The sequence below is a fragment of the Proteus sp. fly-1067 genome, from assembly GCF_040139345.1.
Taxonomy (GTDB): Bacteria; Pseudomonadota; Gammaproteobacteria; order Enterobacterales; family Enterobacteriaceae; genus Proteus; species Proteus vulgaris_B.
Map to the genome: position 1 here is coordinate 46242 of NZ_JBEEUL010000001.1, position 57671 is coordinate 103912.

Below are 57671 nucleotides of genomic sequence, written 5' to 3' on the forward strand. Positions count from 1 at the left end.
TGTATGCTCCTAGCGACTCACTCACTTGTCGCCTAGCTACATCTTGAATTATTTAGAGTATTTACTCGTCATATTTTGAGACACAGCGTTGTTGACTGCGTTTATTCGCACTAGTCACATACTATTGTATGCTCCTAGCGACTCACTCACTTGTCGCCTAGCTACATCTTGAATTATTTAGAGTATTTACTCGTCATATTTTAAGGTGCAGCGTTGTCGACTAGCTACACCTCGAATTATTTAAAGTATCTATTCAATAGAGTATTTATTCTGAATCATTGAGAATAGAAAAGAGATTATTTTCCAGTAGTAATAATATCTTTTAATGCCTCTTCTAATTGTGGGTAACGAAACTCAAAGCCCGCATTAAGTAGTTTTTCAGGGATGGCTTGTTGCCCACCTAATACTAATGTAGCGCTTTCTCCCATTACTAAACGTAATACACTTTCAGGAACTGTCATTAAGGCAGGGCGATTAAACGCTTTTCCTAATAGACGAGTAAATTCTTTATTTTGTACAGGATTAGGTGCTGTTAAGTTAAAGGCACCCTTAGCATCTTGAGTCTTAAGCAAGAAAATAATCGCGCTGATCATGTCATCAATGTGGATCCATGGCATATACTGTTTTCCGCTTCCTAATTTGCCACCTAATCCTAATTTAAAGGGTTTACTCATTTTAGGCAGAGCACCACCTAGTGTTGAAAGCACAATTCCTGTACGTAATAAACAAACACGTGTTAATGGTGTTTGTGCTTCAAGAGCAATGCTTTCCCACTTAGCACAGAGCTCATGTGTAAACTCAGGGTTTGCGGGTGTTTGTTCAGTGACTTGCAAATCACCTTGGTCACCATAAAAGCCAACCGCAGAGCCAGAAATGAAAACAGAAGGAGGAGAGTCGCTGGCTTTAATTAACTCAACCAATTTTTGAGTTAAATCACAACGACTGTTAATGAGTTTTTGCTTTTGAGCGGCTGTCCAACGGTTATCGGCGATGGGTTCTCCAGCAAGATTAATGATCGCATCAAACTCATTAAGATTTTGTTTATCACTGAGTTGAGTCCAACAGGTGATTTCATTACAAAAATGCGAATAGACTTTTTGAGGTGAGCGAGAAAGCACTGTAATATCATTATTAGACAGTGCAAGTTCACACACTAATGCTTTACCAATTAGTCCTGTACCACCTGTGATAAGTATTTTCATCACTATCCTCCTGATCATCTTGCCTAATAAAGAATAAATATCATCCTGACATTATTAATTGCTTTTATTCACCAAAGAGCTTTTTGGCTGCTGGGCGCTGGTTTATCTTATTTAGCCATTTTTCTATCGCAGGGTAATTAGCCAAATCAATATTGTGGTGAGCATGAAGACGGGCCCATGTATATGTGGCAATATCCGCAATGCTGTATTCTTGTCCACCAAGGTAAGGTGATTGTGCTAATCTTTTTTCCAACACGCTATATAGACGCTGTGTTTCTTCAGTATAACGTTTAATTGCATAAGGTACTTTTTCTGTGGCATAGCGAGTGAAATGATGATTCTGTCCTAACATGGGGCCAAAACCTCCCACTTGCCAAAAAAGCCATTGCAGTTGTGTTGTTTTTTCGCGTAAATTTTGGCTAATTAATTTACCATTTTTTTCAGCTAGATAGATAAGAATAGCACCAGACTCAAAAATAGAGAGTGGTTCGCCCCCATCTGCGGGTGAATTATCGACGATGGCAGGAATTTTGTTGTTAGGGGAAATTGCTAAAAACTCAGGCTTAAATTGATCGCCTTTACTGATGTCAATGCGATGTAATTGATAAGATAGGCCTGTTTCTTCAAGAAAAAGTGTTATTTTCTGACCATTTGGGGTATCTGCATAATATAAATCAATCATTGAAAGCTCCAAAGTAAAGTAGGCACGAAATGTTTAGTATAACCACAGTCTGCCTTCTAACATCATAAAAAGCAAAAAAGCGCAAGATAGATAAGACAAGTCTCGTATGATTATTGTAGTGGTGAAAAATAGTGATTTTGGTATATTCAGGATAAAAATTACGATCGTTTAGTATCGGTTAAAAAAGGTTTGTTGAGGATGGAACAAGAAAAGACGGCATTGGTTGAGTGGGTTGATATTGTTGATGATAAAAATGAAGTCGTTGCACAAGCAACACGTCAACAAATGCGAGCTGAAAACCTACGACATAGAGCAACGTATATTGTTGTTCATGATGGGATGGGCAAAATTTTGGCGCAACGTAGAACAGAAACAAAAGATTTTTATCCTGGCTGGTTAGATGCCACAGCAGGTGGTGTTGTCCAACAAGGTGAAAATTTACTGGAAAGTGCGCGCCGTGAAGCAGAAGAAGAACTCGGCATTGCGGGGGTTCCTTTCGCTGAACACGGACAATTTTATTATGATGATAAAAGCTGTCGTGTCTGGGGAAGTCTATTTAGTTGTGTTTCTCATGGGCCTTTTGCTCTGCAAGCAGAAGAAATCGAGGAAGTGTGCTGGTTAACTCCCTCTGAAATCACAGAGCGTTGTGATGAATTTACGCCGGATTCACTAAAAGCGCTTTCTCTTTGGCTAACACGTAATAACAGTACACGCTTAGAAACTCGAGAAACCGTCGATTAAGGGGTACTTTGCCCTATTTCAAAGCGATAAGCATAGTTGATAACGGTATCTTCGAATATAGCGTTATCATCTTCGTCTTTTAAGCGTTGTAAAAGGGCGATAAGGTGTTTTCCTGCCTCTTTTCCCATTTTGTGATAATCAAAGCGAATTGACGTGAGAGATGGGGATATCTGATCACTATTATCAGAGCCTTCCAAACAGGCAATGGCCAGATCTTGAGGGATCTTAATTAATCGTCTTTGACACTCAAAAATCATTCCTAATGCAATGCTCTCATGACTACAAATAACGGCATCTAATTCAGGTTGACGCAATAAAATCTCTGTTAAAGCCTGTCTACCATAAGCCATAGAAGCAGGATCGGGGGTTGTAACGCTTTGTTCGGCATTTAAATAATATTTGAGTAGGGCTCGTGACCAACCTGTAATTTGCTGATGGTGTAAACGCTGTCCTTGTAAAGCGCCAATATAGCCAATGCAACGTCTTCCTTGAGTGACTAAATGACTAGTTAAATCATATGCAGCTTGTTCATAAGAGCAATCAATACTAATGGCAGCCTGCTCATCGGATTGACTCGCAACACTGACAACAGGCACGTTGGCATTACTAATATTTAAAAAATGAGTGGGACTGAGTTGTGAGCCAAAGACAACTAATGCGGCAGGATTGCTTTGTAATAGCATATTAATCACATCACTGGCTTTATGCGGTTGATGCTCATAACAACCAACGAGAATTTGATATTGATGGCGATTTAATATTTGCTGTAAAGATTGCATAAAATCAGCACTGGCTTTATCTGTAAAAGAGGGTAACAGTACTGCAATAATATGACTTTGAGCCGAAGCTAACGCACCTGCCGAGGCATTAGGAATATAACCAAGTTCTTCTACGGCTTGATTAACTTTCTCTCTTAATTTATCAGAGACCAACTCCGGGGTTCGTAATGCACGCGAAACAGTCATTGAACCGACTCCAGCGTGTTTAGCGACATCTTGTAATGTGACGCGACCTGTATTTCGGCGCTTACGTGTTTTGATCATGTGTGATTATGCTTGCTTAGCCTATTTTATTAACCGCAGATCCTACCTGAAATCTTTCCATTATGCTGAAACAATACAGTGTCAATTGTTGGCATTTTCTGCAATTAACATTTTATTAAAATGATAGCGCTATCACAATTACGAATGATCTATCTAGATAGCGCTACCATTAATGATTACTATCCTTAATAACAAAGCTCAAAGAGAGTCTTATTGAGGTTACAAAGATGCTTAAAACATTATTAACACCTGATGTGGTGCAAGTAGTTCCAAGCGTTAGTGATTGGCGAGAAGCCGTTAAAGTGGCGTGTCAGCCATTAGTTGATAAAGGGTGCGTTGAACCTCGTTATATCGATGCTATTTATAAATCACATGAAAAAATAGGGCCGTATTATGTTTTAGGCCCTGGTATTGCGATGCCTCATGCTCGTCCTGAAGATGGTGTTAATCAACTTTCTCTTGCATTAACGATTGTTGAGCAAGGTGTGGAATTTGGTGCTGATGAAAACGATCCGGTGAAATTACTGATTGTTTTAGCTGCAACAGATAACGATAGCCATATTAATGCCATTATGAAATTAGCCGAACTTTTTGATAACGATAAAGATATTCAAACGTTATTTAATGCGAAAAGCAAAGCGGATGTATTAGCAGTTATCAACAACTATTAATGACAATTTAAAATTACCAAGGGGAATACCATGAAAATTACAGTTGTGTGTGGAAATGGTTTAGGCAGTAGCTTAATGATGGAAATGAGTATCAAAAGTATTTTAAAAGATCTCGCTGTCAATGCAGAAGTGGATCACGTTGATTTGGGTTCAGCAAAAGGTACGCCAAGTGATATCTATGTTGGAACTCGTGATATTGCAGAGCAACTTAGTGCTCAAGCTGTAAATGGAAGAGTCGTTTCACTGGATAATATGATTGATAAAGTCGCGATGAAAGAAAAGCTTTCTGTCGCATTACGTGAATTAGGCGCGTTATAAGGAGCCTATCATGGACTTTTTCCGCTTTCTAATGAGTGATGTGCTTTCAGAGCCTTCTATTTTAGTGGGTTTGATCGCATTGATTGGCTTAATCGCCCAGAAAAAACCAGTTACAGAATGTATTAAAGGCACGGTAAAAACCATTATGGGTTTTGTGATTTTAGGTGCTGGTGCAGGTCTTGTCATTAACTCACTGGGTGATTTCTCAACGATTTTCCAACATGCATTTGGTATTCAAGGTGTTGTGCCTAATAACGAGGCAATTGTCTCTATTGCACAAAAAAGCTTTGGTAAAGAAATGGCTCTGATTATGTTCTTTGCCATGTTGATTAATATCTTAATTGCTCGTTTAACGCCGTGGAAATTTATTTTCTTAACGGGTCACCATACATTATTTATGTCAATGATGGTGGCAGTTATTCTGGCAACAGCAGGCTTAGAAGGCGCTGTATTAGTTGCGGTAGGTTCATTCGTTGTTGGGGTTTCAATGGTGTTTTTCCCAGCCATTGCGCACCCTTATATGAAAAAAATTACCGGTTCTGATGACGTTGCATTAGGGCATTTCTCAACTATCTCTTATGTCGTTGCCGGTTTTATCGGAAGTAAATTTGGTAATAAAGAGCATTCAACTGAAGAGATGAATGTGCCTAAAAGTTTACTCTTTTTACGTGATACACCCGTTGCCATTGCTTTCACCATGGGCATTATCTTTATCATTACCTGTTTATTTGCGGGCGATACATTTGTTCGTGAAGTCAGTGGTGGTAAAAACTGGTTTATGTTCTCATTAATGCAATCCATTACCTTTGCCGCAGGTGTTTATATTATCCTGCAAGGTGTGCGTATGGTTATTGCTGAGATTGTTCCTGCCTTTAAAGGTATTTCAGATAAGTTAGTGCCTAATGCAAAACCTGCTTTAGACTGCCCAGTTGTATTCCCTTATGCACCCAATGCGGTATTAGTAGGTTTTTTAAGTAGCTTTGCAGCGGGTGTTATCGGTATGTTCATTCTGTATGCTTTAGATTGGACAGTAATAATTCCTGGTGTGGTTCCTCACTTCTTTGTGGGTGCAACAGCAGGGGTATTTGGTAATGCGACCGGTGGGCGTCGTGGTGCGATTTTAGGCGCATTCGTTCAAGGTTTATTAATCACATTCTTACCTGTGTTCCTATTACCAGTACTTGGTGATATCGGTATTGCTAACACTACATTTAGTGATGCAGACTTCGGTGTTATCGGTATTCTGTTAGGTATTATTGTTCGTTGATTGTTTTAAGAATTAAGATACATAAACGCCTCATTGAGATTAATTCACTGAGGCGTTTTTTTATATGAATTTATATGTTTATTTTATGAATAACGATGCTATTATCCTGAGTGAATATTCACGATGTGTATATTTTCGTACCTAATTAATTATAAAAATAGGTTTAACATCACAATCACTAAGGAAAAAGAAGATGTCTTTTGGTATTCGATATCTTGCGTTGTTACCACTTTTTGTTATCACTGCTTGCCAACAACCTGTTAATCACAACCCACCAGTAACACAAACTGCTCAAGTTCAACCTGCTATCGTGAATAATTCATGGATTGAGATCTCACGAAGTGCGCTTGATTTTAATGTGAAAAAAGTCCAATCACTGTTAGGTGATAAATCCTCACTTTGTGCCGTTTTAAAAGGGGATGCATACGGCCATGATTTATCATTAGTTGCACCTGTTATGATTGAAAATGAGGTGCAATGTATCGGTGTTACTAATAATCAAGAATTCAAAACAGTACGTGATCTTGGGTTTCAAGGTCGTTTAATGCGTGTGCGTAATGCGACAGAGCAAGAAATGGCTCAGGCGACAAGCTATAACGTAGAAGAATTAATTGGTAACTTAGATATGGCTAAGAGATTAGATGCCATTGCTAAACAGCAAAATAAAGTGATCCCTATTCATTTAGCCTTAAATTCAGGTGGAATGTCTCGTAATGGATTAGAAGTGAATAACAATGCGGGGCTTGAAGAGGCGAAGCAAATTGCTCAATTAGCTAACCTTAAAGTGGTTGGTATTATGTCTCATTATCCTGAAGAAGATGCTGATAAAGTAAGAGAAGATCTTGCTCGTTTTAAACAGCAATCCCAAAAAGTATTGGATGTTACTGGGCTAAATCGTAAAGATGTCACTCTGCATATGGCAAATACGTTTGCCACAATTACCGTACCTGAATCATGGCTAGATATGGTACGTGTAGGCGGAATTTTCTATGGCGATACCATCGCAAGTACAGATTACAAACGCGTAATGACGTTTAAATCGAATATTGCTTCAATCAATTATTATCCTAAAGGTAATACTGTTGGTTATGACCGTACTTACACACTAAAACGTGACTCGGTATTAGCTAATATTCCTGTTGGTTATGCAGATGGCTATCGTCGGGTTTTTAGTAATGCAGGACATGCATTAATTGGTGGCCAACGTGTACCTGTTTTAGGCAAAACGTCAATGAATACGGTGATTGTTGATATTACAGATCTTAAAAATATCAACTCAGGGGATGAAGTTGTATTCTTTGGTAAGCAAGGCAATAGCGAAATTACAGCGGAAGAAGTTGAGGATATTAGTGGCGCACTGTTTACAGAAATGTCGATTTTATGGGGTGCGACCAATCAACGGGTATTAGTGGATTAAAGTAGGGTGCTTGTAACCACAAAACGCAACAACCTGTTATGAGAAATTGTGGGGGAAAATTCCCCCACAAAGCTATTTATCGCAAGATAAAGTCGCTTGAACTACTGTATGAGCACTACGAATATTGAAAGAGCATAATCTTTCATGCCTAAGTAATGATAAACACAGTACTGTCACACAGACAGCAATCAGCCCCATCAGGGCAAATTTAGCCATTTCTCTTGACACTCCTTTATAAAGGAGACAGAATCAAGTTGTTGAGGTCTTGAGACTGCCTCGAATTTTAATAAAATAGAATTCGGGGCTTTCGTCTTTTTGGCGCTCGCAAATGCTTGAACCAAAATGATCCAAGCACCCACCAGCATACTAACAGAAACGCATCTCATTCCTATCTTTTTTGAATAAAAATAGTATGAATATATTAGTTAAAACAATGCATTAGTTGATTTTGTTATTGTGAAAACAAAAGTAAAAGAGAGGGAGCGAGGTGTGGATTACTCATTTGTATATTGTAAGTCATTAAAGTAGGGTGCTTGTGATCACCAATCTCAACAACTTTTGAGAGAAATTGTGGGGGAAAATTCCCCCACAAAGCTATTTATCGCAAGATAAAGTCGCTTGAACTACTGTATGACCACTACGAATATTGAAAGAGCATAATCTTTCATGTCTAAGTAATGATAAACACAGTGCTGTCATGCAGACAGCAATCAGCCCTATCAGGGCAAATTTAGTCATTTCTCTTGACACTCCTTTTTAAAGGAGACAGAATCAAGTTGTTGAGTTATTGAGACTGCCTCGGATTTTAATAAAATAGAATTCGGGGCTTTCGTCTTTTTGGCGCTCGCAAATGCTTGAACCAAAATGATCCAAGCACCCACCAGCATACTAACAGAAACGCATCTCATTCCTATCTTTTTTTGAATAAAATGGGTTCATATAAATAATTAAAATCAATGTGTTAGTTGTTTTTATAATGGTGGTTATATGTAGTATTATCTCTTGATTGACCTTGTCAAAAAAGACCGCAGTCAAGTTGTTGAGCGTTGAGGTAGCTTCTCATTTTAATCAATGAAAAGATTGACAGAATAAAAAAACGCCAGATGAAATCAATCATCTGGCGTTTGTCTATTTTGAAGCGAAGTTCAATAATTATGCGTTTTCTTGTTGGCTTGCTTGAATCGCTGTCAACGCAACGGTGTAGACGATATCATCGACTAATGCACCACGAGAAAGGTCATTCACTGGTTTACGCATACCTTGTAACATTGGTCCGATTGAAACCAAGTCAGCTGAACGTTGTACCGCTTTGTAAGTGGTATTACCGGTGTTCAGATCAGGGAAGATAAACACAGTCGCTTTACCTGCAACAGGTGAATTTGGCGCTTTAGATTTAGCAACGTCAGCCATAACAGCCGCGTCGTATTGTAAAGGACCATCAATTATCAGATCAGGGCGTTTTTCTTGTGCTAAACGTGTCGCTTCGCGCACTTTTTCTACATCGCTACCAGCACCAGAATTACCCGTAGAATAAGAAATCATTGCAACGCGAGGGTCGATACCGAATGCAATGGCAGAATCAGCGGATTGGATTGCAATTTCAGCCAGTTGTTCAGCCGTTGGATCTGGATTAATTGCACAGTCACCATAAACATAAACTTGTTCAGGTAACAGCATAAAGAACACAGAAGACACTAATGAGCTACCAGGTGCAGTTTTGATTAACTGTAGTGGTGGGCGAATAGTGTTAGCGGTTGTATGAACAGCACCAGAAACAAGACCGTCTACTTCGCCTTTTTCTAGCATTAATGTGCCGAGAACCACGTTATCTTCTAACTGTTCACGAGCAACAACTTCTGTCATACCTTTATTTTTGCGCAGTTCAACTAAACGAGGTACGTAAATTTCACGAACTTCTTTCGGATTGACTAATTCAATACCGGTGCCTAATTCAACGCCTTGTGCTGTAGCTACACGACGAATTTCTTCAGGATCACCTAACAGCACGCAAGTTGCGATACCACGATCAGCACAAATTGCTGCCGCTTTAACGGTACGTGGTTCATCACCTTCAGGTAAAACGATACGTTTTTTCGCTTTACGTGCTAATTCTGTTAATTGATAACGGAACGCTGGTGGTGATAGACGGTTAGGACGTTCAGAGTTTGCTGTCAGTGAATCAATCCATTGTGTATTGATGTGTTGAGCAACGTAGTTCTGAATTTTTTCAATACGCTCATGGTCATCAGCAGGCACTTCTAAGCTAAAGCTTTGCAGATTTAAAGAGGTCTGCCAAGTGTTCGCATTAACCATAAAGATTGGTAAGCCAGTCTCAAATGCACGTTCACAAAGTTGTTTGATTGGTGCATCAATTTGGTAACCACCTGTTAGTAGGATTGCACCAATTTCAACGCCATTCATTGCTGCAAGGCACGCTGAAACTAATACATCAGGGCGATCCGCTGAGGTGACTAACAGTGAGCCTGGGCGGAAGTGCTCTAACATATGGGGAATGCTACGTGCACAGAAAGTGACAGATTTAATACGACGGGTTTCAATATCGCCTTTATTGACGACAGTCGCATTTAAGTGTTTTGCCATATCTGTTGCACGGGTAGCGATTAAATCGAAGTTCCATGGAATGCAACCCAGCAAAGGCAGTGGGCTATTTTTTTCAATGGTTTTTAAATCGACATTGGAGATAATCGCTTTACTTGAATCATCAAAGATTTCAGATAAGTCAGGGCGGGTACGGCCTTGATCATCAACAGGTGCATTTAGTTTGTTAACAATAACGCCTGTGATATTTTGGTTTTTTACACCGCCAAATTCAGCACGCGCAAATTCGATACGCTCTTTTAGCTGTTCAACCGTGTTGTTACCTAATGCAGTAACGAAAACAATTTCAGCACCTAATGTTTTTGCAATTTCATAGTTTAATGATTGTGCAAAAGGGTGCTTACGCATAGGTACCAGACCTTCGATGAGAATAACTTCAGCATCAGCGGTGTTTTCATGGTATCTAGCAACAATTTCTTCCATCAGAACATCTTTTTGGTTCGAGCTGAGCAGAGACTCAACATAATCCATATTTAAAGGTTCTGATGATTGAATAGTGGAGTGAGAGCGGATAATCGCAGTTGTCTGATCTAATGCGCCTTTTACACGAGGTTGTGCAATAGGTTTGAACACGCTAAGGCGAACGCCTTTTTGTTCCATAGAACGGATAACACCCAAGCTGACGCTGGTTAAACCTACGCGTGTATCAGTTGGGACTAACATAATTGTACGGGACACGGAAACCTCTTTAAATATCGGTTGCTCGTTATGTAAAACAGTACTGCCAGCATGACACTGGCAGCACATCAAAGAACTTAAGCGGTCAGGCGACTTGCGTCCTGAGCGATAACTAACTCTTCGTTAGTTGGGATAACAACAGCAAGGCGGCTGTTATCGGTAGTGATAGTGCCTGATTTACCGAAACGTGCATCTAGGTTACGCTGATGGTCAACTTCAAAACCTAATAGAGCCAGTTTTTTCAGAGATAATTCACGTACCATTGCTGCGTTTTCACCGATGCCACCAGTAAAGATAATAGCATCTAAACGACCTTCCATCAGTGCACAGTAAGAACCGATGTATTTCGCTAAACGATGGCAATAAACGTCCATGGCACGTTTAGCATCTGCTTTAGTTTCGTAGTTATCTTCAACATAACGGCAGTCACTAGTGACTTCAGTTAAACCTAATAAGCCAGATTCTTTAGTTAGCAGTTTATTAATGTCATCAACGCTCATACCTAAAGTATCATGTAAATGGAATACGATAGCAGGGTCGATATCACCACTACGTGTACCCATCACTAAACCTTCTAATGGAGTCAGACCCATAGAAGTATCAACACATTTACCGTTAACGATAGCAGAAACAGAACCACCATTGCCTAAGTGGCAAGTGATTACATTCAGTTCATCAACAGGTTTGTTTAACATTTTAGCAGCTTCACGGGAAACGAAGAAATGGCTAGTTCCGTGAGCACCGTAACGACGGATGCTGTGATCTTTATATAAGCTGTATGGCAGTGCATACAGATAAGCTTCTTCTGGCATTGTTTGGTGGAATGCAGTGTCAAATACCGCAACCATTTTTTCAATTAAATGAGGGAATGCTTTACGCGCTTCTTCAATACCAATAAGGTGAGCTGGGTTATGTAATGGAGCAAATGGGATAGCAGCTTCAATACCTTTGATAACTTCGTCAGTGATCACGACAGATTTAGTGAATTTCTCACCACCGTGAACAATACGGTGACCAATTGAAGCAATTTGTGCAGACAGTTCTGGTTTTTCAGCCAGAATAGTATTTACGATAAAGTTTAATGCTTCGCTATGAGCAGCACCTGCGCCTAACGCAGCTTCATGTTTTTGGCCATCCATTTTCCACTTCAGGCGGGCTTCAGGAAGGTTGAAGCATTCAGCCAAACCTGAAAGGAATTCTTCACCATTTTCTGGGTTGATAATTGCAAATTTAAGAGAAGAACTACCGCAGTTCAGTACCAGCACCAGCTTACTTGACATGGAATTACCTATTTATCTTGTTGTCGTAGTGTCTTTTATATTATAAAGACGGTGGTTAATAAAACGTCAATCATAAAAGCCTATCGCATTACTATGATGACATTAATGACGCGCATCATGCTTAAAGTAAAAACTTGATGCTAATTATAGTTGCCAATCATTAATTGGACGATTTTTATTCACCCATTAGCTTTTCGCGTTAAAATCGTCGAAAAGGGTTGAAAATCACGCCGGCAAACAAAATATAGCGCTTTATTGCCACAAACCTTTAGAATGGGCACAGGATACAGAGTAAAGGCAACAAAGACAAAATATACTTAATTCTACTAAAAGATTTTTATTCTTTATAGATATTTTTTAAAAGTTACAGAAGAAATTGATTGAGGTCATTATGAGCGAACCGACAGTGACTCCTCCCGGCTTTTTTAAGAAGCTTCGTTTGGGTAATGAGTATTTAAAAACCTGGCCGGTTGAAAAGCAATTAGCCCCCGTATTCCCTGAAAATCGCATTGTCAAAGCAACGCGATTTGGTATTCGCTATATGCCGCCGATTGCCATTTTTACGATGACTTGGCAAATTGCTTTAGGAGGGAGTTTAGGGCCTGCAATTACAACGGCGTTATTTGCCTGTAGCCTGCCAATGCAAGGGTTATGGTGGTTAGGTAAGCGTGCCGCAACACCTCTTCCTGGCACATTATTACGCTGGTTTTATGAGATACGTGAGAAATTTGAAGAAGCCGGTATTGCTTTAGCACCTGTTGAACAAACGCCAACTTACCTTTCTCTAGCACATTTATTAAAACGGGCTTTTAAGCAACTTGATCGCTCTTTTCTTGATGATGTGTAGAACATTTGTTCTACCTTCGTCATTTGCCATTATTGTCCTTAGAATTACCCCATTGAGATCAAAAAACGCGTAGTTAACACTACTCAATACTTTTGATTAATGTCATGCTCTCCTCAATGATTTCTTTGGAGAATTAATGATGGAAATGACACACGCACAACGCTTGATCCTCTCTAATCAATATAAAATGATGACTATGATGGATCCTGATAACGCTGAACGTTATCGTCGCTATCAGACAATCATTGAACGCGGTTACGGGTTACAATTACGTGAACTAGACCGTGATTTTGATGAAATGTCTGAGGAGACTTGCCGTACCATTATTAACGTCATGGAAATGTACCATGCACTGCAAGTTTCTCGCGATAATTTAAAAGATCAAGAAATGCCAGATGCTCGTCGTGTCGCATTTATTGGCTTTGATGCGGCGACAGAATCCCGCTATCTTAGTTATGTGCGTTTTATGGTGAATACAGAAGGGCGCTATACGCATTTTGATAGTGGTAGTCATGGTTTCAACTCACAAACACCAATGTGGGAGAAATACCAAAGAATGCTGGCTGTTTGGTTAGCCTGCCCTCGGCAATATCACCTTAGCGCCGTTGAAATCCAACAAATTCTTAATGCGTAATACGTAACGCATCATTCTAAGGTAGGCATAAATTATGGCGATCACATGTAAAGGTTTTCTGTTTGATTTAGATGGAACATTAGTTGATTCATTACCCGTTGTTGAATATTGTTGGGCGTTATTTGGTGAACGCGTTGGCGTATCAACACAAGAGATTAATGACTATATCCACGGAAAGCCTGCTATTGAGTCGATTCGCCATTTTATGCCTAATGCTACAGAACAAGAGATAACAGATACTTTTCGCTGGTTAGAAAAATTAGAATCAACACAAACCGAAGGTTTAGCACCTCTTCCTGGGGCCATTGAGTTAATCAATCACCTTAATGAATTAGATATTCCTTGGGCAATAGTGACTTCTGGTACCGTACCAATCGCATCAACACGCCAATCGGTCACGGGGATCCCTGAGCCTAAACATTGGGTGACGGCTGAATGTATTAGTAAAGGTAAGCCTGATCCTGAACCTTATCTTTTAGGCGCAAAAAAATTAGGTTTATTGCCTCAAGAGTGTGTAGTTTTTGAAGATGCAGCAGCTGGTATTTACTCTGGTTTAGATGCAGGATGTCAAGTCATTGCTGTACATGCTCCTTTATCCCTTCCTCGCCGTAATGAGATTCATTTAATTATTGATTCTTTAAATGATATTCAAATCGAGAAGCAAGCTGAAAAAGTGATAATAACGCACAAAAGATAGTCTTTTCTTTGATCATACTAGAAGACTTATTGATGTAAAAATGGTCTACTTATCAATGTAGTGAATTGATGTCTTAACCTGTTTTCACTTATTGCTGATCGAGGCCATTTTGAATAGCGAATTATTATGGGTTTTAAGCCTGCTATTGATAGCTATTGTCCTTTTTACGACCAATAAAATCCGCATGGATGTGGTCGCTTTACTTGTCATCATCGCATTCGTTCTTAGCGGTACACTTACATTAAATGAAGCTACAGTAGGATTTAGTGATCCTAACGTATTACTAATTGCTGCCCTTTTTGTTATTGGAGAAGGGTTAGTGAGAACAGGTGTGGCTTATCAAATGGGGGACTGGCTTGTACGTGTCGCGGGTAGCAGTGAAGTTAAAATGCTTGTGCTATTAATGATATGTGTTGCAAGTTTGGGGGCTTTCATGAGCTCAACAGGAGTGGTAGCTATCTTTATTCCTGTTGTGTTGAGTGTTGCCGCTCGCATGAAAACATCACCAGGCCGTTTAATGATGCCACTAGGTTTTGCGGGCCTTATCAGTGGATTAATGACCTTAGTGGCGACTCCACCTAATATGGTTGTTAACAGTGAATTAGTCAGAGAAGGATTGCCAAGTTTTCAATTTTTCTCCATTACACCTATTGGTATTGCTGTATTGTTTGCCGGTATTCTATATATGCTGGTGGTACGTCGTTGGTTAGGAAATAACGATAATGGTAAGCAAAAAGAGGCTTATCGTCGTACTTTCCGTGATCTTATTCGTGATTATCAATTAGCAGGACGTGCTCGTCGTTTAGCTATTCGTAAAGGTTCCCCACTTATAGGTCATTCACTTGATGAATTGCACCTACGTTCTCGTTATGGTGCAAACGTTGTTGGTATTGAACGCTGGAGGCGGTTTCGGCGCGTGATGGTCAGCGCAACAGGGGGCACTGAATTAAGAGAGCGTGATGTTTTATTGGTAGATATGTCTGCCAGTGATGTTGATTTGCGCGAATTTTGCCGTGAACAGATGTTAGAGCCGATGGTATTACGTGGAGAATATTTCTCTGAACAGTCACGTGATGTAGGCCTTGCTGAAGTATCCATGAATCCAGATTCAGAGTTATTAGGCAAATCATTAAGAGAGATAAAATTCCGTACTCGCTACGGGTTAAACGTTGTTGCTATTCGCCGAGAAGGTAATGCGTTGCCGGGTAAAATTGTTGATGAACCATTACGCCTCGGTGATGTGCTGTTGGTTATTGGTGATTGGAAACTTATTCGTGTTTTATCGACTAAACCACGTAATTTCATCGTGTTAAATTTAGCTGCAGAAATTGAAACTGTTGCGCCAGCCTCATCACAAGCACCTCATGCATTATTTTCGTTAGCATTAATGGTAGCGTTAATGGTGACAAATGAAGTACCCAACTTTATTGCAGCACTTATTGCTTGTTTATTAATGGGTAAATTCCGTTGTATTGATATGGAAAGTGCCTATCGTTCTATCCATTGGCCAAGTATTATTTTGATTGTAGGTATGATGCCATTTGCCGCTGCATTACAAAAAACAGGTGGTATTGAGCTTATTGTGAATGGTTTAATGGATGTCGCGGGTAGTGCTGGTCCTCAAGTGATGTTGGTGTGTTTATTTATACTTTGTGCATCAATTGGGTTATTTATTTCCAATACGGCAACGGCGGTATTAATGGCACCAATTGCTATAGCTGCGGCTAACCAAATGAATGTTTCTCCACTACCATTTGCAATGGTGATAGGTGTTGCAGCATCCGCAGCATTTATGACGCCAGTTTCATCGCCTGTTAATACGCTGATCCTGGAACCGGGTGGCTATAAGTTTGCCGACTTTATGAAGATTGGTGTGCCATTTACGGTTATTGTGATGTTGATTAGTGTCTTCCTGATCCCGCTATTATTCCCATTCTAATTATCAATATTTTTGTTTTGCTGAAACGCTGTTTGTTAATTAATAGACAGCGTTTTTTATTTATTGTGCGATGTTTTTTATTTGATGTATGCGATATATCTATGAATGTGTGTTTTCTGAAAATCTTTCTTAGAAAAAAAAGTATAGTCATATTATTGATCTGAAAATAATTTAATAAGAGAGATATATAATGTGTATAAATTCAATAAGCACCCCAAACAACATTTTGATTCAGAATGATAAAAATACTCAAGATGACAAGAGAATAAGCACTATATCAAACAATAGTAGAGAGTTTAAAACTAATGGCAATAATCATACATCAAAAGGAAGTAACAAAGTATTAAGTAATAAAATAAAAAAGATAATAATAGAAAAAAATAGCCAGGGTAAATCAACAGCAAGAGTAAATAATAAAAACATTATTTTTTCTAGTGAACATAATAAAAATTTGACTCAAAGTGTTAGCGATGATCTAAAACAGATAAAACAGGCTATTTCTACACGTCGTACTGTTTTTAAAGGATTGATCGCGAATAATTTGATGAATAATAAAGAAAGTGTGGGGAATGAGATATTATCAAAGTATAATAATTTTACTTCATTAGCACCTGAGTTTCATGATAAAGCATCAAAAGCAATGACTAATTTTTCTATTTCATTAGAATTAAACAATGCAGATGAGGCAATAATTTTTTCTATATTAGAAAATAATAATAAGAATGATTCTGTTGAGTATGTAAAGGATTATTTAAATGAGAAATACCAAGAATATATAGACGCTGAAAAAAATAAGTTGAATATCACTAATAGAGCAAAAAATATATTAAAAATAATGGGGTCAAATAAATTTGATAAAAAAATAGAAGGTCTTTTTGAACTTGTTAATGATTTTAAAAATAAAAATATTGTTAGAAATAAAAGTGATTTAAATACACATGATATTTTTCAAGGAATTGCTGAACACTATCTTAATGACAATAATATTCATGTTAATTTAGAACAAGCCGAAAATATTATTGAAAAAATGATCAAAGATAAAGGTTTAGAGTTTGCTGCTACATTAAACGCAGAAAAACGATTAGAGACAGTTAATTCGGCAATTGACCAAACATTAGATTATATGAAAGCACTAAGACTTAATGAAAATAAAAATGATATAATAATGCTTGCTATGGGAAAAACAAAAAGTATCAATAGAAGTAATGTATTTATTAGAGGTATGAAAGGAATAAGAAATCTAGTTATTGGTAAAGATAATAGCAAAATTGATAGGCTAAATAAATTAACAGAAGGTTTGATCGTAAGTTTTGAATCCAATACATTGAAGTTTTTAGCAGAAAATATAAAGGAAATGGAAAATATACAAGGTATGAATGATAAGGATATTAATCCTGATAAAAACGATGTAAAAAATGAAGATTGATTTATATCATTAAATTACAGTATCAACTTTAAAGTGAGTGATTATTATCACTCACTAATTTCATCAAGCGATAAACTAAACCCTGGTACAAACACCTTCATAAAATAGTCCATCTCCGGGCTGTGTCTTTCTGCTAGGGTCTTTTCTAACCGATTTTTAGCCAGATTAAATTCGCTATTGCCTGCGGCTAACTCTTCAAGACATTTTAAATAAGCGCACAGACTATCTGCTTGCTTAACAATAAAGGTTTCTTCTTCACTATGTAATTGTTCATCGATCAGCGGACGAAAATCATCTTGTAACTCTTCAGGTAGCATTTCAATTAATTTTTGCTGTGCATATTTTTCTATTTTTTTATATTCATGGGCAATTTGCGGATTGTGATATTTAATGGGGGTTGGCATATCGCCGGTGATCACTTCGCTGGCATCATGATACATCGCTTGTAATGCGATACGCTCAGCATTGACATTACCATCAAACTTACGATTTTTAATCACCGCTAAAGCATGGGCGACAAAAGCGACTTGTAAACTGTGCTCAGAAACATTTTCTTGGCGAATATTACGCATTAAAGGCCAACGAGTAATGAGTTTCAAGCGAGAAAGGTGGGCAAAAAAGTAACTCATAATATCTCCCAATTGTGTGATTGAAGACATTATTGTGAGTGGATAATTAACAGATGTAAACGCCAATAAAAAAGAAAATAAAAAAACGCAATATAACGGGTTGTTATACTGCGTTTTCTCTAATAGAAGACAATTTTATTGGTGATAACCCACAATAAAGCGTCCAAATTTTTGAATTGCCATATCTAAATCATCTTCACGGGGAAGGGTGACGATGCGGAAATGGTCTGGGTATGGCCAGTTAAAGGCAGTACCTTGTACCAGTAAAACTTTTTCTTGCAGTAATAAATCAAGGATCATCTTCTGATCGTCTTTAATACTGTAGCGATTAAGGTCTATTTTAGGGAACATATATAATGCACCCATAGGTTTAACGCAAGACACACCAGGAATTTGATTGATCAGTTCCCAAGCGCGATTGCGTTGTTCATATAAGCGACCACCCGGTAGAATAAATTCGCTAATACTTTGATAACCACCTAATGCAGTTTGAATAGCGTGTTGCATCGGAACGTTGGCGCATAATCGCATGGAAGCCAGCATATTTAAGCCTTCAATGTAGCTTTTAGCATGCTTTTTAGGGCCGTTTAATACCATCCAACCTTGGCGGAAACCCGCAACGCGATAGGTTTTTGATAAGCCATTAAAGGTGACTGTTAATAAGTCAGGTGCCATCGCTGCAATAGAATGGTGTTCCGCATCATCATAGAGAATTTTATCGTAGATTTCGTCGGCAAAGATAATTAGGTCATGTTGACGAGCTATTTCAACGATTTCCATCAAAATATCTTTGCTATATACCGCACCAGTTGGATTGTTTGGATTAATAATAACAATACCACGGGTATTTTTTGTAATTTTGCTACGAATATCATCGAGATCAGGGAACCAGCCTTGCTGTTCATCACACATATAATGAACTGCGTTTCCTCCAGAAAGGGAAACGGCAGCTGTCCATAAAGGATAATCTGGAGCGGGCACTAGCATTTCATCGCCATTATTTAATAAGGCTTGCATTGCTTGCACGATTAACTCAGAAACACCATTACCAATATAGATGTCTTCAACAGTGACGTCACGCATGTCACGAGCTTGATAATGCTGCATGATAGCTTTACGTGCAGAGAACAGTCCTTTTGAATCACTATAGCCCTGTGAGCTTGGTAGATTACGAATAACATCTACTAAAATTTCATCAGGTGCTTCAAAGCCAAAAGGTGCCGGGTTACCAATATTGAGTTTTAAAACTTTATTACCTTCTTCTTCCAGACGTTTTGCTTCTTGCAAAACCGGACCTCTAATGTCGTAACAGACATGTTCGAGTTTGTTTGATTTTTTAATTTGATTCATAGCGCGTTTACCTAATAGGGTCTGACGTGTATCTCTACTGTGGTGACTTAGCGACATTTATCGCCAATTGCTATTCATATAGAAAGATACAAATGAAAAGGCTGCCCCAGCAAATAACTGTTCTATCACTCTACTCTTACGTTACAAACTTTTGAAGATGCTAGGTAATTTTTGGTGTAAAAGGTCAGTTTATTCTTAGAATGTTATTTTGATGACTGATTGTGTGGTTTATGGCGGGTTTATATTTCAGTTTTGATAATAATTCTGGATTATTATTCTAGTGAATAAGGGCTTTTTAGTGTGGTGATCAGAAATAAGTTGATGTGATACATAGATAGATGGGATGTTGCATAATCAATTATTGAATAATTTTATCGGATTTGTATTATCTGACTTAATATATTAAATTTTCAAATAATATGGTTAAATCTACTTTATTCTATAGCAATCAATCGGTTTAAGTATAAATTAAATTTAAATCTTAAATTTAATTTATAGGGGAAGATACTTAAATTGGAATGCATAGTTAAGATAATTTAAATTATTTTCAAAATGTTAAAATTTATGTACGAGAAAACAATATAGTATGATCCAAGTCTAACTTGTGATGATGGTATGCAGTTCTTTCTTGTGAATGCTTGAAATGATAATAAAATTTAATTTGTTACAAAAAGATGCAATTCCTTTCTATCTAGGAGGTGTAAACGATAAGAAACAAATGTAAAGTATTCGGTATGTCTTTGCTCTCCTTTTCAGAGTAGAGTACTGTCTAATTAGAAGTCTTTTTTAGACTTTTGATAAAAAAACACCAGGTATATGTAATTTAAAAATCAAAAATAAGTGAAGAATAAACAATGATTAATGCAAATCGTCCGATAATGAATCTCGACCTCGATCTGCTTAGAACGTTTGTAGCTGTAGCAGATTTAAACACGTTTGCAGCCGCAGCTGCTGCTGTATGTCGAACCCAGTCAGCTGTTAGTCAGCAGATGCAACGTTTAGAGCAATTGGTGGGCAGAGAGCTTTTCGCCCGCCATGGTCGTAATAAGTTACTTACAGAGCATGGCCTTCAATTATTAGGTTATGCTCGTCAAATTTTACGTGCGAATGATGATGCAACTGCGTCATTAACGTATAGCGATGCAGAAGGGGAGCTACGTATTGGTGCCTCTGACGACTCTGTTGATACTTTATTGCCTTTTTTATTAAACCGTATCGCGTCAGTATATCCACGTTTAGCGGTTGATGTACGCATTAAACGTTCTCAATATATTGAAGCAATGCTAGATAATCATGAAATTGATTTAGCATTAACAACAGCCCGTATTGGTCATCACCCGCGTACAGCGTTACGCACCGCACCTGTGTTATGGCACTGTGCGCCTGATTTCCAAATACAAATGAATGAGCCTATCCCTTTAGTTGTGATGGATGAAACAAACCCATTCCGTCAATTAGCAACGAACACACTAGATGATGCAGGCATTCAATGGCGTATTGCGTATGAAGCGGCTTCTTTATCTGCTGTTCGTGCGGCCGTAAATGCAGAAGTGGGTATTACTGCGCGTCCACTTGAAATGCAAAATGCCGATTTACGTATTTTAGGCGAAAGTGAAGGTTTACCGCGTTTACCTGAAACACAATATTGGTTATATCGTAACTTTGATGAACAAAATGAAGCGGTGTTAACAGTGTTCAATGCAATTGAAAACAAGAAAACACCTTATACCGTCACTGCACCTGAAGATATTAGCTCGACTGAGCTGGAATAATCACATTAATCGTTGTGTAGATATTGAGTGTTAAAACACAAAAATTAAAGATTAAAAAAATAGTCAAATAAGACTAAATAGTGATGAATAATGATAAACGGGAATAGATGCAATTAAGCGCATTTATTTCCGTTTTTTTATTGTCATATTTGGATATAGTAACATTGTGTTAATATTTATGTTGATTTATGTATTCATCTTTGTGACATTTCATTCTATAACCGCCTTAACTGCTTGTAAAAAAAATGTTTACCTTCCCCCTTGGTTAATCACTTGTAGGATTTGTTAACAAATAAAAAGATTGTCTAGGTTTTTAGAGAATAAAAACACAAATCAAAACGGATATTTGACCTCCTCCACAATATTGGAAAGTTAATTTGTTAAAATTTGGATAAATTTTAAACTGATTAAGTATTTTTTCGACTATTTTGTGAGTTTGATCAAGAAAATAAGGCACATTTGCCTGTGTTGAGTCAGGTTTTTCCTGAGATACTGGTGTAGTAAAATCGAATTATCGGTTAGACTAAGCGTGTTAGTAAAAATTTTGTAGATTGACTGACACGTTTTAGCATTAGCCAGTAATTGGGTGTTAAAAATGAGTGTTAAATTTGTTAAATCGCGATAGAAAACAGTGTGATTTATTACAAAGTTTTCTAAAAAATAAGAAAGGTATAAATAGACTGTTATTAGTTGTTTAATTAGCAAGTCTGTTTAATACGCCTTTTTTTTCGTAATTAGAAATGTGGTGTAAACCGCCGGATAAGAGTTGGTTAATTGACACCACCTTTGATGAGTAAGCAATGAGTATGTCTACAACCACCGAAGTTATCGCCCATCATTGGGCATTTGCTGTCTTCCTCATAGGCGCATTGGGGTTATGTTCGCTCATGTTGTTGGGCGCCCGCTATTTAGGCGGACGCGCACAGGCAAGGGCAAAGCATGTTCCTTATGAATCTGGTCTTGATTCTGTTGGTAGCGCTCGTCTGCGCATGTCGGCTAAATTCTATTTAGTTGCCATGTTTTTCGTTATTTTCGATGTTGAAGCATTGTTTCTTTATGCCTGGGCTGTTTCCGTTCGTGAAGTCGGCTGGTTAGGCTTTATTGAAGCATCAGTCTTCATCGCTATTTTATTAGCTGGATTATTCTATTTGGTTCGCATAGGTGCATTAGATTGGACGCCTATTCGCTCTCGCCGTGAAACTGCGAGTAAAAGCCATGTTCGATTAACCAGCGGCAAACATCCGCAGCAGTAATAAGCGAGGCATTAGAAATGGATTATACCCTCACCCGCATAGATCCGAACGGTGAGAATGACCGTTATCCCCTGCAAACACAGGAAATTGTCAGTGACCCATTAGATGCTCACGTTCATCGCAGCGTGTATATGGGAAAACTGGAACATGCGTTGCATGACGTTGTGAACTGGGGACGGAAAAACTCTTTATGGCCATATAACTTTGGTCTTTCTTGTTGTTACGTTGAAATGGTGACGTCATTTACAGCAGTACATGACGTGGCTCGTTTTGGTTCCGAAGTCTTACGTGCATCCCCTCGTCAAGCAGACTTTATGGTGGTTGCAGGTACGTGCTTTACGAAAATGGCACCTGTTATTCAGCGTTTATATGATCAGATGTTAGAACCTAAATGGGTTATCTCTATGGGTGCATGTGCTAACTCTGGTGGTATGTATGACATCTATTCCGTAGTGCAAGGTGTGGATAAGTTCATTCCAGTTGATGTGTATATTCCTGGATGTCCGCCACGCCCTGAAGCTTATATGCAAGCATTAATGTTATTACAAGAGTCCATTGGTAAAGAACGTCGCCCATTATCGTGGGTTGTCGGCGACCAAGGTGTTTACCGTGCCAATATGCAATCAGAACGAGAAAGAAAACACGGTGAGCGTATCGCAGTCAAAAATCTGCGTACTCCTGACGAAATTTAAAGGCTTTTGCCTAAGACGTAACCAGAGCAATGTGTTGCGATCATAGTAACCCTGATCAAAGTTGTGGTGAATAGAAATGACCGATCAGATAGCGCAAAAAAGCGCTCGGCCAGCGTGGGAAACGACCGATCATATTGATGATCAGGTGGTTAATGAACTGCGTCAGAAATTCGGGCCAGATGCGTTTACGTTCCAGCCTACTCGTACTGGCATGCCAGTTGTTTGGGTTAAACGGGAACAACTTATTGAGGTAATGCAATACCTCAAATCTTTACCAAAACCTTATGTCATGCTGTTTGATATGCATGGTTTTGATGAGCGTCTTCGTACGCACCGTCAAGGCTTGCCAGCAGCAGACTTTTCCGTTTTCTATCATCTGATATCAATCGATCGTAATAAAGATATTATGTTGAAAGTCGCATTAAGTGAAAATGATCTTAATGTTCCGACTATCACATCTCTCTTTCCTAACTCGAATTGGTATGAGCGTGAAGTCTGGGATATGTTTGGGATTGTCTTTAATGGGCACCCGAACTTACGCCGTATAATGATGCTTCCTGATTGGGAAGGTCATCCACTGCGTAAAGATTATCCTGCTCGTGCGACAGAGTTCGATCCTTATGTGCTGACAAAGCAGAAACAGGATCTGGAAATGGAATCGCTGACATTTAAACCTGAAGAGTGGGGGATGAAACGCGGTACTGAGAATGAGGACTTTATGTTCTTAAACCTCGGCCCTAATCATCCATCTTCTCACGGTGCATTCCGTATTATTCTTCAGCTTGATGGCGAGGAAATCGTCGACTGTGTACCCGATGTGGGTTATCACCACCGTGGTGCTGAAAAAATGGGTGAGCGCCAATCTTGGCACAGCTATATCCCATATACAGATCGAATCGAATACCTTGGCGGATGCGTTAACGAAATGCCTTATGTACTTGCAGTCGAAAAACTTGCGGGTATCGAAGTGCCTGAACGTGTTAAAGTCATTCGTGTCATGCTGTCTGAGCTATTTCGTATTAATAGCCACTTACTGTATATCAGTACCTTTATCCAAGACGTTGGTGCAATGACACCAGTGTTCTTCGCCTTTACTGATCGTCAAAAAGTCTACAACATTGTTGAAGCGATTACGGGATTCCGTATGCACCCCGCATGGTTCCGTATTGGCGGTGTTGCTCATGACTTGCCTCGCGGTTGGGAACGTTTATTACGTGAATTCTTAGATTGGATGCCAAAACGTCTAGATTCTTACGTAAAAGCAGCGTTGCAAAACAGTATTTTGAAAGGTCGTACTATCGGTGTTGCCTCATATAACTCGAAAGAAGCGTTAGAGTGGGGGGTCACAGGTGCGGGTCTTCGTGCAACAGGCGTTGAGTTTGACGTGCGTAAATGGCGTCCATATTCAGGTTATGAAAACTTTGAATTTGAAATTCCGGTCGCAAGTAATGGTGACTGTTACGATCGCGTAATGCTGAAAGTAGAAGAGTTACGCCAGAGTTTACGCATTTTGGAACAGTGCTATAAAAATATGCCAGAAGGGCCATTTAAAGCAGACCATCCACTGACAACGCCTCCACCAAAAGAGCGCACATTACAGCATATCGAAACTATGATTAACCATTTCTTACAGGTTTCATGGGGCCCGGTTATGCCTGCTAATGAATCATTCCAGATGGTTGAAGCCACTAAAGGGATCAACAGCTATTACTTAACCAGTGATGGCAGCACAATGAGCTACCGTACACGTATTCGTACGCCTAGTTTTGCTCACCTGCAACAAATCCCAGCGGTTATCCGCGGTAGCTTGGTTTCTGACTTGATTGTGTATCTGGGAAGTATTGATTTTGTAATGTCGGATGTGGATCGTTAATCATGCAAAATGGATTAAACCAAAAAGATGACGCAGTGCAGATTGAAATTGTTGATGTCACGCATTCAAAGAAAGCGACGTTTGTATTAACTGAAGAAGAACGCGCTGAAATTGAACAAGAAAAACATCACTACGAAGATCCGCGAGCTGCATCTATAGAAGCACTGAAAATTGTGCAAAAGAACCGTGGATGGGTGGAAGACGGCGCGATCTATGCGATTGCGGATGTGCTTGGGATACCAGCTAGCGATGTTGAAGGCGTTGCTACGTTTTATAGCCAAATTTTCCGTCAACCCGTTGGTCGTCACATTATTCGTTTTTGTGACAGCGTGGTTTGTCATATTACAGGTTATCAAGGCATTCAAGCAGCAATTGAAAAGCATCTTAATATCATCCCTGGTCAAACAACACCAGATGGTCGCTTTACATTACTGCCAACCTGCTGTTTAGGTAATTGTGATAAAGGTCCTACCATGATGGTAGATGACGATACTCACAGCTTTGTTAAACCTGAAGAGATTGAAACGTTACTGGAGCAGTATCCATGACAGCAATTTCAGGAGCAAAACCGATTATCCGTAGCGCAGAAACGCACCCGCTAACGTGGCGCTTACGTGATGATCGTCAGCCTGTATGGCTGGATGAATACCGTGCTAAAAACGGTTATAAAGCGGCAGAAAAAGCATTAAAAGGCATGTCACCGACTGAAGTCACAACGGAAGTCAAAGATGCTGGCCTAAAAGGTCGTGGTGGTGCTGGATTCTCAACGGGCTTGAAATGGAGCCTGATGCCAAAAGATGAAAGCATGAATATCCGTTACATCCTTTGTAATGCAGATGAAATGGAGCCGGGAACATATAAAGACCGTCTCTTAATGGAAGAGCTTCCACATCTGTTAATTGAAGGGATGATTATCGGTGCTCACGCACTAAAAGCTTATCGTGGTTATATTTTCCTTCGCGGCGAATATATTGAAGCGGCGAAGCATTTACGCCATGCGATTGAGGAAGCAAAAGCAGCAGGTTTCCTTGGTAAAAATATCTTCGGTTCAGGGGTTGATTTTGAGCTGTTTGTTCATACAGGTGCTGGTCGTTACATCTGTGGTGAAGAAACGGCATTAATCAACTCTTTAGAAGGTCGTCGTGCTAACCCGCGTTCTAAACCGCCATTTCCTGCAACATCAGGTGCATGGGGTAAACCAACTTGTGTCAATAACGTTGAAACACTGTGTAACGTGCCCGCGATTATTGAGCATGGTAAAGATTGGTATATCGGCTTAAGTGAAGGCAAAAGCCCAGATGCGGGTACTAAATTAATGGGATTCTCTGGCCGCGTGAAGTATCCGGGCTTATGGGAATTACCATTTGGTACAACAGCGCGTGAGATCCTTGAAGATTACGCTGGTGGAATGCGTGATGGCCTCAAATTGAAAGCGTGGCAACCAGGTGGTGCTGGCACTGACTTTCTAACGGAAGATCACCTCGATCTTCCAATGGATTTTGGCACGATTGCAAAAGCAGGTAGCCGTTTAGGCACAGCGCTTGCGATGGCAGTAGATAATGAAATTAATATGGTTTCATTAACTCGCAACTTAGAAGAATTCTTTGCGCGTGAATCTTGTGGCTGGTGTACACCTTGTCGTGATGGCCTGCCATGGAGTGTCGAAATCTTACGTGCGATAGAAAATGGTAAAGGTCGTCCTGGTGATATCGAAACCCTTGAGCATTTATGTCGTTCTTTAAGTCCAGGACACACATTCTGTGCTCACGCACCGGGTGCTGTAGAACCTTTACAAAGCGCCATTAAATATTTCCGTGAAGAATTTGAAGCGGGCATTATTCAAGAAGATTATACCAATGCCAACTTAATCAGAGGTATTCAGCCTAACTTGCTGAAAAGCCGCTGGTAATTTTTCACGACACATTCTAGGTTTAACGCCTGCTGCGCAGGCCTTTGGGAAGCATGCTGACTATGGCTACGATTCATGTAGACGGCAAAGAATATGAAGTTAACGGGGCTGATAACCTGTTAGAAGCCTGTCTTAATTTAGGCTTAGATATTCCTTATTTTTGCTGGCACCCAGCGCTGGGAAGCGTTGGCGCTTGCCGCCAGTGTGCGGTTAAGCAGTATCAAAATGCTGAGGATACCCGCGGTCGTTTAGTGATGTCTTGTATGACGCCAGCGACTGATGGCACGTTTATTTCTATTGATGACGAAGAAGCGAAGAAATTCCGCGAAAGCGTTGTTGAATGGTATATGACAAACCATCCTCATGACTGTCCAGTTTGTGAAGAAGGGGGTAACTGCCACCTTCAAGATATGACGGTAATGACAGGTCATACTATGCGTCGCTATCGCTTTACGAAGCGTACACATAGAAATCAAGATCTGGGGCCGTTTATTTCTCATGAAATGAACCGTTGTATTGCTTGTTACCGCTGTGTTCGTTACTACAAAGACTATGCTGATGGCACTGATTTAGGTGTTTTTGGTGCGCATAACAACGTTTTCTTTGGGCGTGTTGAAGATGGCACGTTAGAGAGCGAATTCTCGGGTAACTTGGTCGAAATTTGTCCGACAGGTGTATTTACTGATAAAACTCACTCATCACGTTATAACCGTAAGTGGGATATGCAGTTTGCACCAAGTATTTGCCAAGGTTGTAGCATGGGTTGTAACACAAGCCCGGGTGAACGCTATGGTGAATTACGTCGTATTGAAAACCGTTATAACGGAACTGTAAACCGCTATTTCCTCTGTGACCGTGGTCGTTTTGGCTATGGCTATGTGAACTTAGCAAGCAGACCTCGCCAACCTAAAAAACGTTTAGGTAGTAACTGGTTAGAGATCAGTGCGGTTCAAGCAACTCAAGCTGCTGCGGATATGCTGAAGAAAAGCCAGCGTATCGTCGGTATTGGCTCACCGCGTGCAAGTATCGAAAGTAACTTTGCATTACGTGAAGTTGTTGGTGCTGAAAACTTCTATAGCGGTATTTCTACATCAGAGCAGAAACGTTTGACATTAATGCTAGAGATTTTACAAAAAGGTGGCGTTCATACTCCATCTCTACGTGAAATTGAAGATTACGATGCGGTTTTAGTGTTAGGTGAAGATTTAACGCAAACCGGTGCTCGTATGGCATTGTCTGTGCGCCAAGCAGTGAAAGGCAAAGCGCGTGAAATGGCCGCTGCTCAAAAAGTCGCTGACTGGCAAATTGCTGCGATTATGAATATTGGGCAACGTGCGAAATATCCTCTGTTTGTAACTCATGTTGATGAAACTCGCCTTGATGATGTTGCTGCGTGGAGTTATCGCGCGCCTGTTGTTGATCAAGCTCGCTTAGGTTTTGCGATTGCCAATAATATTAACGGTGAAGCACCTGCGGTTGATGGTATCGATGACGCGCTGAATAAACATATCGAGATGGTTGTTCAAGCACTTTCTCAAGCAAAAAAACCATTAATTATCAGTGGTAGTCATGCCGGTAGTGAAGACGTTATTAAAGCTGCTGCCAACATTGCGTTTGCATTAAAAGCAAAAGGCAATGAAGTGGGGCTTTCTTTCGTTGCTGATGATGCAAACAGCATGGGTCTTGCCATGATGAATGCGCAACCTCTTGATGATGCGTTAAAAATCATGCGCAGTGGTCAAGCTGACACCGTTGTTATTATGGAAAACGATTTATATCGCCATTTTGACGCCGATATGATTGATGATGCGATTGCGAAAGTTGATAACTTAATTGTTATTGACCACCAGCAAACAGACATTATGGCGAAGGCACATTTGGTTCTCCCTGCTTCTTCGTTTGCTGAAAGCGACGGCACCATGGTGAGTCAAGAGGGCAGAGCACAGCGTTATTTCCAAGTATTCGAACCTTCTTTCTATAACAAAGAAGTCGTGATGCATGAAAGCTGGCGTTGGTTAAGTGCGATTGATTCACAATGGCATGAAAGAACACTGGATTGGACACAGTTAGACAATGTGATTGAGCATTGTGCGACACGCCTTCCTCAGTTTGCAGGCATTGTTGATGCTGCACCGAATGCATCATTCCGTATTCGTGGACAGAAACTGGCTCGTGAACCGCATCGTTATAGTGGTCGTACTTCTATGTTGGCAAATGTGTCTGTTCATGAACAGCGTCAACCAAAAGATATCGACACCCCATTTGCGTTCTCAATGGAAGGTAATAACAGCCCAACAGCACCTCGTCAGCAAATTCCATTTGCATGGGCGCCGGGTTGGAACTCACCTCAAGCATGGAATAAATTCCAAGCAGAAGTGGGTGGCAGCTTACGCTTTGGTGATCCGGGTGTGCGTCTAATTGAATGTGGTGATAGTACTCTTGGCTACTTCACGGATATTCCTGCGCCATTTAATGCACAGAAAAATCAATGGACTGTTGCACCTTGCTACCGTTTATTTGGTAGTGAAGAATTATCACAACGTGCAGAAGTTATCCAATCTCGTATGGAAACGGCTTATTTAACATTGAGCGAATCTGATGCACAAGCATTAGCGTTAACTCAAGGTCAGCAAGCCATGTTTACTTACGAAGGTCGTGAATTCACCTTACCTGTGAAAATCAGTGCTCACCTGACTCAAGGTCAAATTGGCTTGCCGTTAGGTATGGCAGGTATTTCTCCATCGCTGGTGGGTGTATCGGTTCGTCAACTGCGGGGTATTGCATAATGAGCTGGTTATCTCCTGAAGTTACAGAGATTTTACTCACCGTTCTAAAAGCCGTGGTGATCTTGCTTGTCGTGGTCACCTGTGGTGCTTTTATGAGTATGGGGGAACGCCGTTTACTGGGTTTATTCCAAAATCGTTATGGGCCTAATCGTGTAGGTTATGCAGGTTCAGCACAGCTAATTGCGGATATGATCAAAATGTTCTTTAAAGAGGACTGGATCCCAAAATTTGCTGACCGCTTTATCTTCACCATAGCACCAGTAATTGCGTTTTCATCTTTATTGCTGTCATTTGCCATTGTACCTGTCAGCTCAACATGGGTTGTTGCTGACTTAAACATCGGTATTTTATTCTTCTTGATGGTTGCGGGTATCGCGGTTTATGCCGTGTTATTTGCAGGTTGGTCAAGTAACAATAAATATTCATTGTTAGGTGCAATGCGTGCATCAGCACAAACCGTAAGTTATGAGGTATTTTTAGGACTCTCAATCTTAGGGGTTGTTGCTCAAGCAGGCTCTTTTAACTTGACAGATATTGTGAATTCACAAGCGAATATGTGGAATGTTATCCCACAATTCTTCGGCTTTATTACGTTTGCGATTGCCGGTGTTGCTGTTTGTCACCGTCATCCATTTGACCAACCAGAAGCAGAGCAAGAACTTGCTGATGGTTATCACATTGAATATTCCGGTATGAAATTCGGTCTGTTCTTTGTTGGTGAATATATCGGGATCGTTGCGGTATCAGGTCTTATCGTGACGTTATTCTTTGGTGGTTGGCAAGGTCCTTTCTTACCGTCATTCATTTGGTTTGCACTGAAAACAGGATTCTTCATGATGATGTTCATCCTTATTCGTGCTTCGTTACCGCGCCCGCGTTACGACCAAGTGATGTCTTTTGGTTGGAAAATTTGCTTACCGTTAACTCTTATCAATCTGCTGGTAACTGCTGCAGTGATACTTTACAACGCTCAATAAGGGGTGATTGAACCATGACTTTAAAAGAGTTATTGACTGGTTTCGGCACCCAGGTACGAAGCATTTGGATGATTGGCTTACACGCCTTCGCCAAACGTGAAACACAGATGTACCCGGAAGAACCTGTCAATGTTGCACCACGTTACCGTGGACGTATTGTATTGACGCGTGATCCCGATGGTGAAGAGCGCTGTGTTGCTTGTAACTTGTGTGCAGCAGTTTGTCCAGTTGGCTGTATTTCATTACAGAAAGCAGAACATGAAGATGGCCGTTGGTATCCGGAATTTTTCCGTATCAACTTTTCTCGCTGTATTTTCTGCGGTTTATGTGAAGAAGCTTGCCCAACAACGGCGTTGCAATTGACGCCTGATTTTGAAATGGGCGAGTTTAAGCGTCAGGATCTGGTTTATGAAAAAGACGATCTGTTGATTTCTGGACCCGGCAAATATCCTGAATATAACTTTTACCGTAAAACAGGTATGGCGATTAACGGCAAAGATAAAGGTGAAGCTGATGATGAAGCTAAACCTATCGATGTCAAAAGCCTGTTACCGTAAGGAGCGATATTCATGGAATTTGCATTTTACATCGCGGGACTGATTGCCATCCTTGCAACATTGAGAGTTATCACTCATACCAATCCAGTACACGCATTGTTGTACTTAGTGATTTCATTGATTGCACTCTCTGTGGTTTTCTTCTCGCTGGGCGCCTATTTTGCAGGTGCATTAGAAATCATCGTTTACGCTGGCGCCATTATGGTGTTGTTTGTTTTCGTGGTGATGATGCTCAACCTAGGTAAATCCGTCGTTGATCAAGAAAGAAAGTGGCTGCAACCGAAGTTTTGGATTGGACCAGCACTTTTATCTCTGATGCTATTAGTCGTGCTTATTTATGCAATTAGTAGTGTCACTCACGGTGAAATTACTGGAGAAATAATTGGCGCGAAAGAGGTCGGTATTAGCTTATTTGGGCCTTATATTCTGGCTGTTGAGTTAGCATCTGTTCTCTTATTGTCAGGGTTAATAGTTGCTTATCACATTGGTCGTGATCAGAGCCATGACGATCTCGTCGAAAACGACATCGTTGAAAACGAAAATGCAGGGGAGCAAAAATGATACCTCTTCAACATGGTTTGATCTTGGCTGCGGTACTGTTTGTGTTAGGTTTTACCTGCTTAGTACTTCGCCGCAACCTGTTGTTTATGTTGATCGGACTAGAAATTATGATTAATGCGGCTGCACTGGCATTTGTTGTCGGTGGTAGCTTTTGGGGTCAAACAGATGGTCAGATAATGTATATTCTGGCTATCAGCTTGGCGGCGGCAGAGGCAAGTATTGGTCTGGCATTGTTGTTACAGCTTCATAGACATCGCCAAAACATCAATATTGATACAGTCAGTGAGATGCGCGGATGAATATACTCTATTTAACCATTCTGCTACCACTGCTGGGATTTTTACTGCTCGCTTTCTCACGTGGTCGTTGGTCTGAAAACGTATCAGCATGGATTGGTACAGGTTCGGTTGGTTTATCGGCTTTAGTTGCACTTTGGGCAGGTATGGATTTCTTTGCCAATGGGCAAGAAACTTATGTTCTGACTTTATGGAATTGGATGTCAGCAGGGAATTTTAATATTCCGTTCACTCTGGTTCTTGACGGTCTTTCATTAACCATGCTGGGTGTTATTACGGGTGTTGGCTTCCTTATTCATATGTATGCATCGTGGTATATGCGTGGCGAAGAAGGGTATTCTCGCTTCTTTGCTTATACCAACTTATTTATCGCAAGTATGGTTGTTTTAGTACTGGCTGATAACATGATGCTGATGTATATGGGTTGGGAAGGGGTTGGTCTATGTAGTTACCTGTTAATTGGTTTTTATTATAGCAATCCAGCTAATGGCGCAGCAGCGATGAAAGCGTTTATTGTAACGCGTATCGGTGATGTGTTCTTAGCTATCGGTATGTTTATCCTGTTTGACCAATTAGGCACATTGAGCTTCCGTGAAATGGCAGTGCTTGCTCCTGAGCAATTAGCAGTAGGTTCAAGTGTCATTAACTGGGCAATGTTAATGGTATTAGGCGGTGCCGTAGGTAAATCTGCACAGCTTCCATTACAAACTTGGCTAGCCGATGCAATGGCAGGTCCAACACCGGTATCTGCATTAATTCACGCCGCAACCATGGTTACAGCGGGTGTGTACTTAGTGGCACGTAGCAATGCGCTATTCTTAATGGCACCAGAAGTACTGGAATTAGTCGGTATTATCGGTGCAGTTACATTAGTGCTAGCGGGTTTTGCAGCTTTAGTACAAACAGACATCAAACGTATTCTTGCTTATTCAACCATGAGCCAAATTGGTTATATGTTCTTGGCTTTAGGCGCTCAAGCATGGGATGCGGCAATTTTTCACTTAATGACTCACGCTTTCTTTAAAGCATTACTGTTCTTATCCGCAGGTTCGGTAATTGTAGCCTGCCACCACGAACAGAATATCTTTAAGATGGGCGGGTTACGTAAGAAGATCCCATTTGTTTATGCTTGTTTCTTAATTGGTGGTGGCGCATTAGCCGCATTACCACTGTTAACAGCAGGGTTCTTCAGTAAAGATGAAATCTTATGGGGTGCGTACTCAAACGGGCATTTTAATTTAATGCTAGCAGGGTTAATTGGTGCGTTATTTACGTCACTTTATACCTTCCGTTTGATTTTCATCGTATTCCATGGTGAAACCAAAACCGAAGCACATCAAGTTAAAGGTTTTACACATACTTTCCCATTAGCGGTATTAGCACTGTTATCAACGTTTATCGGTGCATTAATTACTCAACCGTTAGGTGCTGTTTTCCCTGAAGTAAATGCATCTCATGATGGTAAGTATGTGTTAGAAATACTTTCTGGTGTGGTAGCGATTGTAGGCGTTGCCATTGCAGCATGGTTATACCTGAAACAGCGTCAATGTGTTTCTAAGGTTGCCAATACTCGTACCGGTCGTTTCTTCTCAACATGGTGGTTCCATGCTTGGGGATTCGATGCACTGTATGAAGTGCTGTTTGTCAAACCTTATAAAGGGGCGGCGTGGCTTATCCAAAATGATCCTGTGAACCAATTCTTTAATTTATTTGGTTGCTTGCTTAAAGGCACCAATAAAGGATTAAGTTTCAGTGAAAATGGATTAGCACGTTGGTATGCGGCTTCTCTCGGTTTAGGTGCAGTGCTGGTTATCGCTCTGCTGCTTCTGGTTTAATTAAGGGACACATTGCGCCATGTTATTACCCTGGCTAATACTTATTCCCTTCATCGGTGGCCTGCTAAGTTGGCAGGCTGAACGAATCGGCTCGCAAGTTCCTCGCTGGGTTGCGTTGCTGACGATGGGATTAACACTCGTTATTTCTGTGCAACTATGGTTGCAAGGCGATTATCAACTACTCAGTGCTGATGGAGCGCCACGCTGGACAGAGTATTACTTTGTGCCGTGGATACCTGCATTAGGGATAAACATCCAGTTCGCACTTGATGGTATGTCATTGCTGATGGCTGTTTTAACCGCAATTTTAGGTATTTTAGCGGTACTCTCTTCGTGGAGTGAAAACCAACCATCACAAGGTGCTTTCCATTTTAACCTGCTGTGGATCTTAGCAGGTGTAATGGGAGTATTTTTAGCAACAGACTTGTTCTTATTCTTCTTCTTTTGGGAAATGATGTTGATCCCAATGTATTTCCTGATTTCTTTATGGGGACACAAAGGAAGTAGTGATAAAGCACACGTCAGTGCAGCAACGAAATTCTTTATCTATACGCAGGCAAGTGGCCTGTTAATGTTGCTGGCTATTATCGGTTTAGCGGTTGCTTTCTACCGTGAAACAGGTATTTGGACGTTTAGCTATGACACCTTATTACAAGCACACACCGTATTAAGTACTGAGCTACAATTTATCCTGATGTTAGGTTTCTTCGCTGCATTTGCGGTGAAAATGCCAATCGTTCCTGTTCATGGCTGGTTAGCCGATGCGCACGCAGAAGCACCAACAGCGGGTTCTGTTGACTTATCCGGTATTTTGTTAAAAACAGCAGCTTACGGTTTATTGCGTTTTAACTTACCACTATTTCCAGAAGCATCAGCATTGCTTGCTCCTGTGGCAATGTGGTTAGGTTTAATTACCGTATTTTATGCAGCACTACTGGCATTTCGTCAGACAGATATTAAACGTCTTGCGGCTTACAGTAGTATTTCTCACATGGGCTTTATCGTGATTGCGATTTATGCTGGCTCTGTATTGGCTTACCAAGGTGCTATCATTCAGATGATCACTAACGGCTTGTCAGCTGCAGGTCTATTTATCATGTGTGGCATGCTATATGAACGCTTAGGTACACGTGATATGAATCAAATGGGTGGATTGTGGAAAAGCATCCGTTTCTTACCAGCGTTTTCGCTGTTCTTTGCGGTCGCCTCTTTAGGTATGCCAGGAACAGGTAACTTCGTCGGTGAGTTTATGATCCTGTTTGGTACTTATGGCAACTTTAAGCTGATCACGATTATTTCGGTCTTTGGTTTAGTCTTTGCATCTGTTTACGCACTATGGATGATGCAACAGGCTTACTACGGTTCACCGAAAACAGCTGAAAGAACCTATAAAGGGTTGGATCTGAGAGAATTCTTTATCCTGATCACCTTGGTGGTTTTACTGGTTATTCTGGGCTTCTTCCCACAACCAGTATTAGACACTTCGGCATCAGCGATGGAAAATCTCCAGACTTGGTATTCCGCTTCTATTTCAACAGTAAGGCCGTAATTCGCCATGACAATAACTCCTGAACAATTGATCGCAATGCTACCGCTATTAATCGTCGGATTGACGGTGGTGGTTGTGATGCTGTCCATTGCGTGGCGACGCGATCATTTCACCATTGCCACTTTGACAGCAACGGGTTTCATTATTGCGTTGGGATCACTCTATTACGTTAATGCATTAGGCGTCGTTGACGTGACCACGCTTTACCATGTTGATGGATACTCTAGCTTCTTTACTGCGCTAGTTATTCTTTCTGGTATTGGTACTATCGCTTTTGCTTATCCTTGGTTAGAAGGCTATCAAGATAACAAAGAAGAGTTTTACTTGCTGATTTCGATTGCAGTAGTGGGGGGAATTTTACTCTCATCTGCTCATCATTTCGCATCGATGTTTATTGGTATTGAATTGCTGACATTGCCACTGTTTGGTCTTATCGGTTATGCATTCCAACAACGTCCATCACTGGAAGCGGGCATTAAATACATGTTGCTTTCAGCAGCTGCGTCTTCTTTTTTACTGTTTGGTATGGCACTTCTCTATGCAGAAGCAGGAAACCTTTCCTTTACTGCCATGGGACAAAGTTTAAGTGATAGCAATATCCATAAACCATTAGTGCTTGCAGGTTTAGGCATGATGCTGGTGGGAATTGGATTTAAATTATCTTTATTCCCATTCCAATTATGGACACCAGATGTTTACCAAGGTGCACCGGCACCAACAGGGGCATTCTTAGCCACAGCAAGTAAGATTGGTATTTTTGCGGTTGTGATGCGTTTATTCCTTGAAGCGCCTGCGGCAGATAGTGAAACTTTACGGATGATCTTAGGTTTCATGGCAATTGCCTCTATCCTGTTTGGTAACATTATGGCGTTAACGCAAAAAAGCGTGAAGCGCTTACTGGGTTACTCGTCGGTATCACATCTTGGTTATCTACTAGTAGCATTAATTGTATTGCAATACAGTCCTGTGCTGGCGCAAGAAACGGCTGAAATCTATTTAGCGGGTTACTTATTTGCAAGCTTAGGTGCATTTGGTGCAATCGCGGTAGCTTCAAGTCCTTATCGCGAAAGCGAAATGGATTCACTAGAGGATTACCGTGGATTATTCTGGCGCCGCCCTGTTGTTGCTGTGGTTATGTCTCTGATGATGTTATCACTGGCTGGTGTGCCAATTACCTTAGGGTTCATTGGTAAACTATATGTGATTATTGCAGGTATTAACTCAAGCTTATGGTGGTTAACCGGTATGGTCGTGTTAGGTAGTGCAATTGGTTTATTCTACTACCTACGCGCTGCTGCAATTGTCTTCTTACGTAAACCAGATAATGACAATACGCCTGCTATTGCAACAACATCACAAAATATGGCGACATTTGTTGCATTAATTTGTGCGATTGTTGTGATTGCATTAGGTGTATGGCCACAACCATTAATTGAATTGACGAATTTTGCGATTATTGCACCTGTAGCAAACTAATTGATAAAAAGCGTCTTCAAATATTAAAACGGCTCTTGTGATAGAGCCGTTTTTTTATCGATATATTTATTTATCATTCATTATTTTTTTATTATCACCATAGTATAAGGAGAAGTTATCTAAAAATAAGAATAGAGGAATGATAAAGTGTTCAGTTAATGAAATATTTTCTTTTAATTCGATGAGTTGATGTTGAATAACAAGCCAGTACTCGTTTAATAAAAGCATTTGATTAATGAATATTTTTAAAAAATGATCAATATCTGTTAAAGCGTAGTAATGTTTTAATTCAAAGAGAATATTTTGTTTCTTATTTTTTAACCTACTAATCTCCTTAATTTGCTTTAGATAAAGATCGGTTAATTGATGACGAGCATCAACAATATTTGTATAAGAAAAACCACTATCCAAAATAGAGAATAATTTTGAGAGTATATTAATTAATGTGTTTAGTATGTTTTTATCATTGACTTCAATATCGAGATTTTCAATGATCTCTTTAGAGGGGATAGAATTTGTGAAAAGATAGAGAAAACCTTTCTCATGTAAAATAATTTCGCTTTTTTGTATAATATCGAGTTCTTTCTTGGTTTCACTACAAATGTTATCTAAACTAATAAGCTCTTGTGTAAGTGAGTTAATTAATCTTTCTTTCTCTTTGATAGATGGCATGAGTTCATCAAGAATAAATTGTGTATTTAAATAGTCAATTTCTGAAGAGATAAATACACAGTGTTCAATAATAATACTAACCGTTTCATCAACTTCATTAGAATAGATATTTAATATACTTTTTTTTTCTTCTTCCAGTCTTATTTTTAGCTCAAGACTGATTTTATTGCTATCAATTTCATTGTTAATTTCGTTAATCGTTCTAAATGTTTCATTGAGTAATTTCTGTCGCAATCTGCTTTTTAATAATAGTGAAAAATAAATGATTTTTTCAATGTTTTTATTATTTCTTTCTAAGAAAAGTGTAATATTCCTATTCATTTTATCTTCTGTGTAACACTTGTTATTGCCCAAATAAAGGATGTTACGATAAGCATAAAATAATTTATTGTGTTCAAAGGGCGAATCTAATACTAAAGAGTTATCATTATTTTTCATAACAATTCCTTTTGTTAATTTGATGAGTAGAAAGAAGAGAGTGCATTATCAAAAGAAAGTAGAATTTCTTTAGAGTAACCAATAACCATATACCAAGGAGAAATAATTTTTTCAAAGTAAATACTAAATTTAATAAGTTCTAATGCGTTGTTTATTTTATTGAAATTGGCAAGAGAAACGTCTATTTCAGTTAATATTGCTTGCCAAACATATTCAATATGTTCAAGAGCCATATTCGTATCTTCAATAAGCTGTTCAATTTCTTCTAATTCAATATAAAAAGAGCTTAAGCAAAATGATAAACTGGTATACTTATCTATATTATCATTAAGTTTTTTTACCTTTTCAATTAATTCATTTTTCTTTTTGCGTACTTTCTCTGCTTTTGCTCCAAAAATACCCCCAGTAATAATGACACCAATAATACCTGCCGCAAGCCCTGTAAAAGCAAGTCCGACATAGTTTTTATACTCCTCTTTGAGTAATGAAATATCTTCAATAAGCAGGTCTCTCTCTTCAATAAGTGAGCTACGATCATTATTATAAAACTCATTCACAAATTTCTTTTTATTTAGAATTTCATGATATATTGAATGGTGTACCGTCTCTTTACTTTCCACTCCGCCAACAATTTTATTTCTAAATATTGATAAACTTTTTTTTATTTTTAATGTTTTCTTTTTCTCTGCTGTTATATCTTTTTTCATACTTTCTAATATATGAATAAGCTGAGTTGTTACTTGTTTATCTTGATCGCTATATTGGATTTGTTCTAATTCTTTATCTGAAAGATCGCTAACTAAAGTGCCAATTTTTACTAATAATGGCATTTGGTTAATAAATGATATTATTTTTTCACCCGTAGACGTGATTTCTCTACCCATAATTTCTAGATCTATTGCTTGCTGTTTTATATTGTACTCAATTTTATTCCACTCAAAAGCATGTTCACGCATTCTAACAAAAAGGGATAAGATATTATCCGGAGAGAGTTGAGGTACACTTATTTCATTATAACCAACAAAATCGATAACATCTTCTTGTGTGAAAGGAAGGGAAAGTGTTTTATTAACATAAGATTTTATTTTAATTAAATCATGTGAAGTAACTATGCCAGGTAATCGACCATTTTTGATACCCTTTCCTAATATTAAGCCGAGTGCAACTTTAGGGATATCCGGTGATTCAATAATTTGATCAACCTGTTCAAAGATGGTTGTATCCATATAACCTCTCTTATGTATAATGATTTTTTATCTATACAGCATGTTTTTAGAATGATTTGTTTACTATTTAGAATTTACAGATTAATGCTCCTACTTTGTAACATGAAAAATACAAAACTTTGATAAATGACAAAGGTTATAATTAATCAGTCCTTTGATAATTCTTATAGAGACGTATAATCTCCTTTTTAATTAGTTGTGGGTATTTGGAGTGGAAAAGGTTAATCCTGTGTTTTCGACACTGTACGAAAAAGTTAAAAAAATAAATCTGACAGCACAAGGTAATCTTTTACATTTGAAAGTCGCCTTGCCGTCAGATGTTTCGTTCTCATTGCTCTCATGGCTTGCTGCTCAGGTGTATTATCCGCAATTTTATTGGCAGCACCGCGATGAGAGTGAAGAAGTGGCAGTGTGTGGGCAATTATGTTGCTTTAATCATATTCAAGACGCTCGCCAATTTTTAGCAACGCATCAGTCTGGTCTAAATATTGATGATGTGCGTATTTGGGGCTTAAATGCGTGGGATACCATTATTCCTGGCCGTATAGATGAGATAAACGGGGATGATGCCTATCTTTTTTTACCTAGGATTGAAATTAGACGCCACCAGCAAGAGCTTTCTGTTCATTTAAATTTACTTGATGACGCTGATAAAAAAGACACCTTAGATTTTCTGCAAACATTAAATCAATCGCTAGATATTGAGCCTCTCTCTGTTTCTGTGACTCAAGTTAATCACTCTTTAACGCAAGAGCAGTGGACTCATTATCTTAATATTGCATTAGATGAAATTAACCAAGGCTTATTTGAAAAAGTGGTGCCAGCAAGGGCTACGTGCTTAACATTGGATAATCCACTTAAAGCTATTCAATTTATGAAAGCAAGTCGTGATGTCAATCATCATTGCTATCATTATATGTTGGCATTTTCACCTTCAGATGCCTTTATGGGATCAACACCTGAAAGATTATATAAACGTGATGAGTTGATGCTATATACCGAAGCGTTAGCAGGAACCGTAGCGAGTTCGGATAATGAGCAACAAGCAACAGTATTTGCAGATTGGCTGATGAATGACAAAAAAAATCAGCATGAAAATTTGGTTGTCGTTGATGATATTTGTCAACGATTACAAGGTGGTGTTGACGGTATTGATGTCTCTCCAGCTGATGTTATCCGCTTACGGAAAGTGCAGCATCTTCGTCGTTATATTCATGGAAAGTTAATTAATTCAAATGATATTGATTGTTTAAAACGATTACAGCCAACTGCGGCGGTGTGTGGATTACCAAGAAGTGTTGCACGCGCTTTTATTCGTAAACATGAGCCTTTTGAGCGCCGTTGGTATGCTGGATCCGCTGGGTATTTATCGCTTCCTCATGCAGAATTTGCAGTAAGCTTGCGTTGCGGTGAGTTGCATGATGATACCTTGACGCTATATGCGGGTGCGGGTGTTGTGGCCGACTCTGATCCACAGCAAGAGTGGGTAGAAATTGAAAATAAAGCGGCAGGTTTACGAACGTTGCTGGAAAAAGAGAGTTAATTTTCTACCGAAAATCGGAGTTAAAATAAATAGCATCAGCAATAATAATCATAATTTGATGAGTATTTTTTAAGCCAGTTATTTAGTGCTACTCTTCAAATAACCACTGCTAGTTGTTAATTAATTGATGCTATTCTTTAGCTCTGTAGCGTTATTTATTCTTATTCTTAATGATAAAAAAGAGCGCTTTGAAAATAAGGCGGACAATTTGCCTAAATAATGCACTCTTTGAGTGTTTTCTTTAACGATTTATTTAACGAAAACTTCTGTTCATTGAACTAGGCTAAGGAAAAGTATTTAGGAACAGATATTATAATAGCAATTGCAGGTTTTCGTTGTTGGGATGATCAATGTCTAATAGTTCGTTTAATCGCCAATGGGCTAAAGTTATACTCGAAACTTTGACTCGTCATGGTTTACGCCATATCTGTATCGCACCTGGATCTCGTTCGACTCCTTTAACACTTGCAGCTGCCGCTAATCAAAAATTAATATGTCATACGCATTTTGATGAACGTGGGCTTGGGCATTTAGCCTTGGGATTAGCAAAAGCGTCAAAAGAGCCTGTGGCGGTGATTGTGACATCAGGTACCGCTGTCGCTAATTTGTATCCGGCATTAATTGAAGCGGGATTAACGGGGGAGCGTGTTATCTTTTTAACCGCAGACCGACCGCCCGAATTAATTGATTGCGGTGCAAATCAAGCTATCCGTCAGCAAGGTATCTTTGCAACACATCCTTCACAAACACTCTCTTTACCACGACCGACAACGGATATTCCCGCAAGTTGGCTAGTTTCTACACTTGATAATGCGATGAATACATTGGTTCATGGCGCATTACACGTTAATTGTCCTTTTGCTGAACCGTTATATGGTGATGATGTTGAAACATCAACGCCATGGACTGAGGCTTTAGGAAATTGGTGGAAAAATGATAAACCGTGGTTACAAGAAACTCGTTTTAACGCCGTTTCAACACATCCTCAATGGAATGAATTACGTCAGAAAAAAGGTGTTGTGATCGCTGGGCGTATTAGCCCAGAAGAAGGAAGGGAAGTCGCAAAATGGGCATCACAATTAGGTTGGCCTTTATTAGGTGATGTATTGTCCCAAACTGGACAACCGCTACCTTGTGTCGATTTATGGTTGAATAACTCGCAAGCAAAATCAGAACTCAATAACGCCGAAATCGTTATTCAATTTGGCTCAAGCTTAACAGGTAAACGTTTATTGCAATGGCAAGTGGGATGTTCTCCCAACGCTTATTGGATTGTTGACCCTATTCCAGGACGCTTAGATCCCGGGCATCATCAAGGTGAAAAATTTACATTATCACCCATGCAATGGTTAAGGGCGCATCAGGCTGTTGATAATTTACCTTGGACTAAAGCATTAACAGGTATCGCTACACAAACCTATCAAAAGGTAAGTGAAATAACGAATTATTTTGGTGAAGCGCAAGTTGCACATCAATTAGATAAATTACTTCCTAGTGATGGACAGTTATTTGTTGGCAATAGTCTGATTGTTAGATTAATCGATGCATTTGCTCAATTACCACAAGGTTATCCTGTAATGAGTAACCGAGGTGCAAGTGGTATTGATGGTTTGATTTCAACCTCTGCGGGTGTTCACCGCGCGACAAAAAAGCCAACATTAACAATTTTGGGCGATTTATCGGCACTGTATGATCTGAATAGCTTAGCGTTACATCAACAAGTTTATGCGCCTAATGTTATTATCGTGGTGAATAATAATGGTGGACAAATATTTTCTATGTTACCCACGCCAGAGGCAGAGCGAGAACGTTTTTACTGTATGCCTCACTCATTAAATTTCAAACATGCAGCCGCAATGTTTGGCTTGCATTATGTATCACCAACAAGTTGGGATGCATTGTTAACGACTGTTCAGGAATGCTGGACAGGGGCGCCAACAACGACATTAATTGAATTAATTGTTGATGATACTGATGGTGCAAAAACATTAAATCAGCTGGTAAAACAGGTAACATCTCATGACTTTAGCATGTCAGCGATATAATACCCATAACGAAGGGCCTTGGTTAGTTTGGTTGCATGGGCTATTAGGTGAAGGTTGTGAATGGGAGTCTGTCATTCAGGCTTGCCATGAATATCCATCACTTGTGATTGATTTGCCTCGTCATGGTGGTTCTGCATCTATCAGCGCGAAGGATTTTGTTGAAGTTAGTACATTACTAACAGACACATTAAAAGAGCAACATATTGATCATTATTGGTTAATTGGTTACTCGTTAGGTGGCAGGATCTCGATGTATCATGCATGTTTTGGTGATACAACAGGATTAATGGGATTGATTGTAGAAGGTGGCAACCCAGGTTTATATGATGCAACAGAAAGGCAAAGTCGCATTGCACATGATAAACGTTGGGCTGAGCGTTTTCGTAATGAACCTATTTGTGATGTATTAACACAATGGTATCAACAACCCGTGTTTGCTGATCTTAGTGACAAAAACCGACGATTATTGGTTGAAAAACGTCGTCATAATGCGGGGTTTTGTATTGCAGAAAGTTTAGAGATGCTTTCTTTAGGCCATCAGCCTTGGTTAGTCTCTGAATTGCAGCAACTCACTTTGCCATTTATTTGGCTTTGTGGTGAGAAAGATAGAAAATTTCAAGCGATAGCGCAGCAATATTCGCTACCATTAACGACTATCCCGCAAGCTGGGCATAATGCGCATCAGGCACAGCCAGCGGCTTATGCTGCGGTGATAAATCATGTTTTATCCCTCTTTGGTTAAAGGAACCTAATTATGCTTTACCCGAGCGAAGAAAAGTTATATGCACCGATTGAATGGTTAGATTGTTCTGAAGGTTTTGAAGATATTCTCTACCATAAATCAGTCGATGGTATTGCAAAAATTACGATTAACCGCCCGCAAGTGCGTAATGCTTTCCGTCCTTTGACAGTGAAAGAGATGATCCAAGCATTAGCTGATGCACGTTATGATGACACAATTGGTACTATCATTTTAACGGGTGCGGGTGAAAAAGCATTCTGTGCGGGTGGTGACCAAAAAATTCGTGGTGACTACGGTGGATATCGCGATGATAGCGGTACACATCACCTAAACGTGTTGGATTTCCAACGCCAAATCCGTACTTGTCCGAAACCGGTTGTGGCAATGGTCGCTGGTTATTCTATTGGTGGTGGTCATGTGCTTCATATGATGTGTGACTTAACTATCGCGGCAGAAAACGCTATCTTTGGTCAAACAGGCCCTAAAGTGGGTTCTTTTGATGGTGGCTGGGGTGCTTCTTATATGGCCCGTATTGTTGGTCAAAAGAAAGCACGCGAAATTTGGTTCTTATGCCGTCAATATGATGCAAAAGAAGCATTAGAGATGGGTTTGGTTAACACTGTTGTTCCTTATGCTTCTCTTGAAAAAGAAACCGTTCGTTGGTGTCGTGAAATGCTTGAAAATAGCCCAATGGCATTACGTTGCTTGAAAGCAGCATTAAATGCTGATTGTGATGGTCAAGCAGGTCTGCAAGAATTAGCCGGTAATGCAACTATGCTGTTTTATATGACGGATGAAGGTCAAGAAGGTCGCAATGCCTTTAACGAAAAACGTCAACCTGATTTCTCTCGATTTAAACGTAACCCATAATGAGAAACGCCAAACTCTATTCATTCAGCCTACCTGTAGATGCAGGCGTTGTTCTGCGCTATCAAAGGCTAAAAACGCGTGATGGTTTTCTTGTCTGTTTAGAGCAAAATGGCAAACAAGGATGGGGTGAAATTTCACCTCTTCCTGAGTTTAGCCGTGAAACTTTAGAGCAAGCACAAGCATCAGCGCAATCTTGGTTAACTGCGTGGTGTGCGGGGGAAAACCCAGAGCACAGTGAACTGCCAAGCGTGGCATTTGGCCTAAGTTGTGCATTAGCAGAGCTTGAAGGCACATTGCCACTAGAGGCAAACTATCGCGCGGCACCTTTATGTAATGGCGACCCTGATGATTTGATTTTAAGCCTTAATGATATGGAAGGTGAGAAAGTCGCTAAAATCAAGGTGGGATTATATGAAGCGGTACGTGATGGAATAGTTGTTAACCTGCTATTAGAAGCCATTCCAGACTTAAAATTAAGATTGGATGCGAACAGAAGCTGGACACCAGCTAAAGCAGAAGGATTTGCGAAGTATGTAAACCCTGCATGGCGCGATCGCATTGCATTCTTAGAAGAGCCTTGTAAAACACCAGAAGAGTCGCTGGCTTTTTCGCAAGCAACAGGAATTAATATTGCTTGGGATGAAACAGTACGAGATGACGGGTTTGAAATAAAACCACAACCTGGTGTTACTACCATTGTGATAAAACCCACACTGGTGGGAAGCCTTGAACGTTGTCGCTCTTTAGTTGAGCAAGCACATGCTTTAGGGCTTGATGCTATTATTAGTTCAAGCATTGAAAGTAGCTTTGGGCTTACTCAATTAGCAAGAATTGCACAATGGTTAACGCCAAATAGTATTCCAGGACTGGATACCGTTGATTTAATTAAGCAGCAGCTTATTCGTCCTTGGCCAGATGTGGATATTCCGCTTATCTCTCTTGAACAGCTAGAGACTGTATGGCAACAGTAGCTCCATTTAAACAATGGCCGTGGCATCACTGGGCACAATTAAGCCCAAATGAAACGGCCATCATTTCAGGTGATTTACCTATTACATGGCAACAATTAAGTTGTCATATTAATCAATTAGCAAAACATTTTATTAAGCAGGGTGTTAATACCCAAAGCACAGTATTGTTACGTGGCAAAAATCATATCAATCTTGTTTTTACACTACTCGCTATTTTTCAATGTGGTGCGAAGGTTTTACCTCTAAATCCACAACTTCCTAAGTCCTTATTAGATGATTTACTGCCCCATTTAAACATTGATTTTTATGCTGATCTGAGTGAATCAATACAGGATCTAGAGGCTACCTTGCTTGATCTTAATGGTGTTGAGTTTGATAACAGATCACGCCAGCATAAAAATGAAATTTGGGATATATCATGGGCGCCTTCTCGTATGGCGACACTGATCTTGACCTCTGGATCATCTGGCTTACCTAAAGCTGCTGTACATACATTTGAAGCACATCTTTGTAGCGCTGAGGGTGTTCTATCATTAATACCTTTTGAAAAAAATGATAGCTGGCTGCTCTCTTTACCTCTATTTCATGTATCTGGGCAAGGTATTCTTTGGCGTTGGTTGTTACGTGGTGCAACGCTAGTGGTACGTGATATGCATCCTTTTAAAAAAGCGCTACAAGGTTGCACTCATGCTTCTTTAGTACCTACTCAACTTTGGCGTTTCTTGCAAAATAGTACTCAACAAGATAATCAGCAGCCTACTACCTTAAGATCTGTTTTATTAGGTGGAGCGATGATCCCTATTGAGTTAACACAAGATGCAGAACATCGTGGAATTCAGTGTTGGTGTGGTTATGGAATGACAGAAATGGCTTCTACTATTTGTGCAAAGCGTGCAGATGGTAAAGCAGGAGTAGGACTTCCACTAAAAGGCAAAGAAGTTAGGTTAGTGGATGATGAACTCCAGATAATGTCTGACAGTGTTGCGCTGGGGTATTGGTTTGACAGTAAATTAAAACCGCTATCGCTTACGGCTGATGGCTGGTATTCAACACGAGATAAAGGCTGTTTTAGTGCAGGCGAGTGGTGTGTTTTAGGCCGTTTAGACAATCTTTTTTTCAGTGCGGGTGAAGGAATTCAGCCAGAAGATATTGAAAAAATCCTTAATACACATCCAAGTGTTAGCCAATCTTTTGTTGTTCCTATCGATGATGCTGAATTTGGACAACGCCCAGTCGCAGTTGTGGATGCTGATATTGAAATAATCAATCAATTACCACAGTGGTATCACTCCCAATTAGCCGGATTTCAACGACCTGTTGCTTGCTTACAACTTCCTGAAAGTCTTAAAAATGGGGGAATAAAAATCTCCCGTAAACAAGTGCAAGAATGGGTGAAAGGGCAATTGTTAAGTTGATATTTATTTTTCACATTTTCTCTCAAAATCTATATTGTTAATGTAAAGCGTCGATAAAGAGGGGGGATAGTGAACAGGTTTCTTATGAGAAAGGCGCCCGAAGGCGCCTTATTGTTTTGCCGAGTTGCTCACAAGGCTTCTTATTATGCAGTTACTTAGCTTCTGCTTTTGCTAAAGCTTTCATTGCTTTTTCAACACCAGCGCCATATTCAGGATGGACTTTCTTAAATAAGGCAATTTGGCGTTTTTGTGTATCTTTACTTGCTTGGATTAATTCACCCGCGATGCGAGCAAACATACGTTGATGCTCTTCATCACTCAGTAATTCATACAGTGCACGAGGTTGGCTGAAATAATCTTCGTCTTCACGATGGTTCCAGTGATCTGCCGCACCTTCAATCGATAATGGTGGCTCTTTAAAATTAGGCTGTTCTTGGAACATACCGCCATTATTTGGCTCATAAGTAATACCGCTACCACTATTGCCATCAACACGCATTGCACCATCACGATGATAATTATGGAATGGACATTTTGGTGCATTAACTGGGATCTGATGATGGTTAACACCTAAACGATAACGATGAGCATCACCGTAAGAGAATAGGCGGCCTTGTAGCATCTTATCTGGAGAGAATCCGATACCAGGAACAATGTTAGCAGGACTAAATGCTGCTTGTTCAACATCAGAAAAATAGTTCTCAGGATTACGGTTTAACTCAAAGTAACCCACATCAATTAATGGATAATCCGCATGAGGCCAAACTTTGGTTAAATCAAAAGGATTATAAGGTACAGTTGATGCTTCTTTTTCTGGCATCACTTGAATTTGTAAATTCCAACGTGGGAAATCACCGCGCTCAATAGCATCAAATAAGTCACGCTGTGAACTTTCTCTGTCTTGACCTACGAGGGTTTGTGCTTCATCGTCCATAAGGTTTTTAATGCCTTGTTGGCAACGGAAGTGGAATTTAACCCAAAAACGCTCATTATCTTTATTAATAAAGCTGTAGGTATGGCTACCAAAGCCGTGAATAAAGCGGTAGCTTTGTGGTAAACCACGGTCACTCATATCAATGGTTAATTGATGTAATGCTTCAGGTAAATGAGAGAAGAAGTCCCATTTATATGCCATATTGCGTAGGTTAGTTTTAGGGTCGCGTTTTACAACGTGGTTTAAGTCAGGGAATTTCAGCGCATCACGAAGATAGAAAACAGGGGTATTGTTACCCACCATATCCCAGTTACCTTCTTCAGTGTAAAATTTTAATGCAAAACCACGAATGTCACGTTCTGCATCTGCGGCACCTCTTTCACCAGCAACTGTTGAAAAGCGAGCAAACATTTCTGTTTTTTTGCCCACTTTAGAGAAAATTTTAGCGCGAGTATATTGTGTAATATCGTGAGTAACTTTAAATGTGCCAAAAGCGCCTGAGCCTTTTGCGTGCATACGTCTTTCAGGAATAACTTCACGATCAAAGTGAGCAAGTTTCTCTAGAAACCAGACATCTTGAAGCAACATTGGGCCACGAGGGCCTGCGGTCATTGAGTTATTATTGTCTACAACAGGTGCACCAGACGCCGTTGTTAGCTTTTTCTTTTCCATCACATATCTCCAGTTTATGAAATAGTAAACGTTCTAAAAAAATAGCATGTGTGAATAAAACGAAGCAAACAGCCTTATACTTATTATGGTTAATATTGACTGCAATTCCACTTTAACAATATTGACCTCATTAATAAAACCAATTAGACCAATAATATTGATAGTCGTAACTTATTTACATAGATTGAAAATTCTACAGATTAGCTTTCAATTTTGACTCAAATTGTTTAATAAATTTGTTGTATAATTATAAGTTAGGACAATTATTTGCTGGGGTAATAACAATGAAAAAATATTTATTGGTCGGCGCTATAAGTACACTATTTATGGCGGCAAATGCCAATGCAGTCTCAATGAATATTCAAGCAGGCAAACACTACACTGATGTTCGTGCAGGACTAGGTGATCCTAATGCGGGCCTTTCGTTTAATGGTAACTGGGCACGTAGCGATCATGATGGTCAATTAGGTAGCCTTGGTGCAAAATTTGCACTCCCTTTAGGTCCTTTTTCAGCAAGTGTTGGTGGTAAAGCACTCTATTTATCACCAAAAAATGGTGATGATGGCGCTGCTTTAGCAGGCGGTGTTGGACTTAACTGGGATGTTTTACCCTCTTTAAGTGTTTATGGTGAGGCTTATGGCTCTCCTGAAGGATTAACGTCTGGTAGCAAATCTTATTATGAAGCCGATGTGGGCGCACAATTAACAGTGTTTAAACCATTGCATGTCAATGCAGGTTATCGTGTGATTGAAATCGAAAACTCACATAATAGAAGTAATAATAAATTAGCTGATGGTTTCTATGTTGGTGCAGGTTTAAGTTTCTAAGCAAAACTTGCAGTAACGTTAAATAAAAAGCAGGTGTTGAAACAATCAACACCTGCTTTTTTGTTGTCTGTATAAAAAAATGATTAACCGACTTGAGGCAATAAACCAAAAGTGATGGCGACTTGAATACCGATCACAACTAAGCCACAAGTAAAGACAACGGCTAATGCACCTTTTCCACCCTTGACTTTGTATTTATCAGTGCTGTGTTGCTCTTGTCTTACTTTCCAAACTAATAAAGCAGGTAGTAGCAGTGCCAAAATAGATAATGCAATGGCAGCATAAGCTAATGCTTGTACAAAGTTAGGAAAATAAAGAGCACAAAGTAAAGGTGGAACGAATGTTAATAAGCTTGACTGCATACGACCTGTTGCACGATTACTACGTTTAAATAGGTCAGCAAGATAATCAAATAAGCCTAGTGCAACACCAAGGAAGGATGTAGCTAATGCCAATGCGGCAAATAGGTTTACCGCAATATTGACGCGAGGCGTTGCAACGACATCGCGGATAGCGGTAAGTAGGCCATTTAAACCTGATTGTTGCGCCATAATTCCCATAAAGGTATTTGTAGGAATGGCTCCTAATGTGGCAATTTGCCATAAAATATAGGCAACAAGAGGGATCGCACTACCAGTAATAAAGATAATACGTAACTTTCTAATATCACCATTCATATAACTTACAATACTTGGCACGCTACCGTGAAAACCAAATGAAGTAAAAATAACAGGAATAGCAGAAAGAATAAGCCCTTGAGCGACAGGCATTGACGTTAAATTGACGCTTTCAACGTGAGGTAACATCACAACCAGCATAAAGATTAAGAAGAAAACTTTTGCTGTAAATAGCAGTCGATTGATCATATCAACTGATGTGGTACCAATACCCACCACAGCACCGCCAATCACTGTAAAGATAATAATACCTTGTGTGACAGAGAGTTCATGACCAATCCATGAAGATAGGGTAGATGAAAGCAATTCACCAGCACCGCTAATATAAGCTGTCGTCAATGCATACATCAATAAGAGTAGAGCAAGTCCAGTGATCACTTGACCACCAACACCAAGATAACGCTTAGCAATTGAACCAAGACCAGTATGAGGATCGTTGTATTGATAAACTTCCACTAGCAAGAGTGCGGTATAACTCATTAATAACCACAGTCCTACGAGTAATAGCATAATAGTACCAAAGCCAATACCCACCGCAGCCAGTGGCATTGCCAACATGCCTGCCCCAATTGTTGTTCCTGCAACAATAAAAACACTACCTATAGTGCGATTTTTCACTAAGTCCTCTGCTTGCTTGCTATTTTATTTATATAAAATGCAGAGTATAAGAATGGTAAATATCTGTCAAATTTTAATTACGTATGCTGTAATTATATCTTTACAGAAAATAAAGTGTGAATAAAAAAACGCCAATTAATAAATATCAATTGGCGCTTAAAAGAGGGATTAATTAAGGATATTAATCGTCAAGCTCTACCATTCGTCTTATCTGATCGCGATTAATTTGTTTCAATTGCCCAGTTTCTGCGTCTTTATAGGTAATTAATCCAGTTTTTTCATCTTCTTGGGGTTTATCTGTTGTTAAAATCGTTTCCCCATTTACTGTTTCTATTTTTTGTGGAGTTGAACAACCCGCAACTAATAAAAGTGATGTAGAGATAGCAACAACTGAGAAAATAGAACTTAATTTCATAATATTTTTCCTTTTTCATCAATGTAATTTAATTCTAGTCAATGATGGACAACAATGTTAGAAAAAAGGGAAAATTAAGATAATTCAAATCATTTAGAGCAAATTTCTATTTCAATGTCACTAATAGGATGACAGCTACAAGGTAAGATTTCATCGGGTTGGATAAATGCTAAAGGTTCATTGCGATAGCAAACCTTGCCTTTCACTAAACGTAGACGACAAGAGCCACAATAACCTTCACGGCATTGGTATTCGACTTGGACTTTCCCATGCTCTAAAGCATCAAGCAATGAAGGGTGGGCGTCAGTATGAAATTCTAGTGGTATTGAAAGACCCTGCTGATGCAGGGTCACTTTATGAGATGCCATAACGTATCAGTGTTATTTCTCGGTATTACAGTTCAAAATTACTCAAGTCATCAGTATCAACTTGTGAATCAATTTGACCCACAAGATAAGAACTGACTTCAACTTCTTGAGGTGCTACTTGAACGTTGTCAGACACTAGCCATGCATTGATCCATGGAATAGGATTTGAGCGTGCTTTAAATGGTAATTTAAGACCTACTGCTTGCATGCGAATATTTGTAATGTATTCAACATATTGGCAGAGGATTTCTTTATTTAAACCAATCATAGAGCCTTCTGAGAACAGGTATTCAGCCCACTCTTTTTCTTGCTCTGCGGCTTCAACAAACAAGTCATAACATTCTTGTTCACATTCTGCGGCGATTTCTGCCATTTCAGGATCGTCTTGACCTGAACGCAGTAGATTCAGCATGTGTTGTGTGCCAGTTAAGTGCAATGCTTCATCACGCGCAATTAATTTAATGATTTTAGCGTTACCTTCCATTAACTCTCGTTCAGCAAAGGCGAATGAACACGCAAAGCTCACATAGAAACGAATTGCTTCTAACGCATTAACACTCATGATACACAAATAAAGTTGTTTCTTTAATTTGCGTAAAGTCACATTAACGGTTTTGCCTTGAACATGATGATCACCTTCACCATACATATGATAAAGGTTAGTTAATCTGATTAACTCATCGTAGTAAGAAGAAATATCACGCGCACGTTTTAAAATTTCTTCATTTTCAACGATATCATCAAATACGACAGAAGGATCGTTAACGATATTACGGATAATATGAGTATAAGAGCGCGAGTGAATGGTTTCAGAGAATGACCATGTTTCAACCCATGTTTCTAACTCAGGGATCGAGATTAAAGGCAAGAATGCTACGTTAGGGCTTCTACCTTGAATCGAATCCAATAGTGTTTGATATTTTAAATTACTAATAAAAATGTGTTTTTCATGATCGGGTAACGCATTGTAGTCAATACGGTCACGAGAAACGTCCACTTCTTCTGGACGCCAGAAGAAGGAGAGTTGTTTTTCAATTAGCTTTTCAAAAATAGGATATTTTTGCTGATCATAACGCGCTACGTTAACAGGTTGCCCAAAAAACATGGGCTCCTTCATTTGATCATTTTTAACTTGTGAAAAAGTAGTATAGGACATAGCTTCCTCAATTAAATTTTACACGCGCCGCCTTCACAATCTGAATCTTCCGTCTCAACGACTTCTTCCAGATCACCCTGTACATCATCTGCACCATCACGGGTATTGTGATAATAAAGTGTTTTCACACCATATTTGTAAGCGAGCAGCAAATCTTTCAGCAGTTGGTTCATTGGAACCTTACCGCTAGGGAAACGAGTAGGATCGTAGTTAGTGTTCGCTGAAATCGCTTGGTCAACAAATTTTTGCATAATGCCCACTAACTGCAAATAACCTTCAATACTTGGCATTTGCCACAGTAATTCATAAGCGCTTTTCAAACGCTCATACTCAGGAACCACTTGACGTAAAATACCGTCTTTAGAGGCTTTAATACTGATATAACCACGAGGTGGCTCGATACCATTGGTTGCATTCGAAATCTGAGAAGAGGTTTCTGATGGCATCAGTGCAGACAATGTTGAGTTACGTAAACCGTGCTCTTTAATATCTTTGCGTAAACCTTCCCAGTCGTAATGTAGAGGTTCTTTTGTCAGAACATCTAATGATTTTTTATAGGTATCAATAGGTAGAATACCTTCAGCGTAAGTGGTTTCATTAAACCATGGGCATGCGCCTTGTTCTTTCGCTAATTCATTAGATGCTTTTAATAAATAGTATTGAATTGCTTCAAATGCACGATGAGTTAAGTTATTTGCACTACCATCAGAGTAGCGAACACCGTGTTTTGCTAAGTAATAAGCAAAGTTAATAACACCAATACCTAAGGTACGACGGCCCATAGCACCTTGTTTAGCGGCTAAGATCGGATAATCTTGGTAATCTAATAGTGCATCCAGTGAGCGAACAGCTAAACGAGCTAGCTCTTCTAAATCATCAAGATTTTCAATTGCACCTAAGTTAAAGGCCGACAAGGTACAAAGTGCAATTTCACCATTAGGATCTTTAATATCATTTAATGGTTTAGTCGGTAGTGCTATTTCTAAACACAGGTTTGATTGGCGGATAGGTGCAATGGCCGGATCAAATGGGCTGTGCGTATTACAGTGGTCAACGTTTTGAATGTAAATACGACCTGTAGATGCACGTTCTTGCATCATTAATGAGAATAGCTCAACCGCTTTAACTTGTTTTTGGCGGATGCTCTTATCTTTCTCATATTGTACATATAGGCGTTCAAATTCATCTTGGTTGGCAAAGAAAGCATCATATAAACCTGGAACATCAGAAGGACTGAATAAGGTAATATCCTGACCTTTGATTAAACGTTCATACATTAATTTGTTTAATTGCACACCGTAATCTAAATGACGAACACGGTTATCATCAACACCACGGTTGTTTTTCAGTACTAGCAGGCTTTCAACTTCTAAATGCCACAATGGGTAAAACAGTGTGGCAGCTCCACCACGAACACCACCTTGCGAGCAAGATTTCACCGCAGTTTGAAAGTGTTTATAGAAAGGAATACAACCTGTATGGAACGCTTCGCCATTACGAATAGCACTGCCTAATGCACGAATACGTCCCGCATTGATACCAATACCTGCACGTTGAGAAACGTATTTTACAATAGCGCTTGATGTAGCATTGATAGAATCAAGGCTATCGTCACATTCAATCAATACACAAGAGCTAAATTGACGAGTTGGTGTTCTGACACCAGCCATAATTGGCGTTGGTAATGAGATTTTAAAAGTAGAAATCGCATTATAAAAGCGTTCGATATAGTCCATACGTGTTGCTTGTGGATAACGGGAAAACAAGCAAGCCGCAACTAAAACATATAAAAATTGTGCACTTTCGTAAATTTCGCCAGTAATGCGGTTTTGAACGAAATATTTACCTTCTAACTGTTTAACTGCGGCGTAAGAGAAGTTCATATCACGTTGATGAACAATAAAATTGTTCATCTGTTCAAATTCTTCTTGGGTGTAATCTTCAAGAAGATGACGGTCGTATTTACCTAAATCAACTAATTTCTTAACGTGATCATAGAGCGTTGGTGGCTCAAATTGGCCATAGGCTTTTTTACGTAAGTTAAATACGGCAAGACGGGCAGCAAGATATTGATAATCAGGAGTTTCACCTGAAATTAAGTCTGCAGCAGCTTTTACCAGTGTTTCATGGATATCAGCAGTTTTGATACCATCATAAAACTGAATCTGAGAACGTAATTCAACTTGTGATACAGAGACATTTTCTAGGCCTTCAGCAGCCCAGGCGATTACACGGTGAATTTTGTCTAAGTCAATGCGTTCTTTATGACCATCACGTTTTGTGACGAGCAGGCTGTGATTCATGAGCGATGCACCTTTCTTGCATTAGTGCTACCTGAAATTTTATACCGCAAAAAAACGCTCCCGATGACAATGTGTGTCAAGGAGTCTTGTGGTGTGAAATTTAAGGAAACACAATATATAGGGGTTAGTTCAAATGGTGATAACAAGATAAAGGTAATTGAGAGATTGATCAAGTGTACAAATCTGATTGTTTCTGTGGATAAATAGGGGATAAATTTTTTAATAACTGCCCGTACCCTGCATAAATACAGGCAGTAAGAAACTCAAATTCAAGTGACAATGATGTAAAGTCAATTTTAAAAAATGTGATCGTTTGATGTTTTATTAAACCAAATCAAACTTTCAGTTTCACGAATTCGAGTTATGTGTCGATTGTGTGTGCACCATATAATTCACATCGACATTTGGCGCTAATCGGAATTTGTCAGTGATTGGGTTATAATGTAAGCCAATCATATTTTTGCTACGTAAGTCGGTTTCATCAACCCAACTGAGCAGTTCTGATGGACGAATAAACTTATTAGCATCATGTGTGCCCTTAGGTACCATATTTAGAATATACTCCGCACCTACCACCAGCATTAGCCATGCTTTTTTATTGCGATTGATGGTTGAAAAGAAAACATGCCCACCTGGTTTTACCAATTTTGCACAGGCTCTTACGACGGAAGAAGGATCTGGAACGTGTTCTAACATCTCCATACAGGTGACAACATCGTAAGCTTGTGGGTTATCATTTGCATGGTTTTCAACGGTATCTTGAATATAAGTTACAGGAATACCTGACTCTAGTGAGTGCAAGCGTGCAACTTGTAATGGCTCTGTGCCCATATCAAGGCCTGTAACTTCGGCACCGACACATGCCATACTTTCAGATAAAATACCGCCACCACAGCCAACATCGAGGACTTTTTTTCCAAATAAGCCGTCAGCACGTTCTTGGATATAGTTAAGTCTTAGTGGGTTTATACGGTGCAATGGTTTAAATTCACCTTCAAGATCCCACCAGCGTGATGCGACGCTTTCAAACTTGTCGATTTCATGCTGATCCACGTTAGCATGTAAAGAGGTTGTTTTATCATTCATCAGAAAGTATTACTCCTATTTTTATATTGCCATGATTCTACCAACGTTAGACGGTGAAATCGAAGAGAATAGCGAAAGGATCATTAATTTAGTTGTTTCCTTTTTCCAAAAATTGGCGATTTGTGGTATAGTTCTAAACCTTTGAATCCGTAGTATGAGGGACAGTGGCTCCATGAGCGACATTGCCAGAGAAATCACACCAGTTAATATCGAAGAAGAGCTGAAAAGCTCATATTTGGATTATGCGATGTCAGTTATTGTAGGACGCGCATTACCCGATGTTCGAGACGGACTGAAGCCAGTACACCGCCGAGTTCTTTTCGCGATGAATGTACTAGGAAACGATTGGAATAAACCTTATAAAAAATCAGCCCGTGTTGTTGGGGATGTTATCGGTAAATATCACCCGCACGGTGACATTGCTGTCTATGAAACGATTGTTCGTTTAGCACAGCCTTTTTCTATGCGCTACATGTTGGTTGACGGGCAGGGTAACTTCGGGTCAGTTGATGGTGACTCGGCGGCTGCAATGCGTTATACCGAAGTTCGTATGGCGAAAATCGCCCATGAACTGCTGGCGGATTTGGAAAAAGAAACGGTTGATTTTGTTCCTAACTATGATGGAACAGAACATATTCCAGCAGTTATGCCAACCCGTGTTCCAAACTTGCTAGTCAATGGTTCATCAGGGATTGCGGTGGGGATGGCAACAAACATTCCTCCACATAACCTAGGCGAAGTTATCAACGGCTGTCTTGCTTATGTTGATAACGAAGACATCACTATTGAAGAGTTGATGGAACATATCACGGGGCCTGATTTCCCGACTGCCGCTATTATTAATGGTCGCAGAGGAATTTTAGATGCTTACCGTACTGGTCGCGGAAAAATTTATATCCGTGCTCAGGCTGATATTGAAACTGATGAGAAAACCGGTCGCGAAACAATTATCGTAACGGAAATTCCTTATCAGGTGAATAAAGCGCGTTTAATTGAAAAAATAGCAGAGCTTGTTAAAGACAAACGCATTGAAGGTATTAGCGGATTACGTGATGAGTCTGATAAAGATGGCATGCGTATTGTTGTTGAAATCAAACGTGATGCTGTGGGTGAAGTAGTATTAAATCACTTGTTCTCACAAACACAAATGCAGGTTTCTTTTGGTATTAATATGGTTGCACTTCACCAAGGTCAGCCAAAGCTATTAAATCTAAAAGAAATTATTTCTGCTTTTATTCGTCACCGTCGTGAAGTCGTTACTCGTCGTACTATCTACGAATTACGCAAGGCGCGTGATCGTGCTCATATCTTAGAAGCACTGGCTGTTGCATTGGCGAACATTGACCCTGTTATTGAAATGATCCGCCAAGCACCAAACCCAGCAGAAGCAAAAGCAGCGTTAATCGCACAACCTTGGGATTTAGGTAGTGTTTCAACCATGTTAGAGCGTGCTGGTGACAGCAATGTTGCTCGTCCTGAATGGTTAGAGCCACAATATGGTGTGCATGATGGTAAATACTATCTTACAGAACAACAAGCTCAAGCTATTTTGGATCTGCGTTTGCAGAAACTAACCGGTCTTGAACATGAAAAACTGTTAGATGAATACCGTGACTTATTGCTTCAAATTGCTGAATTACTACATATCTTAAGAAGCCCTGAGCGCTTGATGGAAGTCATTCGAGAAGAGCTAAATGCGATTAAAGATCAATATAAC

General features: G+C 39.6%; 50 protein-coding genes (1 of these 50 only partly in view). 32 read left to right on the forward strand and 18 right to left on the reverse strand.

Annotated elements, in window-relative coordinates; all coding sequences use genetic code 11:
- Nucleotides 1-296 precede the first annotated feature (296 nt).
- On the reverse strand, nt 297-1202 hold the full coding sequence (locus ABN217_RS00205) for a TIGR01777 family oxidoreductase (protein ID WP_349458941.1): 906 nt from the start codon (nt 1200-1202) through the stop codon (nt 297-299).
- Between the two features lie 64 nt (nt 1203-1266).
- The gene (locus ABN217_RS00210; protein ID WP_349458942.1) at nt 1267-1884 is read right to left on the reverse strand and encodes a glutathione binding-like protein; all 618 of its coding nucleotides are present in this window, start codon (nt 1882-1884) and stop codon (nt 1267-1269) included.
- A 198-nt stretch (nt 1885-2082) separates the two neighbouring features.
- On the opposite strand from ABN217_RS00210, the gene yfcD reads away from it, so the two are divergent.
- Entirely contained in the window at nt 2083-2625 is a 543-nt protein-coding gene (yfcD, locus tag ABN217_RS00215; protein ID WP_072068625.1) for an NUDIX hydrolase YfcD, read from the forward strand.
- Here the strand turns inward: yfcD and ABN217_RS00220 are convergent.
- Nucleotides 2622-3668, reverse strand: coding sequence for a LacI family DNA-binding transcriptional regulator (locus tag ABN217_RS00220; RefSeq protein ID WP_115350033.1), 1047 nt, complete (start codon nt 3666-3668; stop codon nt 2622-2624). The genes yfcD and ABN217_RS00220 overlap by 4 nt on opposite strands.
- Before the next feature lie 227 nt (nt 3669-3895).
- Between ABN217_RS00220 and ABN217_RS00225 the strand changes: the two genes are divergently transcribed.
- The 4 genes from ABN217_RS00225 to alr all read left to right on the forward strand — a co-directional run bounded on the left by ABN217_RS00225 (nt 3896) and on the right by alr (nt 7341).
- Nucleotides 3896-4339, forward strand: coding sequence for a PTS sugar transporter subunit IIA (locus tag ABN217_RS00225; RefSeq protein WP_072068623.1), 444 nt, complete (start codon nt 3896-3898; stop codon nt 4337-4339).
- 30 nt (nt 4340-4369) lie between these two features.
- Entirely contained in the window at nt 4370-4657 is a 288-nt protein-coding gene (locus ABN217_RS00230) for a PTS sugar transporter subunit IIB (protein ID WP_072068622.1), read from the forward strand.
- A 10-nt stretch (nt 4658-4667) separates the two neighbouring features.
- Nucleotides 4668-5924: a PTS ascorbate transporter subunit IIC gene (gene ulaA, locus ABN217_RS00235; RefSeq protein ID WP_072068621.1), complete on the forward strand. Its 1257-nt coding sequence runs from the start codon at nt 4668-4670 to the stop codon at nt 5922-5924.
- A 193-nt stretch (nt 5925-6117) separates the two neighbouring features.
- A complete protein-coding gene (gene alr / locus ABN217_RS00240) occupies nt 6118-7341 on the forward strand; it encodes an alanine racemase (RefSeq protein WP_072068620.1) in 1224 nt (407 codons plus the stop codon).
- Nucleotides 7342-7413: 72 nt separating this feature from the next.
- On the opposite strand, the gene ABN217_RS00245 is transcribed toward alr, so the two are convergent.
- The 4 genes from ABN217_RS00245 to ackA all read right to left on the reverse strand — a co-directional run bounded on the left by ABN217_RS00245 (nt 7414) and on the right by ackA (nt 11918).
- Complete coding sequence (locus ABN217_RS00245; RefSeq protein ID WP_349458943.1) at nt 7414-7557, reverse strand: type I toxin-antitoxin system Hok/Gef family toxin; 144 nt, start codon at nt 7555-7557, stop codon at nt 7414-7416.
- A 378-nt stretch (nt 7558-7935) separates the two neighbouring features.
- Nucleotides 7936-8079 (reverse strand): Hok/Gef family protein, encoded by a 144-nt coding sequence (locus ABN217_RS00250; RefSeq protein WP_071788551.1) that lies wholly within the window; start codon nt 8077-8079, stop codon nt 7936-7938.
- Between the two features lie 414 nt (nt 8080-8493).
- Nucleotides 8494-10638, reverse strand: coding sequence for a phosphate acetyltransferase (pta, locus tag ABN217_RS00255; RefSeq protein ID WP_072068618.1), 2145 nt, complete (start codon nt 10636-10638; stop codon nt 8494-8496).
- Nucleotides 10639-10715: 77 nt separating this feature from the next.
- Complete coding sequence (gene ackA / locus ABN217_RS00260; RefSeq protein WP_072068617.1) at nt 10716-11918, reverse strand: acetate kinase; 1203 nt, start codon at nt 11916-11918, stop codon at nt 10716-10718.
- Between the two features lie 391 nt (nt 11919-12309).
- Between ackA and yfbV the strand changes: the two genes are divergently transcribed.
- The 5 genes from yfbV (at nt 12310) to ABN217_RS00285 (ending at nt 17461) form a co-directional block, all read left to right on the forward strand.
- Nucleotides 12310-12765 carry a terminus macrodomain insulation protein YfbV gene (yfbV, locus tag ABN217_RS00265; protein ID WP_072068616.1) on the forward strand — a complete coding sequence of 152 codons (456 nt, stop codon included), beginning with the start codon at nt 12310-12312 and terminating at the stop codon, nt 12763-12765.
- A 139-nt stretch (nt 12766-12904) separates the two neighbouring features.
- Nucleotides 12905-13399, forward strand: a complete 495-nt coding sequence (locus ABN217_RS00270; RefSeq protein WP_072068750.1) for a YfbU family protein — start codon at nt 12905-12907, stop codon at nt 13397-13399.
- Between the two features lie 34 nt (nt 13400-13433).
- Nucleotides 13434-14096, forward strand: coding sequence for a sugar phosphatase (locus ABN217_RS00275; protein ID WP_349458944.1), 663 nt, complete (start codon nt 13434-13436; stop codon nt 14094-14096).
- Nucleotides 14097-14205: 109 nt separating this feature from the next.
- A complete protein-coding gene (locus tag ABN217_RS00280; protein WP_349458946.1) occupies nt 14206-16035 on the forward strand; it encodes an SLC13 family permease in 1830 nt (609 codons plus the stop codon).
- A gap of 190 nt (nt 16036-16225) precedes the next feature.
- Nucleotides 16226-17461, forward strand: coding sequence for a hypothetical protein (locus ABN217_RS00285; protein ID WP_197269019.1), 1236 nt, complete (start codon nt 16226-16228; stop codon nt 17459-17461).
- Nucleotides 17462-17508: 47 nt separating this feature from the next.
- On the opposite strand, the gene yfbR is transcribed toward ABN217_RS00285, so the two are convergent.
- Both yfbR and ABN217_RS00295 read right to left on the reverse strand, forming a co-directional pair.
- Nucleotides 17509-18090: a 5'-deoxynucleotidase gene (gene yfbR / locus ABN217_RS00290; protein ID WP_049203494.1), complete on the reverse strand. Its 582-nt coding sequence runs from the start codon at nt 18088-18090 to the stop codon at nt 17509-17511.
- Nucleotides 18091-18225: 135 nt separating this feature from the next.
- Nucleotides 18226-19440: a pyridoxal phosphate-dependent aminotransferase gene (locus tag ABN217_RS00295; protein ID WP_072068611.1), complete on the reverse strand. Its 1215-nt coding sequence runs from the start codon at nt 19438-19440 to the stop codon at nt 18226-18228.
- An 854-nt stretch (nt 19441-20294) separates the two neighbouring features.
- Here ABN217_RS00295 and hexA point away from each other — a divergent pair.
- From hexA to nuoN, 14 genes are all read left to right on the forward strand, one after another.
- Complete coding sequence (gene hexA / locus ABN217_RS00300) at nt 20295-21212, forward strand: transcriptional regulator HexA (RefSeq protein ID WP_072068610.1); 918 nt, start codon at nt 20295-20297, stop codon at nt 21210-21212.
- Between the two features lie 800 nt (nt 21213-22012).
- A complete protein-coding gene (locus ABN217_RS00305) occupies nt 22013-22465 on the forward strand; it encodes an NADH-quinone oxidoreductase subunit A (RefSeq protein ID WP_072068609.1) in 453 nt (150 codons plus the stop codon).
- Nucleotides 22466-22482: 17 nt separating this feature from the next.
- Nucleotides 22483-23157 (forward strand): NuoB/complex I 20 kDa subunit family protein, encoded by a 675-nt coding sequence (locus tag ABN217_RS00310; RefSeq protein WP_072068608.1) that lies wholly within the window; start codon nt 22483-22485, stop codon nt 23155-23157.
- Nucleotides 23158-23233: 76 nt separating this feature from the next.
- Nucleotides 23234-25030 carry an NADH-quinone oxidoreductase subunit C/D gene (gene nuoC, locus ABN217_RS00315; protein WP_072068607.1) on the forward strand — a complete coding sequence of 599 codons (1797 nt, stop codon included), beginning with the start codon at nt 23234-23236 and terminating at the stop codon, nt 25028-25030.
- 2 nt (nt 25031-25032) lie between these two features.
- Complete coding sequence (gene nuoE / locus ABN217_RS00320; protein ID WP_349458947.1) at nt 25033-25578, forward strand: NADH-quinone oxidoreductase subunit NuoE; 546 nt, start codon at nt 25033-25035, stop codon at nt 25576-25578.
- Complete coding sequence (gene nuoF, locus ABN217_RS00325; protein ID WP_072068606.1) at nt 25575-26939, forward strand: NADH-quinone oxidoreductase subunit NuoF; 1365 nt, start codon at nt 25575-25577, stop codon at nt 26937-26939. Before nuoE ends, nuoF begins: the two co-directional genes overlap by 4 nt.
- 53 nt (nt 26940-26992) lie before the next feature.
- The gene (gene nuoG, locus ABN217_RS00330; protein ID WP_349458949.1) at nt 26993-29725 is read left to right on the forward strand and encodes an NADH-quinone oxidoreductase subunit NuoG; all 2733 of its coding nucleotides are present in this window, start codon (nt 26993-26995) and stop codon (nt 29723-29725) included.
- Nucleotides 29725-30702, forward strand: coding sequence for an NADH-quinone oxidoreductase subunit NuoH (nuoH, locus tag ABN217_RS00335; RefSeq protein WP_006533300.1), 978 nt, complete (start codon nt 29725-29727; stop codon nt 30700-30702). Before nuoG ends, nuoH begins: the two co-directional genes overlap by 1 nt.
- 14 nt (nt 30703-30716) lie before the next feature.
- Nucleotides 30717-31259 (forward strand): NADH-quinone oxidoreductase subunit NuoI, encoded by a 543-nt coding sequence (gene nuoI / locus ABN217_RS00340; protein WP_036935576.1) that lies wholly within the window; start codon nt 30717-30719, stop codon nt 31257-31259.
- A gap of 12 nt (nt 31260-31271) precedes the next feature.
- Nucleotides 31272-31820: an NADH-quinone oxidoreductase subunit J gene (nuoJ, locus tag ABN217_RS00345; protein ID WP_072068604.1), complete on the forward strand. Its 549-nt coding sequence runs from the start codon at nt 31272-31274 to the stop codon at nt 31818-31820.
- Complete coding sequence (nuoK, locus tag ABN217_RS00350) at nt 31817-32119, forward strand: NADH-quinone oxidoreductase subunit NuoK (protein WP_023581731.1); 303 nt, start codon at nt 31817-31819, stop codon at nt 32117-32119. The genes nuoJ and nuoK overlap by 4 nt, the downstream gene beginning before the upstream one ends.
- Nucleotides 32116-33951, forward strand: a complete 1836-nt coding sequence (nuoL, locus tag ABN217_RS00355) for an NADH-quinone oxidoreductase subunit L (RefSeq protein WP_196553761.1) — start codon at nt 32116-32118, stop codon at nt 33949-33951. Before nuoK ends, nuoL begins: the two co-directional genes overlap by 4 nt.
- A 19-nt stretch (nt 33952-33970) precedes the next feature.
- Nucleotides 33971-35500 carry an NADH-quinone oxidoreductase subunit M gene (nuoM, locus tag ABN217_RS00360; RefSeq protein ID WP_349439175.1) on the forward strand — a complete coding sequence of 510 codons (1530 nt, stop codon included), beginning with the start codon at nt 33971-33973 and terminating at the stop codon, nt 35498-35500.
- A 6-nt stretch (nt 35501-35506) separates the two neighbouring features.
- Nucleotides 35507-36976, forward strand: a complete 1470-nt coding sequence (nuoN, locus tag ABN217_RS00365; protein WP_072068601.1) for an NADH-quinone oxidoreductase subunit NuoN — start codon at nt 35507-35509, stop codon at nt 36974-36976.
- 66 nt (nt 36977-37042) lie between these two features.
- Here the strand turns inward: nuoN and ABN217_RS00370 are convergent, their stop codons facing one another.
- Nucleotides 37043-38086 carry an alpha-xenorhabdolysin family binary toxin subunit B gene (locus ABN217_RS00370; RefSeq protein WP_349458951.1) on the reverse strand — a complete coding sequence of 348 codons (1044 nt, stop codon included), beginning with the start codon at nt 38084-38086 and terminating at the stop codon, nt 37043-37045.
- Nucleotides 38087-38100: 14 nt separating this feature from the next.
- A complete protein-coding gene (locus ABN217_RS00375; RefSeq protein WP_196553758.1) occupies nt 38101-39312 on the reverse strand; it encodes an alpha-xenorhabdolysin family binary toxin subunit A in 1212 nt (403 codons plus the stop codon).
- Nucleotides 39313-39523: 211 nt separating this feature from the next.
- On the opposite strand from ABN217_RS00375, the gene ABN217_RS00380 reads away from it, so the two are divergent.
- The 6 genes from ABN217_RS00380 to menE all read left to right on the forward strand — a co-directional run bounded on the left by ABN217_RS00380 (nt 39524) and on the right by menE (nt 46898).
- Nucleotides 39524-40855: an isochorismate synthase gene (locus ABN217_RS00380; RefSeq protein ID WP_349440615.1), complete on the forward strand. Its 1332-nt coding sequence runs from the start codon at nt 39524-39526 to the stop codon at nt 40853-40855.
- A gap of 350 nt (nt 40856-41205) precedes the next feature.
- Nucleotides 41206-42900 carry a 2-succinyl-5-enolpyruvyl-6-hydroxy-3-cyclohexene-1-carboxylic-acid synthase gene (menD, locus tag ABN217_RS00385; RefSeq protein ID WP_349458952.1) on the forward strand — a complete coding sequence of 565 codons (1695 nt, stop codon included), beginning with the start codon at nt 41206-41208 and terminating at the stop codon, nt 42898-42900.
- Nucleotides 42875-43642, forward strand: a complete 768-nt coding sequence (gene menH / locus ABN217_RS00390) for a 2-succinyl-6-hydroxy-2,4-cyclohexadiene-1-carboxylate synthase (RefSeq protein ID WP_349458953.1) — start codon at nt 42875-42877, stop codon at nt 43640-43642. Before menD ends, menH begins: the two co-directional genes overlap by 26 nt.
- A gap of 12 nt (nt 43643-43654) precedes the next feature.
- Entirely contained in the window at nt 43655-44512 is an 858-nt protein-coding gene (gene menB, locus ABN217_RS00395) for a 1,4-dihydroxy-2-naphthoyl-CoA synthase (RefSeq protein ID WP_036935597.1), read from the forward strand.
- Nucleotides 44512-45483, forward strand: coding sequence for an o-succinylbenzoate synthase (menC, locus tag ABN217_RS00400; RefSeq protein ID WP_196553754.1), 972 nt, complete (start codon nt 44512-44514; stop codon nt 45481-45483). Before menB ends, menC begins: the two co-directional genes overlap by 1 nt.
- A complete protein-coding gene (gene menE, locus ABN217_RS00405; RefSeq protein WP_197269025.1) occupies nt 45471-46898 on the forward strand; it encodes an o-succinylbenzoate--CoA ligase in 1428 nt (475 codons plus the stop codon). Before menC ends, menE begins: the two co-directional genes overlap by 13 nt.
- Before the next feature lie 151 nt (nt 46899-47049).
- On the opposite strand, the gene ABN217_RS00410 is transcribed toward menE, so the two are convergent.
- Entirely contained in the window at nt 47050-48504 is a 1455-nt protein-coding gene (locus ABN217_RS00410; RefSeq protein WP_072068593.1) for a catalase, read from the reverse strand.
- A 284-nt stretch (nt 48505-48788) separates the two neighbouring features.
- Here ABN217_RS00410 and ABN217_RS00415 point away from each other — a divergent pair, with 284 nt between their 5' ends.
- Nucleotides 48789-49331 carry a YfaZ family outer membrane protein gene (locus ABN217_RS00415; protein WP_349439168.1) on the forward strand — a complete coding sequence of 181 codons (543 nt, stop codon included), beginning with the start codon at nt 48789-48791 and terminating at the stop codon, nt 49329-49331.
- Between the two features lie 83 nt (nt 49332-49414).
- Here the strand turns inward: ABN217_RS00415 and tyrP are convergent, their stop codons facing one another.
- The 6 genes from tyrP to ubiG all read right to left on the reverse strand — a co-directional run bounded on the left by tyrP (nt 49415) and on the right by ubiG (nt 55954).
- A complete protein-coding gene (tyrP, locus tag ABN217_RS00420; RefSeq protein WP_196553751.1) occupies nt 49415-50626 on the reverse strand; it encodes a tyrosine transporter TyrP in 1212 nt (403 codons plus the stop codon).
- Nucleotides 50627-50807: 181 nt separating this feature from the next.
- On the reverse strand, nt 50808-51041 hold the full coding sequence (locus ABN217_RS00425; protein ID WP_196553750.1) for a YgdI/YgdR family lipoprotein: 234 nt from the start codon (nt 51039-51041) through the stop codon (nt 50808-50810).
- Between the two features lie 89 nt (nt 51042-51130).
- Nucleotides 51131-51409, reverse strand: a complete 279-nt coding sequence (yfaE, locus tag ABN217_RS00430; protein ID WP_349440608.1) for a class I ribonucleotide reductase maintenance protein YfaE — start codon at nt 51407-51409, stop codon at nt 51131-51133.
- Between the two features lie 25 nt (nt 51410-51434).
- Nucleotides 51435-52565, reverse strand: coding sequence for a class Ia ribonucleoside-diphosphate reductase subunit beta (nrdB, locus tag ABN217_RS00435; RefSeq protein WP_072068588.1), 1131 nt, complete (start codon nt 52563-52565; stop codon nt 51435-51437).
- 11 nt (nt 52566-52576) lie between these two features.
- Nucleotides 52577-54868: a class 1a ribonucleoside-diphosphate reductase subunit alpha gene (gene nrdA, locus ABN217_RS00440; RefSeq protein WP_349458954.1), complete on the reverse strand. Its 2292-nt coding sequence runs from the start codon at nt 54866-54868 to the stop codon at nt 52577-52579.
- Nucleotides 54869-55216: 348 nt separating this feature from the next.
- Nucleotides 55217-55954, reverse strand: a complete 738-nt coding sequence (gene ubiG, locus ABN217_RS00445; RefSeq protein ID WP_072068585.1) for a bifunctional 2-polyprenyl-6-hydroxyphenol methylase/3-demethylubiquinol 3-O-methyltransferase UbiG — start codon at nt 55952-55954, stop codon at nt 55217-55219.
- Nucleotides 55955-56126: 172 nt separating this feature from the next.
- Between ubiG and gyrA the strand changes: the two genes are divergently transcribed.
- Nucleotides 56127-57671: the 5' portion of a DNA topoisomerase (ATP-hydrolyzing) subunit A gene (gene gyrA, locus ABN217_RS00450; protein ID WP_349458955.1), read on the forward strand. It continues 1083 nt past the right edge of the window; the window shows 1545 of its 2628 coding nt (coding positions 1-1545); its start codon is at nt 56127-56129; the stop codon falls past the right edge of the window.

Excerpts from the sequence above, each read along its gene's own strand:
- ABN217_RS00205 (WP_349458941.1), bottom strand. The coding sequence starts at position 1,202 with ATGAAAATACTTATCACAGGTGGTACAGGACTAATTGGTAAAGCATTA.
- ABN217_RS00210 (WP_349458942.1), bottom strand. The coding sequence starts at position 1,884 with ATGATTGATTTATATTATGCAGATACCCCAAATGGTCAGAAAATAACA.
- yfcD (WP_072068625.1), top strand. The coding sequence starts at position 2,083 with ATGGAACAAGAAAAGACGGCATTGGTTGAGTGGGTTGATATTGTTGAT.
- ABN217_RS00220 (WP_115350033.1), bottom strand. The coding sequence starts at position 3,668 with ATGATCAAAACACGTAAGCGCCGAAATACAGGTCGCGTCACATTACAA.
- ABN217_RS00225 (WP_072068623.1), top strand. The coding sequence starts at position 3,896 with ATGCTTAAAACATTATTAACACCTGATGTGGTGCAAGTAGTTCCAAGC.
- ABN217_RS00230 (WP_072068622.1), top strand. The coding sequence starts at position 4,370 with ATGAAAATTACAGTTGTGTGTGGAAATGGTTTAGGCAGTAGCTTAATG.
- ulaA (WP_072068621.1), top strand. The coding sequence starts at position 4,668 with ATGGACTTTTTCCGCTTTCTAATGAGTGATGTGCTTTCAGAGCCTTCT.
- alr (WP_072068620.1), top strand. The coding sequence starts at position 6,118 with ATGTCTTTTGGTATTCGATATCTTGCGTTGTTACCACTTTTTGTTATC.
- ABN217_RS00245 (WP_349458943.1), bottom strand. The coding sequence starts at position 7,557 with ATGGCTAAATTTGCCCTGATGGGGCTGATTGCTGTCTGTGTGACAGTA.
- ABN217_RS00250 (WP_071788551.1), bottom strand. The coding sequence starts at position 8,079 with ATGACTAAATTTGCCCTGATAGGGCTGATTGCTGTCTGCATGACAGCA.
- ackA (WP_072068617.1), bottom strand. The coding sequence starts at position 11,918 with ATGTCAAGTAAGCTGGTGCTGGTACTGAACTGCGGTAGTTCTTCTCTT.
- yfbV (WP_072068616.1), top strand. The coding sequence starts at position 12,310 with ATGAGCGAACCGACAGTGACTCCTCCCGGCTTTTTTAAGAAGCTTCGT.
- ABN217_RS00270 (WP_072068750.1), top strand. The coding sequence starts at position 12,905 with ATGGAAATGACACACGCACAACGCTTGATCCTCTCTAATCAATATAAA.
- ABN217_RS00275 (WP_349458944.1), top strand. The coding sequence starts at position 13,434 with ATGGCGATCACATGTAAAGGTTTTCTGTTTGATTTAGATGGAACATTA.
- ABN217_RS00285 (WP_197269019.1), top strand. The coding sequence starts at position 16,226 with ATGTGTATAAATTCAATAAGCACCCCAAACAACATTTTGATTCAGAAT.
- yfbR (WP_049203494.1), bottom strand. The coding sequence starts at position 18,090 with ATGAGTTACTTTTTTGCCCACCTTTCTCGCTTGAAACTCATTACTCGT.
- ABN217_RS00295 (WP_072068611.1), bottom strand. The coding sequence starts at position 19,440 with ATGAATCAAATTAAAAAATCAAACAAACTCGAACATGTCTGTTACGAC.
- hexA (WP_072068610.1), top strand. The coding sequence starts at position 20,295 with ATGATTAATGCAAATCGTCCGATAATGAATCTCGACCTCGATCTGCTT.
- ABN217_RS00305 (WP_072068609.1), top strand. The coding sequence starts at position 22,013 with ATGAGTATGTCTACAACCACCGAAGTTATCGCCCATCATTGGGCATTT.
- ABN217_RS00310 (WP_072068608.1), top strand. The coding sequence starts at position 22,483 with ATGGATTATACCCTCACCCGCATAGATCCGAACGGTGAGAATGACCGT.
- nuoC (WP_072068607.1), top strand. The coding sequence starts at position 23,234 with ATGACCGATCAGATAGCGCAAAAAAGCGCTCGGCCAGCGTGGGAAACG.
- nuoE (WP_349458947.1), top strand. The coding sequence starts at position 25,033 with ATGCAAAATGGATTAAACCAAAAAGATGACGCAGTGCAGATTGAAATT.
- nuoF (WP_072068606.1), top strand. The coding sequence starts at position 25,575 with ATGACAGCAATTTCAGGAGCAAAACCGATTATCCGTAGCGCAGAAACG.
- nuoG (WP_349458949.1), top strand. The coding sequence starts at position 26,993 with ATGCTGACTATGGCTACGATTCATGTAGACGGCAAAGAATATGAAGTT.
- nuoH (WP_006533300.1), top strand. The coding sequence starts at position 29,725 with ATGAGCTGGTTATCTCCTGAAGTTACAGAGATTTTACTCACCGTTCTA.
- nuoI (WP_036935576.1), top strand. The coding sequence starts at position 30,717 with ATGACTTTAAAAGAGTTATTGACTGGTTTCGGCACCCAGGTACGAAGC.
- nuoJ (WP_072068604.1), top strand. The coding sequence starts at position 31,272 with ATGGAATTTGCATTTTACATCGCGGGACTGATTGCCATCCTTGCAACA.
- nuoK (WP_023581731.1), top strand. The coding sequence starts at position 31,817 with ATGATACCTCTTCAACATGGTTTGATCTTGGCTGCGGTACTGTTTGTG.
- nuoL (WP_196553761.1), top strand. The coding sequence starts at position 32,116 with ATGAATATACTCTATTTAACCATTCTGCTACCACTGCTGGGATTTTTA.
- nuoM (WP_349439175.1), top strand. The coding sequence starts at position 33,971 with ATGTTATTACCCTGGCTAATACTTATTCCCTTCATCGGTGGCCTGCTA.
- nuoN (WP_072068601.1), top strand. The coding sequence starts at position 35,507 with ATGACAATAACTCCTGAACAATTGATCGCAATGCTACCGCTATTAATC.
- ABN217_RS00370 (WP_349458951.1), bottom strand. The coding sequence starts at position 38,086 with ATGAAAAATAATGATAACTCTTTAGTATTAGATTCGCCCTTTGAACAC.
- ABN217_RS00375 (WP_196553758.1), bottom strand. The coding sequence starts at position 39,312 with ATGGATACAACCATCTTTGAACAGGTTGATCAAATTATTGAATCACCG.
- menD (WP_349458952.1), top strand. The coding sequence starts at position 41,206 with ATGTCTAATAGTTCGTTTAATCGCCAATGGGCTAAAGTTATACTCGAA.
- menH (WP_349458953.1), top strand. The coding sequence starts at position 42,875 with ATGACTTTAGCATGTCAGCGATATAATACCCATAACGAAGGGCCTTGG.
- menB (WP_036935597.1), top strand. The coding sequence starts at position 43,655 with ATGCTTTACCCGAGCGAAGAAAAGTTATATGCACCGATTGAATGGTTA.
- menC (WP_196553754.1), top strand. The coding sequence starts at position 44,512 with ATGAGAAACGCCAAACTCTATTCATTCAGCCTACCTGTAGATGCAGGC.
- menE (WP_197269025.1), top strand. The coding sequence starts at position 45,471 with ATGGCAACAGTAGCTCCATTTAAACAATGGCCGTGGCATCACTGGGCA.
- ABN217_RS00410 (WP_072068593.1), bottom strand. The coding sequence starts at position 48,504 with ATGGAAAAGAAAAAGCTAACAACGGCGTCTGGTGCACCTGTTGTAGAC.
- ABN217_RS00415 (WP_349439168.1), top strand. The coding sequence starts at position 48,789 with ATGAAAAAATATTTATTGGTCGGCGCTATAAGTACACTATTTATGGCG.
- ABN217_RS00425 (WP_196553750.1), bottom strand. The coding sequence starts at position 51,041 with ATGAAATTAAGTTCTATTTTCTCAGTTGTTGCTATCTCTACATCACTT.
- yfaE (WP_349440608.1), bottom strand. The coding sequence starts at position 51,409 with ATGGCATCTCATAAAGTGACCCTGCATCAGCAGGGTCTTTCAATACCA.
- nrdB (WP_072068588.1), bottom strand. The coding sequence starts at position 52,565 with ATGTCCTATACTACTTTTTCACAAGTTAAAAATGATCAAATGAAGGAG.
- nrdA (WP_349458954.1), bottom strand. The coding sequence starts at position 54,868 with ATGAATCACAGCCTGCTCGTCACAAAACGTGATGGTCATAAAGAACGC.
- ubiG (WP_072068585.1), bottom strand. The coding sequence starts at position 55,954 with ATGAATGATAAAACAACCTCTTTACATGCTAACGTGGATCAGCATGAA.